48 protein-coding genes, 2 pseudogenes and 1 other annotated feature (1 of these 51 running past the window's edge) are annotated in these 57,671 nt (G+C 41.1%); of the genes and pseudogenes, 18 read left to right on the top strand and 32 right to left on the bottom strand.

Annotated elements, in window-relative coordinates; translation table 11 throughout:
* A protein-coding gene (gene dinG, locus D3222_RS06000) for an ATP-dependent DNA helicase DinG (RefSeq protein ID WP_118985346.1) crosses the window boundary here: on the top strand, positions 1–1,919 show its 3' portion. Its footprint begins 217 nt before the window's first position; the window shows 1,919 of its 2,136 coding nt (coding positions 218–2,136); the start codon falls outside the window, past its left edge; its stop codon occupies positions 1,917–1,919.
* Between the two features lie 202 nt (positions 1,920–2,121).
* Here the strand turns inward: dinG and D3222_RS05995 are convergent, their stop codons facing one another.
* From D3222_RS05995 to rhtA, 3 genes and pseudogenes are all read right to left on the bottom strand, one after another.
* Positions 2,122–2,343: an alkylphosphonate utilization protein gene (locus D3222_RS05995; protein ID WP_118985345.1), complete on the bottom strand. Its 222-nt coding sequence runs from the start codon at positions 2,341–2,343 to the stop codon at positions 2,122–2,124.
* Between the two features lie 217 nt (positions 2,344–2,560).
* Positions 2,561–2,746 (bottom strand): annotated as a pseudogene (locus tag D3222_RS05990) (DNA starvation/stationary phase protection protein Dps); the annotation flags it as partial.
* 292 nt (positions 2,747–3,038) lie between these two features.
* Positions 3,039–3,932 (bottom strand): threonine/homoserine exporter RhtA, encoded by an 894-nt coding sequence (gene rhtA / locus D3222_RS05985; RefSeq protein WP_118985344.1) that lies wholly within the window; start codon positions 3,930–3,932, stop codon positions 3,039–3,041.
* Positions 3,933–4,363: 431 nt separating this feature from the next.
* On the opposite strand from rhtA, the gene D3222_RS05980 reads away from it, so the two are divergent.
* Positions 4,364–4,927 (top strand): TIGR00730 family Rossman fold protein, encoded by a 564-nt coding sequence (locus tag D3222_RS05980; RefSeq protein WP_118985343.1) that lies wholly within the window; start codon positions 4,364–4,366, stop codon positions 4,925–4,927.
* A 129-nt stretch (positions 4,928–5,056) separates the two neighbouring features.
* Here the strand turns inward: D3222_RS05980 and D3222_RS05975 are convergent, their stop codons facing one another.
* Positions 5,057–5,467: a toxin gene (locus D3222_RS05975; RefSeq protein ID WP_118985342.1), complete on the bottom strand. Its 411-nt coding sequence runs from the start codon at positions 5,465–5,467 to the stop codon at positions 5,057–5,059.
* A gap of 844 nt (positions 5,468–6,311) precedes the next feature.
* On the opposite strand from D3222_RS05975, the gene D3222_RS25405 reads away from it, so the two are divergent.
* The 3 genes from D3222_RS25405 to D3222_RS05955 all read left to right on the top strand — a co-directional run bounded on the left by D3222_RS25405 (position 6,312) and on the right by D3222_RS05955 (position 8,632).
* A complete protein-coding gene (locus D3222_RS25405) occupies positions 6,312–6,512 on the top strand; it encodes a hypothetical protein (protein ID WP_198672753.1) in 201 nt (66 codons plus the stop codon).
* 40 nt (positions 6,513–6,552) lie between these two features.
* A complete protein-coding gene (locus D3222_RS05960) occupies positions 6,553–6,801 on the top strand; it encodes a hypothetical protein (protein WP_118985340.1) in 249 nt (82 codons plus the stop codon).
* Positions 6,802–7,036: 235 nt separating this feature from the next.
* Positions 7,037–8,632 (top strand): ABC-F family ATPase, encoded by a 1,596-nt coding sequence (locus D3222_RS05955; RefSeq protein ID WP_118985339.1) that lies wholly within the window; start codon positions 7,037–7,039, stop codon positions 8,630–8,632.
* Between the two features lie 82 nt (positions 8,633–8,714).
* Here D3222_RS05955 and moeB read toward each other — a convergent pair whose 3' ends face one another.
* The 3 genes from moeB to D3222_RS05940 all read right to left on the bottom strand — a co-directional run bounded on the left by moeB (position 8,715) and on the right by D3222_RS05940 (position 11,674).
* Complete coding sequence (gene moeB / locus D3222_RS05950) at positions 8,715–9,467, bottom strand: molybdopterin-synthase adenylyltransferase MoeB (protein ID WP_118985338.1); 753 nt, start codon at positions 9,465–9,467, stop codon at positions 8,715–8,717.
* Positions 9,467–10,708 (bottom strand): molybdopterin molybdotransferase MoeA, encoded by a 1,242-nt coding sequence (moeA, locus tag D3222_RS05945; RefSeq protein ID WP_118985337.1) that lies wholly within the window; start codon positions 10,706–10,708, stop codon positions 9,467–9,469. Before moeA ends, moeB begins: the two co-directional genes overlap by 1 nt.
* Before the next feature lie 219 nt (positions 10,709–10,927).
* A complete protein-coding gene (locus D3222_RS05940; RefSeq protein WP_118985336.1) occupies positions 10,928–11,674 on the bottom strand; it encodes an SDR family NAD(P)-dependent oxidoreductase in 747 nt (248 codons plus the stop codon).
* A 361-nt stretch (positions 11,675–12,035) separates the two neighbouring features.
* Here D3222_RS05940 and D3222_RS05935 point away from each other — a divergent pair, with 361 nt between their 5' ends.
* The 3 genes from D3222_RS05935 to yeiB all read left to right on the top strand — a co-directional run bounded on the left by D3222_RS05935 (position 12,036) and on the right by yeiB (position 15,228).
* The gene (locus tag D3222_RS05935) at positions 12,036–13,229 is read left to right on the top strand and encodes a YbfB/YjiJ family MFS transporter (RefSeq protein WP_198672752.1); all 1,194 of its coding nucleotides are present in this window, start codon (positions 12,036–12,038) and stop codon (positions 13,227–13,229) included.
* Between the two features lie 169 nt (positions 13,230–13,398).
* Entirely contained in the window at positions 13,399–14,058 is a 660-nt protein-coding gene (folE, locus tag D3222_RS05930) for a GTP cyclohydrolase I FolE (RefSeq protein ID WP_112876125.1), read from the top strand.
* Between the two features lie 21 nt (positions 14,059–14,079).
* Positions 14,080–15,228, top strand: coding sequence for a DUF418 domain-containing protein YeiB (yeiB, locus tag D3222_RS05925; RefSeq protein WP_118985334.1), 1,149 nt, complete (start codon positions 14,080–14,082; stop codon positions 15,226–15,228).
* On the opposite strand, the gene sanA is transcribed toward yeiB, so the two are convergent.
* From sanA to D3222_RS05900, 5 genes are all read right to left on the bottom strand, one after another.
* Entirely contained in the window at positions 15,200–15,940 is a 741-nt protein-coding gene (sanA, locus tag D3222_RS05920; protein ID WP_118985333.1) for an outer membrane permeability protein SanA, read from the bottom strand. The genes yeiB and sanA overlap by 29 nt on opposite strands.
* 140 nt (positions 15,941–16,080) lie before the next feature.
* Positions 16,081–17,778 carry an NAD-dependent malic enzyme gene (locus tag D3222_RS05915; RefSeq protein ID WP_118985332.1) on the bottom strand — a complete coding sequence of 566 codons (1,698 nt, stop codon included), beginning with the start codon at positions 17,776–17,778 and terminating at the stop codon, positions 16,081–16,083.
* A gap of 215 nt (positions 17,779–17,993) precedes the next feature.
* Positions 17,994–18,878 (bottom strand): cytidine deaminase, encoded by an 885-nt coding sequence (cdd, locus tag D3222_RS05910; protein ID WP_118985331.1) that lies wholly within the window; start codon positions 18,876–18,878, stop codon positions 17,994–17,996.
* A 141-nt stretch (positions 18,879–19,019) separates the two neighbouring features.
* Positions 19,020–19,715: a CidB/LrgB family autolysis modulator gene (locus tag D3222_RS05905; RefSeq protein WP_118985330.1), complete on the bottom strand. Its 696-nt coding sequence runs from the start codon at positions 19,713–19,715 to the stop codon at positions 19,020–19,022.
* Between the two features lie 2 nt (positions 19,716–19,717).
* A complete protein-coding gene (locus D3222_RS05900) occupies positions 19,718–20,146 on the bottom strand; it encodes a CidA/LrgA family protein (protein ID WP_118985329.1) in 429 nt (142 codons plus the stop codon).
* Positions 20,147–20,441: 295 nt separating this feature from the next.
* Between D3222_RS05900 and D3222_RS05895 the strand changes: the two genes are divergently transcribed.
* The gene (locus D3222_RS05895) at positions 20,442–20,903 is read left to right on the top strand and encodes a DUF2778 domain-containing protein (protein ID WP_339367480.1); all 462 of its coding nucleotides are present in this window, start codon (positions 20,442–20,444) and stop codon (positions 20,901–20,903) included.
* 335 nt (positions 20,904–21,238) lie between these two features.
* On the opposite strand, the gene D3222_RS05890 is transcribed toward D3222_RS05895, so the two are convergent.
* Positions 21,239–21,721, bottom strand: a complete 483-nt coding sequence (locus D3222_RS05890) for an Hcp family type VI secretion system effector (protein WP_049583441.1) — start codon at positions 21,719–21,721, stop codon at positions 21,239–21,241.
* A gap of 560 nt (positions 21,722–22,281) precedes the next feature.
* The gene (gene metG, locus D3222_RS05885; RefSeq protein WP_118985328.1) at positions 22,282–24,309 is read right to left on the bottom strand and encodes a methionine--tRNA ligase; all 2,028 of its coding nucleotides are present in this window, start codon (positions 24,307–24,309) and stop codon (positions 22,282–22,284) included.
* A gap of 222 nt (positions 24,310–24,531) precedes the next feature.
* Between metG and apbC the strand changes: the two genes are divergently transcribed.
* The 4 genes from apbC to asmA all read left to right on the top strand — a co-directional run bounded on the left by apbC (position 24,532) and on the right by asmA (position 29,082).
* Positions 24,532–25,644 carry an iron-sulfur cluster carrier protein ApbC gene (gene apbC / locus D3222_RS05880; RefSeq protein ID WP_118985327.1) on the top strand — a complete coding sequence of 371 codons (1,113 nt, stop codon included), beginning with the start codon at positions 24,532–24,534 and terminating at the stop codon, positions 25,642–25,644.
* Between the two features lie 270 nt (positions 25,645–25,914).
* Positions 25,915–26,556 carry a uridine kinase gene (gene udk / locus D3222_RS05875; protein WP_118985326.1) on the top strand — a complete coding sequence of 214 codons (642 nt, stop codon included), beginning with the start codon at positions 25,915–25,917 and terminating at the stop codon, positions 26,554–26,556.
* A gap of 53 nt (positions 26,557–26,609) precedes the next feature.
* Positions 26,610–27,191 carry a dCTP deaminase gene (dcd, locus tag D3222_RS05870; protein ID WP_118985325.1) on the top strand — a complete coding sequence of 194 codons (582 nt, stop codon included), beginning with the start codon at positions 26,610–26,612 and terminating at the stop codon, positions 27,189–27,191.
* Between the two features lie 58 nt (positions 27,192–27,249).
* The gene (gene asmA / locus D3222_RS05865; protein WP_118985324.1) at positions 27,250–29,082 is read left to right on the top strand and encodes an outer membrane assembly protein AsmA; all 1,833 of its coding nucleotides are present in this window, start codon (positions 27,250–27,252) and stop codon (positions 29,080–29,082) included.
* 359 nt (positions 29,083–29,441) lie between these two features.
* On the opposite strand, the gene D3222_RS05860 is transcribed toward asmA, so the two are convergent.
* A complete protein-coding gene (locus D3222_RS05860; protein WP_118985323.1) occupies positions 29,442–31,013 on the bottom strand; it encodes a TerC family protein in 1,572 nt (523 codons plus the stop codon).
* A 245-nt stretch (positions 31,014–31,258) separates the two neighbouring features.
* On the opposite strand from D3222_RS05860, the gene gndA reads away from it, so the two are divergent.
* Positions 31,259–32,665, top strand: coding sequence for an NADP-dependent phosphogluconate dehydrogenase (gene gndA / locus D3222_RS05855; RefSeq protein WP_118985322.1), 1,407 nt, complete (start codon positions 31,259–31,261; stop codon positions 32,663–32,665).
* Positions 32,666–32,846: 181 nt separating this feature from the next.
* Here the strand turns inward: gndA and D3222_RS05850 are convergent, their stop codons facing one another.
* From D3222_RS05850 to D3222_RS05840, 3 genes are all read right to left on the bottom strand, one after another.
* Entirely contained in the window at positions 32,847–33,476 is a 630-nt protein-coding gene (locus D3222_RS05850) for a beta/gamma crystallin domain-containing protein (RefSeq protein WP_118985321.1), read from the bottom strand.
* Between the two features lie 847 nt (positions 33,477–34,323).
* Positions 34,324–34,944, bottom strand: a complete 621-nt coding sequence (locus tag D3222_RS05845; RefSeq protein ID WP_118985320.1) for a beta/gamma crystallin domain-containing protein — start codon at positions 34,942–34,944, stop codon at positions 34,324–34,326.
* Positions 34,945–35,437: 493 nt separating this feature from the next.
* On the bottom strand, positions 35,438–35,929 hold the full coding sequence (locus tag D3222_RS05840) for a YbaK/prolyl-tRNA synthetase associated domain-containing protein (protein WP_118985319.1): 492 nt from the start codon (positions 35,927–35,929) through the stop codon (positions 35,438–35,440).
* Positions 35,930–36,223: 294 nt separating this feature from the next.
* Here D3222_RS05840 and yiaY point away from each other — a divergent pair, with 294 nt between their 5' ends.
* Positions 36,224–37,375, top strand: a complete 1,152-nt coding sequence (gene yiaY, locus D3222_RS05835) for an L-threonine dehydrogenase (RefSeq protein ID WP_118985318.1) — start codon at positions 36,224–36,226, stop codon at positions 37,373–37,375.
* A 247-nt stretch (positions 37,376–37,622) separates the two neighbouring features.
* On the opposite strand, the gene D3222_RS05830 is transcribed toward yiaY, so the two are convergent.
* The 9 genes and pseudogenes from D3222_RS05830 to hisG all read right to left on the bottom strand — a co-directional run bounded on the left by D3222_RS05830 (position 37,623) and on the right by hisG (position 47,055).
* Complete coding sequence (locus tag D3222_RS05830) at positions 37,623–39,260, bottom strand: bifunctional metallophosphatase/5'-nucleotidase (protein ID WP_118985317.1); 1,638 nt, start codon at positions 39,258–39,260, stop codon at positions 37,623–37,625.
* A 681-nt stretch (positions 39,261–39,941) separates the two neighbouring features.
* On the bottom strand, positions 39,942–40,547 hold the full coding sequence (hisIE, locus tag D3222_RS05825; protein ID WP_118985316.1) for a bifunctional phosphoribosyl-AMP cyclohydrolase/phosphoribosyl-ATP diphosphatase HisIE: 606 nt from the start codon (positions 40,545–40,547) through the stop codon (positions 39,942–39,944).
* A complete protein-coding gene (gene hisF / locus D3222_RS05820; protein WP_118985315.1) occupies positions 40,541–41,317 on the bottom strand; it encodes an imidazole glycerol phosphate synthase subunit HisF in 777 nt (258 codons plus the stop codon). Before hisF ends, hisIE begins: the two co-directional genes overlap by 7 nt.
* The gene (gene hisA / locus D3222_RS05815; protein WP_118985314.1) at positions 41,299–42,036 is read right to left on the bottom strand and encodes a 1-(5-phosphoribosyl)-5-[(5-phosphoribosylamino)methylideneamino]imidazole-4-carboxamide isomerase; all 738 of its coding nucleotides are present in this window, start codon (positions 42,034–42,036) and stop codon (positions 41,299–41,301) included. Before hisA ends, hisF begins: the two co-directional genes overlap by 19 nt.
* A gap of 5 nt (positions 42,037–42,041) precedes the next feature.
* On the bottom strand, positions 42,042–42,647 hold the full coding sequence (gene hisH / locus D3222_RS05810; RefSeq protein WP_118985313.1) for an imidazole glycerol phosphate synthase subunit HisH: 606 nt from the start codon (positions 42,645–42,647) through the stop codon (positions 42,042–42,044).
* Positions 42,647–43,714 carry a bifunctional histidinol-phosphatase/imidazoleglycerol-phosphate dehydratase HisB gene (gene hisB, locus D3222_RS05805; RefSeq protein ID WP_118985312.1) on the bottom strand — a complete coding sequence of 356 codons (1,068 nt, stop codon included), beginning with the start codon at positions 43,712–43,714 and terminating at the stop codon, positions 42,647–42,649. Before hisB ends, hisH begins: the two co-directional genes overlap by 1 nt.
* Complete coding sequence (gene hisC, locus D3222_RS05800; protein WP_255417016.1) at positions 43,714–44,829, bottom strand: histidinol-phosphate transaminase; 1,116 nt, start codon at positions 44,827–44,829, stop codon at positions 43,714–43,716. Before hisC ends, hisB begins: the two co-directional genes overlap by 1 nt.
* Positions 44,830–46,149, bottom strand: a pseudogene (hisD, locus tag D3222_RS05795) (histidinol dehydrogenase); the annotation flags it as partial.
* Between the two features lie 6 nt (positions 46,150–46,155).
* Entirely contained in the window at positions 46,156–47,055 is a 900-nt protein-coding gene (hisG, locus tag D3222_RS05790; protein WP_118985311.1) for an ATP phosphoribosyltransferase, read from the bottom strand.
* Between the two features lie 26 nt (positions 47,056–47,081).
* Positions 47,082–47,205, bottom strand: a sequence feature (His leader region).
* Between the two features lie 307 nt (positions 47,206–47,512).
* Between hisG and D3222_RS05780 the strand changes: the two genes are divergently transcribed.
* A complete protein-coding gene (locus tag D3222_RS05780) occupies positions 47,513–48,340 on the top strand; it encodes an SDR family oxidoreductase (protein ID WP_118985310.1) in 828 nt (275 codons plus the stop codon).
* Positions 48,341–48,346: 6 nt separating this feature from the next.
* Here the strand turns inward: D3222_RS05780 and D3222_RS05775 are convergent, their stop codons facing one another.
* Positions 48,347–48,967 (bottom strand): glutathione S-transferase family protein, encoded by a 621-nt coding sequence (locus tag D3222_RS05775; protein WP_118985309.1) that lies wholly within the window; start codon positions 48,965–48,967, stop codon positions 48,347–48,349.
* Between the two features lie 369 nt (positions 48,968–49,336).
* On the opposite strand from D3222_RS05775, the gene D3222_RS05770 reads away from it, so the two are divergent.
* Complete coding sequence (locus D3222_RS05770; RefSeq protein ID WP_369973500.1) at positions 49,337–50,479, top strand: serine hydrolase; 1,143 nt, start codon at positions 49,337–49,339, stop codon at positions 50,477–50,479.
* A gap of 92 nt (positions 50,480–50,571) precedes the next feature.
* Here D3222_RS05770 and D3222_RS05765 read toward each other — a convergent pair whose 3' ends face one another.
* From D3222_RS05765 to D3222_RS05750, 3 genes are all read right to left on the bottom strand, one after another.
* Positions 50,572–51,426 (bottom strand): hypothetical protein, encoded by an 855-nt coding sequence (locus D3222_RS05765; RefSeq protein ID WP_118985307.1) that lies wholly within the window; start codon positions 51,424–51,426, stop codon positions 50,572–50,574.
* A 700-nt stretch (positions 51,427–52,126) separates the two neighbouring features.
* Entirely contained in the window at positions 52,127–52,465 is a 339-nt protein-coding gene (locus tag D3222_RS05760) for a hypothetical protein (protein WP_118985306.1), read from the bottom strand.
* A gap of 1,146 nt (positions 52,466–53,611) precedes the next feature.
* A complete protein-coding gene (locus D3222_RS05750; RefSeq protein ID WP_118985304.1) occupies positions 53,612–53,926 on the bottom strand; it encodes a Cro/Cl family transcriptional regulator in 315 nt (104 codons plus the stop codon).
* 1,021 nt (positions 53,927–54,947) lie between these two features.
* On the opposite strand from D3222_RS05750, the gene D3222_RS05745 reads away from it, so the two are divergent.
* Positions 54,948–55,769, top strand: coding sequence for a hypothetical protein (locus D3222_RS05745; RefSeq protein WP_118985303.1), 822 nt, complete (start codon positions 54,948–54,950; stop codon positions 55,767–55,769).
* Positions 55,770–55,846: 77 nt separating this feature from the next.
* On the opposite strand, the gene D3222_RS05740 is transcribed toward D3222_RS05745, so the two are convergent.
* Positions 55,847–57,145 carry an HAAAP family serine/threonine permease gene (locus tag D3222_RS05740; RefSeq protein WP_118985302.1) on the bottom strand — a complete coding sequence of 433 codons (1,299 nt, stop codon included), beginning with the start codon at positions 57,143–57,145 and terminating at the stop codon, positions 55,847–55,849.
* Positions 57,146–57,671 lie beyond the last annotated feature (526 nt).

Here is a 57,671-nt window from a genome sequence, read left to right as displayed (position 1 = left end):
GAGCGGAAAGTAAGCCATTGGTCGTGAGTACGGCGAATGTCGCTTTACAAGATCAGATTTACAGTAAAGACCTTCCTCTGTTGCGTAAAATTATTCCTGATCTGAAATTTACCGGTGCTTTTGGTCGTGGTCGTTATGTTTGCCCACGTAATCTTGACGCTATCTGTGCAACCGAGAGTGAGCAGATCGATCTCATGTTTTTGGTTGAGGACAAAACAGAGCTTGCCAGTAGTGAAGAGAGGGAATTGTGTCGTCGGTTGCGTAGTGATTACACAACTTTTGCCTGGGATGGATTGCGTGATCACCATAAATTGGCTTTGTCTGATGCTTTGTGGACGAAAGTGAGTACAGATAAAGCAAATTGTCTGGGACGTAACTGTCAGTATTATCATCGTTGCCCGTTTTTTATTGCTCGCCGTGAGATAGATAATGTAGATGTGGTGGTCGCTAACCATGCGTTAGTGATGGCGGCATTGGAGAATGAGTCGGTACTCCCTGATGCTAAAAATTTATTATTGGTACTCGACGAAGGACACCATATACCGGATGTTGCCAGGGATTCTCTGGAAGTTGAGGGGGAAATCACTCTGTTTCAACTTAATGGTCAATTAGATACTTTTGTTCGTCATGTTGAGCAATATCTGGTGCAATTCCATCCGGCAAAGCCACCACGCTTAGCGAATGCCAGTTGCCTGAATGAGCATAGTGAAAAACTACGGGAGTGCTTTAGAGAGCTCGCAATGATCACTCAGGCGCTTTTACCTGAAAAGAATGAAGTAGATGAGTATTTGTTCGGAATGGGTAAATTACCGGATAACTTGCTACTTTGCTGCCAGCAGCTATTTAAATTGACCGACGGTTTACGGGGTCTGGCAGAAGCGATACTGAATGATTTGACTGAGAGGACGGCTAAACAGGATATTGTCAGATTGCATCGGTCTATTTTGCATACCAGTCGTACGCTGGGATATTTTGAAAATATGACTAAGCTGTGGCGCTTGGCAGCGTTGGAAGAGTCATCCAGTGCACCGGTATCAAAATGGCTTAGACGCCGTGATGAGAAAAATCAGTCGCACCTCTACTTCCATTGTGCCGGTATCAGAGTCAGCGAACAGCTTAATCAACTGCTTTGGAGTAGCATTCCTCATGTGGTTGTGACATCGGCAACGCTTTGTTCTCTGAATAGTTTTTCCCGTATTCAGGAGTTGACTGGGTTAACTGAAAAAGCAGGCGACCGTTTTGTTACATTGTCATCACCTTTTGATCATAGGCAGCAGGGCAAACTGATTATTCCCAAAATGTCATTGGAGCCGACACTGCACAATGAAACTGCTCATTTGCAAGAGATGGCGTGTTATTTCAGGGCTCAATTGCTGAGGCAGCAACATAAAGGTATGTTGATATTGTTCAGCAGTCAGAGGGCGATGGATATCTTTCTCTCTTATGTGACAGATTTACGCTTGATGTTATTGGTGCAGGGGGATCAGCCACGTTATCGGTTAGTGGAAACTCATTGTCAGCGTATCAACGAAGGGCAATGTAGCGTATTGGTTGGATTGCAATCTTTTGCGGAAGGTTTGGATTTAAAGGGTGATTATCTGTCCCAAGTTCACATTCAAAAAATCTCATTTCCGCCGGTCAATAATCCGGTCATTATTACTGAAAGCGAGTGGTTGAAATCACTCAAACGTTATCCTTTTGAAGTACAGAGTTTACCAAGCGCTTCTTTTAGTCTTATTCAGCAAGTAGGAAGACTTATCCGTAGTCATGAATGCTATGGTGATGTGGTGATTTATGACAAGCGCTTACTGAGTAAAAGGTATGGCCCAAGATTATTGCAAGCGCTGCCTGTTTTCCCTATTGAGCAGCCGGAGGTTATTTCAGAGGCGGAAATTGAGAACATAAAAAAGGATAATTGAAACTCACAATTAGCGAAAGCAAGGCCAATTCTGCATGGTTTATGATAACTAGGCTCTGAAGGTAATAATTGACAGAGCCCAAGAATAAATCTACTCAAAATCGGGGTTTATTTTTACTCTTAGCAAAAAATGCCGGCCTTTTGCGCCACCCTCTTTATAGGGGGCGGCTAATTTGGTAAATAAAATCGATAGAAAAGGCGGCTTATCCTACTTTTTTCAGAAAACAGGTTTTCAATACTAACCCTCTGATTTTATCTGAGTTACATTCGATTTCATCTTCACGATGGGTAAGACGGATATTTTTAATCAAAGTGCCGCGTTTTAACGTTGCTGATGTGCCTTTTACTTTTAGATCTTTGATGACCTGTACAGAATCGCCATCATTAAGTAGGGTGCCATTGCTGTCTTTTACTTCGTTGTCCATTTTTTTATTTCCTCAAGTTATTTCTGAAAATAAGTGTGGATTATAGACAATTTGTGCTGATTATTAAAGGATATGGCGAAATTTGTCCGTGCGGAGGGCATTTTATGATGTTTTGCCGTGTCGGGTATTGGGTGGTGAAAGGCTAATGTAAACAGGCCCCCGTTGTTAACAGGGGCCTGTAAGTCTTAGAGCTCTTAATGTGACGGCTCTTTATATTTTACTGCTCAACGCTTGCTTCAATAAACCATAAGAATTTGTCGAGATCACGAGAGGCGGCAGTTAACATATCCGCGGTGTTTTCATCCTCAACTTCATCCAGCGTTTTGCGGATATCGTTAGCGACAACACCATAACGGTCGGCTAATTCTTTTAGATGGTCTTGCATGTCATGGATATTTGTTGGCTACTTTCACTCACCCCAGTCACATAGTTGTCTATGCTCCTGGGGATGCGTTCACTTGCCGCCGCGCTGCAACTCGAAATCTATTAGGTATAGCTTATTCCTATTAAATCAATAGTTAATTTTTATAGTAAAATATTTACCATGAAATTCTTAGATTAATATTGGAAAGTATAATAATTTATCAGGTGAGTCTGTGTGAATAATTTGGTCATGAATGAGTTTCTTATTTATAAAAAACCGGAGAATGACTTTATTCCTCCGGTTTCTATTTTATTTCGATTAAATAAAATGATTAATCGACTTCGGTGATTTTAGGTTTTCCTTTTATTGTTGACGTAGAACCGATGGAGGCAAAAATAATACAGAACAGTGCCAGCCATTGCGTTATCGTTAAATGCTCATTCAGAAACGCAATACCAGATAGCGCGCCCAGTGCGGGTTCAAGGCTCATCATCGTACCAAATGTTTGTGCAGGTAAACGGGTCAGAGCAATCATTTCCAGTGTGTATGGGAATGCAGTAGACAGAATCGCAATTGCCAGTGCCAGAGGGAGAATTGACATATCAAATAATAGTTCTGGCCCCGTTTGTATCAAACCGACAGGGAAAAATATCATAGCAGCGATCAATGAACCAATAGACACAGTTGCTGCTCCATGACCTGCCCCGGCGCGTTGGCCGAAAATAATATACAGTGCCCAGCAAACACCCGCGCTGAGTGCATAAATAATCCCTATCGGATCTAAACTATCAATATTATTATTGCCAATGGGTAGTAGGAAAGCTAAGCCGGCGATAACCAATGCCACCCAAAGAAAATCTATTGGTCGGCGTGATGAGAACATCGCTACAGCCAGTGGGCCGGTGAATTCAAGAGCCACGGCAATACCTAGAGGAATAGTTGTCAGTGCCATATAGAATGTATAATTCATCGCGCCAAGAGCAATACCATATGTAAGCAGTGGCATGATGGATTTTCGGCTAAAACGCAGACGCCAGGGTTTAAAAATAATAAATAGAATGATAGTTCCAAGACCTAGGCGCAGTGCGGTAACACCCGGTGCACCGATGACTGGAAACAGCGTTTTGGCAAGAGAAGCACCGCCCTGAATTGATGTCATGGCAAGCAGTAACAGTATTACAGGTATTAATGGAAAGGTACTCTTTTGGAGCTTGGAAGAAGACATCCGGGCAAAACCTCAATTAAAATCACGTGATCTGGCCGATAATCTTCGCAGTGAAAGGCAGATAACTCAATAGGTTTAGAGAATATAATTTTAGCGAAATATTTTTCATTTATTAGACCATATTGTATGGTTATAGTGAAATTAAATTTTATTATTGGAGTATAATTCTGATATAAATTTACATTGTATTTTAATGTGTCGATAATTTGGGAATTATAAGTGATGAGGGTATTTAATACAATTTGGTTAATACTTGATTTCATATCATAATAATTAAATATAAGTTATGATTAATGCTAATATATTGAATATGAAAAAACCATTCTTATTTTGTTTTTCTTGGTATCAGTTTTATAAGTGAGTTGTATGATTGTGATACTAACGTATAATCCTATTTTTCATGTAAAGATAAAGTAACCGGAGCTGAGATAATGAAAAATATTGCTGTTTATTGTGGTTCAAGTCTGGGTATATCTGAAATCTATAAAGAAAATGTCATTATCTTCGCAAAGGAGTTGGTTAAACGTAATCTTACGCTCATTTATGGTGGCGCCAGCGTGGGTATTATGGGAACTGTTGCCAATACGGTTTTGGCAGAGGGCGGGAAAGTGATTGGTGTCATTCCAACATTATTGGAAGCGCGAGAAATATCACATAAAAATCTGACTGAATTATACGTTGTTGAAACGATGCATCAGCGTAAAAACAAAATGATTGAATTAGCTGATGGTTTTGTTGCTTTACCTGGTGGCTTTGGTACGTTGGAAGAGTTTAGCGAGGTATTTACCTGGAGTCAGATTGGGTTACATACGAAACCTTGCGGTATTCTTAATATTAATAACTTTTATGATCCGCTAATTGCTATGATTAATAAAATGGCTGATGAACAATTCTTGCATGAAAAATATCGTCATATGGCAATAATTGAACAAGATCCTGCTATCTTACTCGATCGTTTTAATACTTATCGCTCTCCATCTATAAAAACATATTAAAGTAAGAATTCATAATTGATTAAGATGGGAAAGAGATTATCTCTCTGAATAAATAAACCATTCCTGTTGTATAGATATTAATTAAAATATCTTCTCACAGGAATGGTGGTTAATACTAGTGATTAAGTATTAGCTTACAATCATATAATCTACTACTGGATTATTACCGCCATCTGCTGTATAGGATAAATGTAAATCATCACCTAAATAATCGGTTGAGATTGAGTAGCTGCTGCTGCCAATGAGAGGATTGTTCCATGTAATATAAATGCTATAGATTTCGCCTTTGCTATCTACAAATACATAGGTACAGCGTCCTGCAACACCACCTAACAGGCTGTTTGAATCACTTCTCCAAATCGCTTTTCCAGGCGTGCTATCATTGCTTCTGTTAATGACTTGAGGAGGAAGAGTAGTCCATTCACCTTGATCCAGACGGATAGAATCCTGAATAAGTTTAAGTTTATATTCTGATTTGTTAGTTACTTTTGCAATAACGCTGATTGGTGCTTTTAAAGAAATTGCTTCGATCTCTGACATGATATTACCTCTTGTAATTGATGTTAAAAATATAATTAATAAATTCCAAGATTCTAATTCAACCTGTTATGGTTATATAAAATAACTTGGGGTGGAACCAACCTTTTTAGCTATATTTGATATACCCTTCATCTTTCAAGCTGCTGTTTTGTTGGCTGCTTTCACTCACCCCAGTCACATCGTTATCTATGCTCCTGGGGATTCGTTCACTTGCCGCCTCGCTGCAACTCGAAATCTATTAGGTATAGCTAATTTTTACTTCTTATTAGAATTCCGTTTCTTTATATTTCCTGAAATTCAATTTTTATATCTCAGTATTTTTACTTATCGCTATCACCACTTTATTATCGTCTTTAATAATTTTTATCCTTTTAAAAGATTAAAGTTAAAAACAAACTATCTATTAAATGGTGTAGATAAAAAGTTTTATTTTGTCTTGATGTTTTTTAAGATACCTGTTCTCTCAGATAAAAGTCAATTTTTTTACTCTTTGTGTTTTATTATAAAATAACAACCGGTTAATTATATTTTTGTACCTAAAAACGTAGATGTAGATGATAAAATATGTCTATGTTTTTAATAACTAATATATAAAACAACTATAATGTCAAATAAAAATAGGCCGCCAAGTCTATGATGAATTAATAATAGCTTTATTATTTGAACATTAATTCATCATTATATTGATGAGATGTTAATGGATTGTAATATTGAATGAGTCTTTATTCTTGTTAAGAAGTTTACTAATTTATTGATTAACACATATTTGGATAATGAGATAAGATTATATTCACTATAGGGACTATTACATCTTTGATGAAAAAATGGTAAAAAGGAAATTGTTGTGAACGTAATATCATTAATCCCTAAATTGTTGCAGTATGGTGAGCGTGTTGGGGTATTACCGGTGGAAATGAAGAACAGCGAATTGATCAGGCTATTGCATGTACCCGCAGTTTCTTCGAGGATTTGGGAATCCAGACCCGTTTATCGGATGACAACCTTGGGGGGCAGGGGTGCTCTTGAGGTTTTAAGTCTGTTTTAGCGAATGAATTTGCAGTACGATATAAATTAAATAGGAAAAAATGTCTGAATCAAAAATGGATAATAAATATCAGCAATCATCGTCTATTCAGTTAGAAAATAATCTCTATCGGATTGTGGAGGGTAGCAACCGGAATTTTAATGAATGGTTGTATTTGCGGAATACATTATGGCTCACGGCATCGGAAGAAAATCACCGTGAAGAAATGAACTCGATTTTGAATTCTGATAATCAGGTTGCTTTTATTACAGTGGATTATATGTCGATGATGACGGGGTATTACAAATAACTAACCTTGCGATCACACATGAAAATTTTGAACCCTATTATGCCTGTTGTACTCATACATTAAATTTTTTCATATATATTTTTCAATCATTTCAAACTATTTACCTATCATATTCCAGCCTTTTGTCGAAGAAACAGATACAACTATAGGCGATACTCTCGTTCTATTGTGGCATAATACGCCGCTATCGATTTTTCCGATTTCCCTTTTGTTTCTCAATGTAAGAGCGAATGCAGTGTTAAGTACAAACAACATCACCATGCAATTTGGCAGTAAACCCCTGTTTGAAAACATTTCTGTCAAGTTTGGCAACGGTAACCGTTATGGTCTGATTGGCGCTAATGGTTCTGGTAAATCCACTTTTATGAAAATCCTGGGAGGTGATCTGACGCCTACTGCCGGCAATGTCAGCACCGATCCCAATGAGCGTATTGGTAAACTGCGTCAGGATCAGTTTGCTTTTGAAGAGTTCACGGTGTTGGATACCGTGATTATGGGGCACACGGAACTGTGGCAGGTAAAGCAGGAACGTGACCGCATCTATGCAATGGCAGAAATGAGTGAAGAGGACGGCTATCGTGTTGCCGATCTTGAGGTGGCTTATGGCGAGATGGATGGTTATAGCGCCGAAGCGCGTGCCGGAGAGCTGTTGCTGGGGGTTGGTATTCCAGTAGAACGGCATTACGGTTTGATGAGCGAAGTGGCGCCCGGCTGGAAATTGCGTGTATTGCTGGCTCAAGCGCTGTTTTCTAATCCTGATGTTCTGTTATTGGATGAACCGACGAATAACCTGGATATTGATACGATTCGTTGGTTAGAGCAAATACTGAATGAACGGAATAGCACCATGATCATTATTTCCCATGATCGTCACTTCCTGAATACAGTTTGTACTCATATGGCTGATCTTGATTACGGTGAGCTGCGTCTGTTCCCCGGTAATTATGATGAATATATGGTTGCCGCTACTCAGGCCCGTGAGCGTCTAGTGGCTGATAATGCGAAAAAGAAAGCACAGATTGCGGAATTGCAGTCTTTTGTCAGCCGTTTCAGCGCTAATGCTTCCAAATCAAAACAGGCGACTTCCCGTGCTCGTCAGATTGATAAAATCCAGTTGGAAGAAGTTAAAGCATCCAGTCGTCAGAATCCTTATATCCGTTTTGAGCAGGATAAGAAATTATTCCGTAATGCTCTGGAACTGGAAGGTTTGACTAAAGGCTATGACAATGGCCCTCTGTTTAAAAATCTTAATCTCTTGCTGGAAGTTGGTGAGAAACTCGCTGTTATTGGTGCTAACGGTATTGGTAAAACAACTTTCTTAAAAACGCTCGTTGGTGAAACAGAGCCAAATAGTGGCACAGTTAAATGGTCTGAAAATAGTAGCATTGGTTACTATGCTCAGGATCATGCCAATGATTTTGACTGCGATCTGACAGTTTTTGACTGGATGAGTCAATGGAAGAGAGAAGGGGATGATGAACAAGCTATTCGTAGCGTATTAGGCCGTTTGTTGTTCAGCCAAGATGATATTAAGAAAAAAGTCAAAGTATTATCGGGTGGCGAAAAAGGGCGGATGCTATTTGGTAAATTGATGATGCAACAGCCAAATATTCTGATAATGGATGAACCAACAAACCACTTGGATATGGAATCCATTGAATCCCTGAACCTTGCGCTTGAGTTGTATAAAGGTACTTTGATATTTGTTTCTCATGATCGGGAATTTGTTAGCTCATTGGCAAGCCGAGTTATGGAAATTAAATCTGATAAGGTCATTGATTTTAAAGGTACTTATGATGAGTATCTAAGAAGTCAGGGAATTATTGAGTAATAGTCTTGTGGCATAAATCGCCCTGGTTGAGATAACCGGGGCGCGTTATTTCTATTGATTGTTATTTCTATCGGTAGATAGATTAACTGTTGCACACTTCGCAATTGGGATCTTTAAGTAATTTAATGTCACGAAATTGCATCGTCATTGCATCAAACAGTAAAACCTTCCCGCTGCTGACTTTGCCGTATCCAGTAAGGAGTTTGATGGTTTCCATTGCTTGTAATGTACCGATGGTACCGACCAATGGCGCCATGACTCCCGTTTCTACGCATGTCGGATTGTTTTCGCCAAACAGTCTGCTCAGGCAACGGTAGCAGGGGGCATCTGGCTGATAAGTAAATGTAGTGAGTTGTCCTTCCATGCGAATAGCTGCGCCGGAAACCAGAGGCGTTTTCCTTACCAGACACGAGCGGTTCAGTTGTTCGCGGATTGCCACATTATCCGTGCAATCCAAGACAACATCATTCTGGCTGATAAGTTCATCTAGCGCCTGATCTTCCAGTAATCCATTAACGGTTTTAATCGTGACATGTGGGTTTATTGCCCGGAGCGTCAATTGGGCTGAATGCACCTTAGCCATGCCGATACGTTCATCTCGATGCAGGATCTGCCGTTGTAGGTTCGAGAGAGAAACGGTATCAAAATCCAGTAGTGCTATTGTTCCCACCCCTGCTGCGGTCAGATATTGGGATGCCGCGCAACCTAAACCACCCGCACCGACTATCAGGATCGCCGAAGATTTCAATTTTTCCTGACCGTCAAAATCAAATCCACGTAGAACAATCTGACGGTTATAGCGTAGGGTTTCTGCGTCTGTTAGTTCAATGGCCATTATTCATTTTTCAGTAAGTGATTGAACAATTCGATTTCAACATTTTCACCAACGTCTACCCGCCCACGTTCACGTTCCAGAACAATGAAGCAGTTTCCTTGACTGAATGAACTAAATATATGAGAGCCTTGATGCCCTGTCGTACGGACTTCCAGTTCACCTTGTTTATTCGCCGAAACAATACCCCGTTGAAAATCCATTCTTCCCGGTGTCTTTTTCAATGGCGTGGTGACCTTGACGCGTATACGCATAGGAGGTTGCCATGCCGTAAAGCCGGACAGGCGAGCGATTAAAGGTTGAACTAATTGATAGAAAGTCAGGACGGCTGAAACTGGATTACCAGGCAGACCACAGAACCAGGCGTTTTTTAGTTTGCCAAAAGCGAAAGGTTTACCCGGTTTAATGGCTAGTTTCCAGAAACTGATTTCTCCTAATTCATCCAGAATCTGCTTGGTGTAATCCGCTTCACCCACAGAAACACCACCACTGCTGATAACTAAATCAGCTTGTTGATCTGCTTGTGCGAAAACATGACGTAAAGCTTGGGGATTGTCTGCAATAACCCCTAAATCAATAACGTCGCAATCCAGTTTTTCCAGCATCAGGCGAATAGCAAAACGGTTGGTATCATAAATTTGCCCTTCCTTGAGTGGGTGACCGATAGCTTGTAGCTCATCACCCGTCGAAAAAATAGCGACTTTTAATTTGCGAACCATTTCAACTTCGGCGATGCCTAAAGACGCAATCAGGGGTAATTGAGCGGTGGATAATTTGCTGCCTGCCGACAATACCACTGCGCCTTTAGTCATATCTTCGCCAGCCAGACGGATATTTTGACCCTGTTTGATTGGTTGAGTGAAAACGACGCCATCATCAGTAGTTTCTGCGTGCTCCTGCATAATAACCGTATCGGCACCTGTGGGAATAGGCGCGCCAGTCATAATGCGGATACAGGTTGCAACCGGCCATTTTCCTTGAAAAGGTGCGCCTGCCAGCGCTTTTCCTGCCAGAGGCAGGGGTTTATTGCTGTTTAAATCGGCATGGCGCACGGCATAGCCATCCATTGCTGAGTTAGCAAAAGGGGGCACATTGATAGGAGAAATAATATTTGTTGCCGTGATGCGTCCTGATGTTTGCGGGAGGCTGACGGTTTCTGTGTCAGTCAGAGGTGTAACTTGCGTCAGAAGTTTTTCCAACGCCTGCTGCAAAGAGATCAACCCAGAGATATGACAGTGATCCATAATGAAGCTCCCAGATAACGTTTTTTATTAATGGCATTATGGCAGAGATCATCATATGTGTGAGTGATATTTGATTTTGAGCGTCTGTTCCATAAACGCGGCGATATTGGTGTCGGTTATCCAAAACGCCGCAATATGTAACAAGCGCATAGAACATCATGATTAACCTGGCATCAGAGAATTTGTTGTTGTAATAGCCGGGTTAAAGTGGTCAAGAGATTATAAGGTTTGACCACTGTCAACTGTTATGATTTGTCCTGTCATCGATTCTGCTTTTAGCAACATTAAGGTTATTTCTGCAACATCTTCTGGCGTTGAAATTCTTTCTAAGGGCAAATAAGTGCAAAGTGTATGCATTTTCTCTTCTCTCCCTTTCCACCATCTTGTTTCAACGGCGCCTGGCGCTACGCAGTTAACCCTGACCGATGGAGCCAGTGCCCGAGCCAAGGATCTTGTCAGCCCGTGAACCGCTGATTTGGAAGCGGCATAGGGGATACAAGAACCCAGGCCCGTTTCGCCAGCGATACTGCCGACATTCACGATAGCACTCCCCGTTCTTGCTTTAAGATAAGGTGCCGCATACCGGCAACAATGAAATGTGCCTTTCACATTAACATCAATAATGGTATCCCAAATATCGCTAGATATGGCATCAAGATCTTCAAATTGAAGTTGTCTGGTTGTCGCCGCGTTATTTACCAGATAGTCGATCCCGCTAAATTTTTCCACGACGGTGTTTATCATTGCTTGCACAGCCGATTCGTCGGCAACATCCGCTTTTATCGCGATAGCTTGTCCCCCATCTTTGATAATGGCTTCTGTTGTTTCCAGCGCATCAAGTTCACTTTGTGAATAGATCACGGCGACAGCCGCACCTTGTTTTGCCAGCATAATACTGATAGCCCGTCCTATACCGGTTCCACCACCGGTGACAATGGCTGTTTTACCTTGAAATGCTTTATACATAAAAATGCTCCTTATTAATATTTGTACATAACATGATGAATCATATCTCTTATAGACAGGTTTGTTAGTACCATTTTGGCGTTATTGTGTGGAAGTCTGGCTAATTCAGCTAATGTTGTGTTGCAAAACTCGATTTAACCTTAATAGAGGTAACTTAATAGAGGTAAAGTAAATAAGGTGGAGAAGAGTACGAAAATTCATATACGCTGACGTTCCAGATACTGTAATTAATTGCTTACTGATTTTTTATTTATGGGCAGAAATAATTTACGTTTTTCTGGGAACTTTGTTAATTAAAAGTGTGTATTGTATTTAATTTATGTTATAGCTTATGAGAAATAAATTAAAAAAATAATATTTTATGACTATGAACAATTCAACTTCCCTGCAACAGAGTCACCGCTACCTCGCTTTTCATATCGCAATGAGTGGATTTTTGGCACTGGTTGTCGCTATGGGAATTGGGCGTACTGCTTTCACTCCTCAAGTGCCTTTAATGATCGCGGAATTCCAGTTTAGTCTGACTGGGGCCGGTATCGTTGCGGCTTTTAACTATCTGGGATATCTGGCCGGTTCTTATGATGCAATGCGGGCGCACCGTTTGATTGAATATCGGCTTTGGGCCGGATTATGGGGAGCAGTGATTATCACATTACTCTCTGCACTACTGTATGGGGCGATATTGCACAGTATCGCCCGTTTTTTTATTGGTTGGGCGAGTGGTTGGACATTGGTGCTAGTAACATCATGGGCCAATGAACAGTTGGCTAAATTGAATCGTCCTGCGTTGAGTGCTGCCATATTTGCCGGACCGGGAGTCGGGATATTCGTTACTGGTATCCTTGCTATTGGTATTCAAGCATGGCAAGTGAACGCTGCCGAAGCATGGCTGTTGTATGGCATTTTGGCGCTGATTTGTAGTATCTATATTAGTCGGCATTTTCCCCGTAGTGGTGAGCTACACCGTTCGCAGGCCGAGGTGAAGAAACTGACTTTGACACCTGCAATTAAGCGGCTGGTATGGAGCTACAGTTTAGCGGGGTTTGGTTATATTTTACCTGCGACTTTTCTTTCGCAAATGGCAAGCGATCGTTTCCCTGGCAGCTTGTTTGCCCAGTTTGTCTGGCCAATATTTGGTGCCGCCGCGGTCATCGGCATCGGTTTTGCTATTCTGACCCGTCATATGCTGACAACGCAAATCCGGCTGGCGATCACTTTATGGATTCAGGCGGTGGGTATTCTTATCGCTGAGATCATTCCGGGAATAGGTGGTCTGGCATTAAGCTCTTTGTTGGTTGGTGGTGGTTTTATGTGTGTGGTGCAAATGGCGTTTCAGTATGGTCGTGAATTAGCACCGGAACATAGCCGTTATATGGCTGGGTTATTGACGACGGGATATGCTGTTGGGCAGCTTATTGGGCCGATGCTGTCAGCGGTTTCCACCGCAATAACCGGGAGATTGGAGCCTGCGTTATATGTCGCATTGATTACCTTGATCATTGCCGGATTATTGGTTTGTAACAGGAATAAACCGACCAGCGAAGTGCGTGTGTAAAGAATTCATCTAATCATGAAAAGCTATCACTGGATAATCACCACGTGCTCATTTACAGTGTGTGCAATAGTTACCTGTTAGTCGTGATTGTTTCGGTGATGGTACTCATGACTCGAACATCAATTGACTACCCGCCAGATGATGGAAAGTAATGTCTTTGGAGAAAATAATGTCATCTTTAAGTAAAGAAGCTGAGCTTGTGCATTCGGCGCTGGAAGCTCGTGGTCTTGAAACGCCTTTGCGTGGTCAGGCATTGGCGCCGGAAGTGCGCAAAGCGCGGATTGAGGAGCATATGACGGAAGTTATGAAACTGTTGAATCTCGATTTGCGTGATGACAGTTTGGCGGAAACCCCCGGTCGTATTGCGAAAATGTATGTCGATGAGATTTTTTCAGGGTTGGACTACAGCAATTTCCCGAAAATCACATTGATAGAAAATAAAATGAAAGTGGATGAAATGGTGACCGTTCGTGATATCACACTCACCAGTACCTGCGAACACCATTTCGTGACCATTGATGGCAAGGCGACGGTTGCCTATATCCCAAAAGATAAAGTGATTGGGTTGTCTAAAATTAACCGTATCGTGCAATTTTTTTCTCAGCGTCCACAGGTTCAGGAGCGCCTGACCCAGCAGATTCTGATTGCATTACAGACACTCCTTGGCACCAATAATGTTGCCGTATCGATTGATGCGGTTCATTACTGTGTGAAAGCGCGGGGCATCCGCGATGCAACCAGTACCACGACGACAACCTCCTTGGGTGGATTGTTTAAATCTAGTCAAAATACCCGTCAAGAGTTTTTACGCACAACTCGCCATGTGTAATCTTTACATCGGGATATAAGAATGGTCTGCCAGAGAATTGACTCACTGGATAGTATTCGTGGCCTGGCAATACTGGGGATATTGCTACTCAATATCTCCGGTTTTGCTTTGCCATCGGCCGCTTATTTGAATCCGGCATATAATGGTTCAGCTTCTTTAACTGATTTGATTATCTGGTCTGTACTTAGCGTCTTTGTTCAGGGAAAGTTCCTGTGTATTTTGGCCTTTTTATTTGGTGCGGCATTGGAGCTACTATTACCAAGGGGCAAAATCTGGAATTATCCACGATTAACCATACTTGCTCTAATTGGAATGGGACATGGCATCTTATTATGGGATGGTGATATTTTGCTCGCTTACAGTTTGGCCGGTTTTTTCAGCTTTCAATTGATCAGCCAAAATAGCGCCAGTAACAGGTTATTTATGCAAGGCGCTATTTTTTATCTGATCGGATTAGCGTTATTGTTTATTCTCGGCTTTCTTTCCAGTGGCGAACCTAATGATGTTTCTTGGCAGTCGACGGAATTCCAGATGTTATACGAAACATATTGGAAAACGTCTGGTGGATGGCTGGCAGTAAAAGAGCGTTCCAATCAGGTCATGTTGATGATGGTCATGCTGTTTGTTCAGTATGGTTGGCAGCTTATCGGTATTATGTCATGTGGTGCTGGATTAATGCGTAATGGTTGGCTAAAAGGTGAATTTTCAGTGAGCCATTACCGAAACGTGGCGCTATTGCTGATACCTCTCAGTATTGCTGTTCAGATATTCTCCGTGGTGTTCCAATATACCCATAATTGGGATTACTTTTGGTCAGGTATTGTCGGTTATATCCTTGCTGAGTTGGTAACGCCATTTCAGGCGCTGGGGTATATGGCTTTAATCTATGGTTTCTGGCCGGTCATTTCATGCTGGCGAATTAATTACTGGCTCAATCAGGTTGGGCGAATGGCGATGAGTAATTACTTGCTACAAACCTTAATCTGCACCCTGCTGTTTTATAACCTTGGGTTTTTTGGTCAATTTAGTCGTTTAGAATTACTTGCATTTATTCTTCCTATTTGGGCGGTGAATATTCTTTTTTCATGCTGGTGGTTACGCCGTTACCCACAAGGGCCAGTAGAACAGCGGTGGCGTGATATCACGGCGGTGTTGGCCCGGTCCGCTTAAGCTGGGTTTTATCCATTTCCCACAATTCTTCTGGGGTTACGGCGGGGTAATCAGTCATACCTTTTGGGACCTTATGTGGAGCAGGAATGGGAATCAACGGGCCCAGGAAACGAGGTTCACGTTTCAGAATATAAAGATCAGTCAGAGCACCAAGGCGGGCAATGATTTCACGTAATCGAACGGTAATCATATTCTTGGGTGTGGAAACCGCATAACACTGAGCAGTAATTCCCATATGCATAGCGATAAATAGGGCTCGTTCGCAATGGAATCGTTGAGTGATGATCGTAAAGTCATTGGTGTTAAAAACCTTCCGGGTTCTGACTATTGAGTCAAGTGTTCTGAAACCCGCAAAATCCAATACGATATTTGCAGCAGGAATACCCGCTTTTACCAAATCCCTGCGCATGGTGACTGGTTCGTTATAACTTTGCTGAGCATTGTCGCCACTCAGGAGCAAATATTTGATTTTGTCGCTGTTATAAGCATTAATGGCTCCCTGAATACGGTACATATAGTACTGATTTGGTGCGCCAGAGAGGTAATATTTAGCAGTACCAAGTACTATACCCACTTCACGTTCAGGAAGTTGTTTGAGATCATCAAAGACATAGGGGGCTGTTTTCCAACTAATCCAGCGGTCAAGTGCAATAGCTGTCAGTATCAGCATCCCTGTGATGAATAACAGACTAGTTATCAGGCGCTTCCACATGCTTTTGCCTTATACACATTAATGGCTGAATTTGTTAAAGGCTACTTGACCTGAAATTGCGAAGCAAGTTTTCTCTGTAAGAAAAAGCTTGCTAGTAAAAGAGAACTAACAAGCTTTTTAGGTATTTTTAGTGATAAAAATCAGAATGAAGTACGTTTGTACACGCGGTATTCAGGTTTCCAGAAGTTGCGTTCAATGGCTTCATCCAGTGCTCCATCTGAGGTCACAGTCGCAACGCCCTGTATTTGTGCTTCTTTGGCGACTTGTTTAGCAATTTTGCGTGACACTTGTTGAATATCATCGATAAGTGGCAGTAACGGACCTTGACCTGCTTGGGCTAAGGGTGAGCAATCCGCCAGTGTTCGGCTTGCTGCCATCAACATACCGTCAGTAACCAGTTTGGCCCCCGATGCAATGACACCCAGGCCAATGCCGGGGAAGATATAGGCATTGTTACATTGCGCTATTGGATACTCTTGATCTTTATATTTTACCGGATTAAATGGGCTACCTGTTGCAACCAGGGCGGCACCATCCGTCCAGTTAATGATATCTTCAGGACGGGCTTCAACGCGGGAAGTTGGATTCGATAATGGCATGACGATTGGGCGTTCACAATGTTTATGCATCTCACGGATGATCTCTTCTGTAAACAAACCTGCCTGACCTGAAACACCAATCAATACCGTCGGTTTAGCATTACGGGCAACATCGAGTAGCGAGATTGAAGCGTTGTTTACATCCCATTTAGCCAATGAGTCGCTTTTCTGCACCAGCTTGTTCTGGAAATCCAATAGATTTGGCAGCTTGTCTGTCAATAAACCGAAACGGTCAACCATGAAAATACGGGCACGAGCTTGTTCTTCACTTAAACCTTCTGATTTCATCTGGGCGACGATCTGTTCTGCAATGCCGCAACCAGCAGAACCGGCTCCAAGGAAAGTAACTGTTTGATCTTTCAATTGACGGCCTGCTGCGCGACTGGCGGCAATTAAGCTACCTAACGTAACGGCGGCAGTTCCCTGAATATCATCATTAAAGCAACAGATCTCGTGGCGATAGCGATTAAGCAGAGGCATGGCATTTTTTTGTGCGAAATCTTCAAATTGCAGCAGCACATTTGGCCAGCGGCGTTTAACAGCCTGAATAAATTCGTCTACGAATTCATCATACTCTTCACCGGTGATACGCGGGTGACGCCAGCCCATATATAACGGGTCATTCAGGCGTTGCGGGTTGTTGGTGCCTACATCCAGGACAACTGGCAGTGTATAAGCCGGGCTGATACCACCGCAGGAGGTATACAAGGAGAGCTTACCGATAGGAATACCCATACCGCCAATGCCTTGATCACCCAAACCGAGGATACGTTCACCATCGGTAACAACGATGACTTTTACATTTTGTTTGGTCGCATTTTGCAGCATGTCATCAATATGTGCTTTGTTTGGATATGAGATGAATAGGCCACGGGCACGGCGGTAAATATCGGAAAAGTGCTCACAAGCTTCACCGACGGTTGGGGTGTAGATGATCGGCATCATTTCGTTCAAATGCGCATCCAGTAGGCGGTAGAACAGGGTTTCGTTAGTGTCCTGAATATTCCGCAGATAAATGTGCTTATCTGCATCATTTTTGAAATCAAGATATTGCCGATAGGCACGTTCAGCTTGTTCTTCGATGGTTTCGACCGCTTCCGGTAATAAACCGTGAAGATTAAAGTTGCTGCGTTCTTCATCAGTGAAGGCGCTGCCTTTATTCAGCAGGGGAAATTCCAACAGAATTGGGCCAGCATAGGGAATATATAGTGGACGTTTACTTTCGTGTTCCAGTTCCATGAATCTTACTCTTTGAACTAAATGGATAAACAAGGTTTAGTACAGATCCTAAGAGATAGGAAAAATATGTACAGTAAATGTTACTTAATTAGAGGTATCATGAGCCAAAATGAGAGATAACATCCAAGTTTGGCTAATAAAATGTTAAGGTAATTGTTTTTTACAGCGGAAAACCCTCTATCTACATAGAGGGAAAAATGAATTTTCCACTGAATTTAGAAAGTGTAGTAATCAAATTTGCTGCAACCGAGCGCGGCAAGTATAGATTGAGTCGCACTCCGTTGGGATAAATCACTGTGTTTTCCCTCAACCAACACCGCTCTTTCGATAGCCAGGCAATCACCACCAGAAATATTCATCAGAATCAGCGCTGTTTGTAATGGGGGTAAGCTTGGGTTAAATGCGGCATTTTCTGCATAACGTCCAGGATAAATTTTTCTATCTTTTCCCAGAAGTGCGGTGCCACTGTAGGAATTACTGTATGGGGCATAGCTCTGGTTTGCTGCATCTAATGCTGTTAGTACTAATTTATCCGTGGTTTCTAGTTTATAACCATGATTGACCGGATCCATCAACAAAGTTGTGATGCCCAGATCGTTTGGGCCAAAGGAATCCGGCAGATAATGATCTAATGTTGAAGGTGTCTGCTTTGGCAGGTGAATCTCTAATTGTGTGCCACTATTAAGTTCATTCATAAATTGACGGCAGTGGCCGCACGGAGAGTAATTCACAGTAACGGATGCCAGTTTCTTCTCGCCCAATAACCAAGCGTGAGTAATCGCACATTGTTCAGCATGAATCGTTTGCTGTAGTGGTACGCCAGCAAATTCCATATTAGCGCCAAAATAGAGGTTTCCGCTTTCACCACGGGCAATTGCACCAACATTAAAATGTGATATCGGTGTCAGAGAACATGCCGCTGCGAGTGGCAATAAGGCGATAGCCAAGGTGTTATCGTCAAAACCGCAGGCTTTCTTAATGGATTCAGCCTGATCAGCGGTGAGCATGGCAGGAAAGTCGTTGTTTCCTGCGTAAGGTAAAAGTGCATCCTGTAGTTTAGATGGCAGCTGTACCCATATAGGGTGAAAACGAGCTTGCATAGCGTGATCTCCGAATTAACTTAAGATCATTCTAAGTTGTCTGATGAGATTTGTAATGTGATAAATATCATATAGATGATGAGAATTATGTAATTGAAGTTAGTAATCGAGCGATTATTATCAAATTTCCTAACAGATAAACTAGCTAAATAGGTATAGCAGCACCGGGAATACAAACGGGGCGGTTAGTGAAGTAATGATACCGCAGGTCATCAATGCCAATGAACTGTATGCGCCTTCAACGAAATTGACTTCTGCACAGCGGGCGGTACCTAAAGCATGTGATGCCGTTCCCATTGCCAAACCGCGGGATGCTTTGGTTTTTACCTGTAAGAGATCGAACAGATTATGACCAAATATTGCCCCAAGAATGCCAACAAAAATGACGCAAGCAGCACTGATTGCAGGAATACCGCCAATGGCATCAGCTACTGCCATTGCTATTGGCGTTGTGACGGATTTAGGCAATATCGAAGCGGCCATTTCGGGCGTTGCGCCCATCCACAAGGCAATAGCAGTGCCTGTCACCATAGCGACAATACTGCCGATAAAACAGACGCTAATAATGGATTTCCATTGGGCACGGATCTGGTGTAGCTGCTCATATAGAGGAAATGCCAGCGCAACTACGGCGGGTTGAAGTAGATCATTCAAAATTCGGCTGCCGGCAAAATAGTGCTCATAAGGCGTGTGGGTTATTAACAATATTGGAATAAGGACGGCGATAGAAACCAATAAGGGGTTCAGAATGGGAATTTTGCATCGTAGTGAAAGTTTTCTTGCGGTGTAAAATACAATCAATGTTAATGGTAGTGACCACCAAATGTGACTTAACATTTTTATTTCTCTTGTTTCTGTTGTTCACTCTTAATTTCTGATGCGGAGCCCATAATCGGGCGTTCACGATGAACATAATGGGAACTGTAAGCAACGATAATCATAACAATCGCGGTACTGATCAGGCATGAAAAAACAATCGGAATTATTTGTTGGCTGAGTTGATCGTAATAATTCATCACGCCCACACCGATAGGTAGAAACAGCAAGGTCATATTTTTTAGTAACAGACTACAGCCTGGTTTTGCCCAATGAACAGGAATTAGTTGGAAAGATAATAAAACGAACAAGATCAACATGCCGATAATACTGCCGGGAATGATGATGGGTAATAGGGAAGAAATGGCATTACCTATCAGCAAACACAAATAAATCAGAACAAATGCTCGCAGGTACTGCCAACCAATAATCAGTACTTCACGAAACGACATCACAAAATTCCTAATTCCGGTGAGGAATTCATCATACAATTAACCTTGGGAATGTGCCATCCTTTCCTTCGAAAGGATGACGGAAATTTCGGCGGTTCTGGATTACAGTCCCGATAAAATGATTAGCAAGATTGGTAATGTGTGGTTTGATTTAATATGAGGTTTTCTAGAAAAAAGTGAACTTTATGATAGCGTTGAAGTCCAACCATACGAAAACATACGCTATGGAAAAAATAGTAATTTAATCAATTGCAGGTTGGAATACAACTCGCAGATATATTATATGGGAATAACCATGCAAATTTGTAGGATGAATTATAACGACCTGTCCGATAATGGACGAAAGGCTAAATTTCATTGTTATGGCGTTGGTATATTTGACGTTTTCTCTGGTCAAGAGCCATACGTCAACAAGTCTGAATGTTCTTACATTGAGAAATCAGCAATTCCTCCAGGTCAGTATTGGATTGTTGATCGTCCGGTTGGTAGCATAGCGAACCAAGTCAGAGGCACAGCTCTTGATATGATTCATGGTACTAATCATTCTCAATGGTTTGGGTTATATAGTTTTCAGACAATGAATGATTATATATTCGTGAACGGTGTTCGACGCGGTGCATTTCGTCTTCATCCATTGCGTCCGAATGGTAGCGGCGAGTCTTGGGGATGTATCACCTTTATCGTGTTTCTGACTTTAATATCGTGCGAAACGCTCTGCTCCGTACCCATAAGTTTAAAGTACCCGGCAGCTCATTGATGGCATACGGTAGAGTTGATGTTATGGGGAATACAAATTTTGGTGCGTGTAAAGTTTCTTAGCTTTTTTGGTTATTTACTATGCCTGTTGATCGCACTGCTAGCGTTCCGGCTCATTACTCCATTAAACTTGGCTGTTTATCAGGTGTACCGCATGGTAGAACGTTTCCTGAACAGTATAAATTTGGGTTGGTTAGGAGGCAATTACGAGGATAGCTGGGTTGAATTTTTTATAGACATCTTTGTACTTTTAATAATAGCTCTAATTATACACAAAATCGCCAGTCGGATTTTTAATAGACTTCGATAAAATGCCGGATATTCCGGCGTTATTTCTTAGCGCTCTTTCCATGAATCAGAGTAAATGATATTACCATCAAGGTATTTCCACGTAATTTTCTCGTATCTAATTTCAACGGATTCCAGATGATTAAGGTGTTGATAAGACGGGTCTTTTATATTGTGCATTACTGGAGAAATTGAAACAATTTTCACTCCGCTCATAAGGATATGGAAATATTCCTCTTCCTGACCTGTGTTGTTTATTCTGTACCACTTGATATTAGCAGATTTTAACGTCTGTCCAGTGGCAACAGCTTTATAAAGGTATGGAGATGCCCGATCAAATTCTTTTTCGAAACTCATTGAACCATGTACGCGGGTACCTGTTAGTTTTCCTGTACTACTATCAGTGGGAATATATAGACTATGGTTAAAACTCAGGATTTCAATGCTACCCTCGCGATTTTGTACATCGACAGATCCCTTAATATCTGCACCACCATCATCTTGCAACCATATATATGCCGGTATGGCCATACTAACCTCCTAATAATTTTCCTACACATTGATTTACTTCAATTCCATTCTAAATTCGATGATAATTTAACTGAATTATCTCACTATAACTAGTGATAATTTCATTAACTACTTTGAACTTTACTTTCTATTGAAGAAAATCCAAAGTGGATACTGGAGATGGAAATTTTCCATGTCACATATAATTAACCAATAAAAGAGGATCGAAACTAAGGTACGGTAGTTGATTTGTTCAGCACAAAACAGCTAAAAAATCTAAGTGCAGGTCTATCTTCTATCGGCCCTTGTTCGACAATTAACGAAAAAATTTGCCCAGAAAACCGATTCTTAAGGCACAAGCGGGATACCAGTCGCCTCAGTAATAGTCCCTACTGATAAGCAGCAAGTATTTTGAAATGAAGACTCTAATTTACTGGCAGCTTTCACTCCTTGCTCGCTGGAATGTTGAAAGTGATGCTCTGGGTAAATCCAAGATACAAGGATGTCAAAGCTCACATTAAAAAAAGCGGGGACCATTGCTGATCCCCGTAGGTAAAGATATTAATGAAATAAATTGGCTATTATTTCACTTGCATACCGGGTTGTGCGCCGCTGTCTGGGCTGAGTAAGAAGATATCTTTTCCACCAGGTCCGGCCGCCATAACCATCCCTTCCGAAATACCAAAGCGCATTTTGCGTGGCGCCAGGTTGGCAACCATGATGGTTAAACGGCCTTCCAATGCTTTTGGATCAGGATAACTGGAGCGGATACCAGAAAATACCTGACGGGTTTCGCCACCAAGATCCAGCATCAGTTTCAGCAATTTATCTGAGCCTTCGACAAAATCAGCTTGTTTAATCAGGGCGACGCGCATATCAACTTTGGCGAAATCATCAAAGGTGATCGTATCCTGAATGGGATCTTCTGCCAGTGGACCGCTGACTTTTTGTGGTGCGTTGATGCTCTCTTTAGATGCCGCAACCATAGCGTCCACTTTATCCATATCAATGCGATTGAACAGGGCCTTAAAGGCGGAAACTTGATGATCCAGCAGCGGTTGTTCAATGCCATGCCAGGTGAGTTCGGTATTCAGGAAAGCTTCTGTACGTTCTGCCAGACTTGGCAGAACGGGTTTCAGGAAAGTCATCAAAACGCGGAACAGGTTGATGCCCATTGAACAGATGGCTTGAAGATCCGCATCACGGCCTTCTTCTTTTGCCACCACCCACGGCGCTTGTTCATCCACATAACGGTTTGCCAAATCAGCCAGTGCCATGATTTCACGGACGGCTTTACTGAATTCGCGGTTATTAAACTCTTCTTCAATCACCTTTGCCCCATCAATAAACTGTTGGTAAAGCGCCGGATCAGCCAGTTTATCCGCCAGCTTGCCGTTAAATCGTTTATTAATGAAGCCTGCATTACGGGAGGCCAGGTTAACAACTTTATTAACGATATCGCTGTTAACACGCTGAACAAAATCTGCCAGATTCAGATCGATATCATCAATGCGAGCAGAGAGTTTGGCTGCATAGTAATAACGCAGACAGTCTGCATCCAGATGATCCAAATAAGTGCTAGCTTTAATAAAAGTACCACGGGATTTGGACATCTTCGCACCATTGACGGTGACATAGCCGTGAACAAACAGATTGGTTGGCTTACGGTAACCGCTACCTTCCAGCATGGCAGGCCAGAACAGGCTGTGGAAATAAACAATGTCTTTACCGATAAAATGATAAAGATCAGCGGTGGAATCTTTTGCCCAGAACTCATCAAAGCTCAGATTTCCACGTTTATCACATAGGTTTTGGAAAGAGCCCATATAGCCGATAGGGGCATCCAGCCAGACATAGAAATATTTGCCCGGCGCATCAGGAACTTCAAAACCGAAATAGGGGGCATCACGGGTGATATCCCACTGTTGTAAACCGGATTCAAACCATTCCTGCATTTTGTTAGCAACTTGTTCCTGTAATGCACCGGAGCGGGTCCATGCTTGCAACATGTTACTGAATGCAGGCAGATCGAAGAAGAAGTGCTCTGTTTCACGCATTTCTGGCGTCGCACCGGAGACGGCGGAACGTGGGTTGGTCAGTTCAGTTGGACTGTAGGTTGAACCGCAAACTTCGCAGTTATCGCCATATTGATCTTCTGCTTTACATTTCGGGCAGCTACCTTTCACAAAGCGATCTGGCAGAAACATATTTTTCTCAGGATCATATAACTGAGAAATAGTACGATTCTTAATATGACCGCTTTTTTTCAGTTCGAAATAGATTTTAGTTGATAACGCTTTATTCTCTTCGCTATGCGTAGAGTGATAGTTATCATAGCTAACTGAAAAGCCAGTAAAATCCTGATGATGCTCTTGGTTCACCGTTGCGATCATCTCTTCAGGAGCAATACCCATTTGCTGAGCTTTCAGCATGATTGGTGTTCCATGAGCGTCATCGGCACAGATAAAGTGAACCTCTTTGCCGCGCATTCGTTGAAAACGGACCCAAATATCTGCTTGGATATGTTCCAGCATGTGACCAAGATGGATTGGACCGTTAGCATATGGCAACGCGCACGTCACCAATAATTTTTTTGCGACTTGAGACATAATAAGGATCTGACTTCCAATAAGTGAAAAAGGGAGTTTGATGTTAACCGATCAAAAAAATTGTCGCTAGGGTAAGGCGTAATCTTAGAGAGTTTTGTTGGATAAAAATTGAATCGGTGAGCGGGAAGCGGGTTTTTGTCGCTAATCTTATCCGAACGCATTGGGTTCTGTTATCATGAAAAGATGGTTTTTTGCTAATTGATAATCATCAAAGGAGCCGGGATGAACTCACAATCCCCCGAGCAGACCAATCCTGACCTGCTGAAATCTCAGGTAACAAAAATACTTGCTGCTTTTACCCACCTGACACTAGAACGTGATTTGATAACACTGAAGGCTCTACATCACTGTACGATGCTTGATGGTGTTTTGCACATTGAATTGCTCATGCCGTTTGTCTGGAGGCGTGGGTTTGAAGTATTGAAAGAAGCGACAACTGAAAAATTACAGGCAATAACCGGGGCAAAATCGGTGGCGTGGAAATTGATCCATGATATCAGTACGTTACGTCGCGCTAATGATTTGCCGGGAATTAATGGTGTCCGTAATATTTTGGCTGTCAGCTCAGGTAAAGGCGGGGTGGGTAAATCCAGCACAGCCGTAAACCTGGCGTTGGCATTGGCTCGGGAGGGGGCAAAAGTCGGTATTCTGGATGCTGATATCTATGGCCCTTCTGTTCCGAGTATGTTGGGAACCAGCAAGGAGCGTCCAACTTCCCCGGATGGGCAGCATATGGCGCCGATTATGACGCATGGCCTTGCCACTAACTCGATTGGTTATTTAGTGACAGATGATAATGCAATGGTGTGGCGTGGTCCAATGGCCAGTAAGGCATTGATGCAGATGCTACAGGATACATTATGGCCGGATCTTGATTATCTGGTTATCGATATGCCACCAGGAACTGGTGATATTCAGCTTACTTTGTCACAAAACATCCCGGTAACGGGGGCGCTAGTGGTAACAACGCCGCAGGATATTGCCTTAATTGACGCAATGAAAGGTATCGTCATGTTCCAGAAAGTGAAGGTGCCTGTACTGGGTATTGTTGAAAACATGAGTGCGCATATTTGCAGCAATTGCGGCCATCTGGAACCTATTTTTGGGACGGGTGGAGCAGAAACATTAGCCACTAAATATCACTGTGAATTATTGGGGCAAATCCCTCTGCATATTTCACTGCGTGAAGATCTTGATCGTGGTCAGCCAACCGTTATCAGTCATCCTGATAGTGAATTTACGGATATTTATCGCGAAATTGCAGCGAATATTTCAGCACGGATGTATTGGCAAGGTGAGAAGATACCAACTGAAATCTCATTCCGTGTTGTTTAATGCGGGTATTTGATTGATGAGACGGGCGGTGGATGTTTTCATTGCCCGCTTTTTGCATGGGGAGATTTTGCATAGGGAGAAGTATGCTTGTCCGATTTCCCTCGTTACGATTTTCCTCGTTACATCGTTTTTATGCGAAACGCTTCGAAAAAAATGAGACTTATCTTGTTTGCACTGGAACAGATACCATTAACTCCCTATAATCTCGCCAAACTTAGCACTCATAAGTGCTTTGTTCCCATTTTTTTCTAGAATCAGGTTATCTTTATTATGGCTGACGAAGCATATCAGTGCACAATTGTGGGAATCTCCGGTGCATCTGCCTCAGGTAAAAGTCTCATTGCTAATACACTTTATCGTGAATTACGCGCTCAGGTTGGTGATCACAATATCGGTATTATACCAGAGGATTGCTATTATAAAGATCAGAGCAATCTATCAATGGAAGAGCGTTATAAGACTAATTATGACCATCCAAGCTCAATGGATCACAATTTGCTCTTTTCTCACCTGCAAGCGCTGAAAATGGGTGAATCAATTGAATTACCACAATACGATTATGTTGCTCATACTCGTAAACTAGAATCGATTCATTTTGCACCGAAAAGGGTTATTATTCTGGAAGGTATTCTGTTATTGACCGATAAGCGCTTGCGCCAGGAGATGGACTTCTCTATTTTTGTTGATACGCCACTGGATATTTGCCTTATGCGTCGTATTAAGCGGGATGTGCATGAACGGGGACGTTCTCTGGATTCGGTTATTGAGCAATATCATAAAACCGTGCGTCCAATGTTCCTGCAATTTATTGAACCATCAAAGCAATATGCGGATATTATCGTGCCGCGCGGAGGTAAAAACCGAGTAGCGATTGATATATTGAAAGCCAAAATTGGTCAGTTCTGCGAATAATAAAACTTGGCTTGTCAGGCATTGATAAGCATCATCGTATTTGAGAGGAAATAATGCGACTCTGTGACCGCGACATTATTAAATGGCTTGATGAAGGTAAATTGGTCATTGCTCCACGTCCGCCGATTGAACGAATTAACGGGGCAACTGCTGATGTACGCCTTGGGAATCAGTTTCGTGTTTTCCGTGGTCATACTGCGGCATATATTGATTTGAGTGGTCCGAAAGATGAGGTCAGTGCTGCGCTTGATCGCGTGATGAGTGATGAAATAATTCTGTCTGACGAGGAGGTTTTTTTCCTCCATCCTGGCGAGTTGGCACTAGCTGTTACGCTGGAATCCGTCACGTTGCCTGATGATTTGGTGGGCTGGCTTGATGGGCGTTCTTCTCTTGCTCGTCTTGGGTTGATGGTGCACGTGACGGCACACCGGATTGATCCGGGCTGGCATGGTCAGATTGTTCTTGAATTCTATAACTCCGGTAAATTGCCTCTGGCGTTACGTCCGGGTATGGTTATTGGGGCTTTGAGTTTTGAACCATTGTCTGGTTCCGCTGACCGTCCGTATAACCGTCGTCAAGATGCGAAATATAAAAACCAACAGGGTGCGGTGGGTAGCCGTATTGATGAAGATTAATATCTTTATCGGCTACTGAGTTGCATTGACTGTTTTGATAAAAAAAGCGGAGGAAGTCATGAAGAGATTGCTGACGACACTGATTATTTTGCTGGTTGTGATTATTACCGGTCTGGCAGCATTAGTCATGTTAGTAAACCCGAATGACTTTCGTGCTTATATGGTCAAGCAGGTGCAAAAGAAGAGTGGCTACCAACTCGTCCTGCAAGATGGTATGCGCTGGCATGTCTGGCCAAAATTGAGCATCATTTCCGGACGTATGTCATTAACGGCCCCAGGAGCGGCGCAGCCAACCGTGACGGCGGAAAATATGCGTCTTGATGTGGAGTTGTGGCCGCTTCTTTCTCATCAGCTTGCCGTTAAAGAGGTGATGCTGAAAGGGGCGATATTGAGAGTAACCTCGGAGAGCCAGTCGCGGAAAAAAGAGAATACTCCTATTGCTCCAAAGGGGAGTATAGCCAATCCTGTTGCGAAGAGTGAGGGTTGGAAGCTTGATATCGCCAGAATTAAGGTCGCGGATAGTTTGCTTATTTGGCAGAGTGATGAACATGAGCAGTTAAATGTCCGCGATATTAATCTGCTTATGGAGCGGGATAACCAAAACCATATCAGCGTGGAATTAAGTAGCAAAGTCAGTAAGAATCAGCAAGAACTGGCTTTTAATCTTAATGCGGATGTCGATATTACTGATTATCCACATCGTGTTGCGGGTAATATTGACTCTTTTGATTATCAACTCCAGGGCGCAGGTATGCCTACGGGGGGAATTAGTGGTTCAGGAAAAGTACATGCTATTTATCAAAAAGAGACGACGGATGGGCCGCAAATAATTTCTTTACAGACGCTGAGTTTCACGGCTAATGAGAGTGAACTGCATGGCAGTATAAAAGCAATGTTGGGGGCTCACGCGGATTATCAGATCGATTTATCTTCCCAAAAACTGAATTTAGATAATCTAATAGGATGGGATTTGCTTCCTAAAGAGGGTACGGAAGTTAAACGTTATTACCGGATAGAGAATAGTTCAGCTAAACCTGTGATCGCCGTTTCAAGCCCTGTGCAGCCTGATTATAGCGCTGCATTTCTAAATGATTTTAATGCCAATGTGGCTATTAATGCGGACAAATTTATTTATCGAGGAATGGAGATCGATAATCTGATATTGAAAGCGACAAATAATAGTGGTACTGCTGAAATTTCTGCTCTGAATGGGAAATTATTTGGTGGTGATTTCTCCATTCCGGTTATTTTAGATGCAACAGGTAGCCAACTGAAATTACATGCAAAACCTTTACTGCGGAATATAGAGTTGGAGCCGGTACTCAAAGCCTTTTCCTTACCACGGGCATTTAGTGGTAAATTCAATCTGAATGGGGATCTTTCAGGTAAAGGATATGATGGTTATGCCATTTCGCATATTTGGCAAGGTGATCTTAATTTCAGTTTAGTTAATGCCAAAATGCATGGATTAAATATCCCCCAATTAATTCAGCAATCCGTTGCTCGTGCAACGGATAAAGTGAATGTCCCTGATAATATGGATAATTTTACCCGTGCTAAAAAGCTTGATGTTAAAGCGGTACTGAATCGAGGTGATATAAAAATCAGTCGACTTCATGCGGTATCCGATCGGCTAAATATTGATGGGCAGGGTAAGACTAATTTGCTTAAACAAGATGTTGATGTTGTTTTAAAAGTACAGATAACACAAGGATGGGGCAAGGATAATGAATTGGTGAGTCGTCTGCGAAAAATGAAAGTCCCGCTGCGGGTTTACGGTAATTGGAGTAATCTGCAATACAACTTGGATATTGAGCAATTGCTACATAATGAGTTGGAGAACAAGGTAAAACAGGCTATTAACGATTGGGTTGAACGTAGCAGTAATTAGCCCATACTTGATTTGACTGCTTCAATTCTGGCAGTTGACTATTATGCTTAATCAGATGCTTAAATGAATGCTCATATACCTAATAGATTTCGAGTTGCAGCGCGGCGGCAAGTGAGCGAATCCCCAGGAGCATAGATAACTATGTGACTGGGGTGAGTGAAAGCAGCCAACAAAGCAGCAGCTTGAAAGATGAAGGGTATAAAAGTTTCTTGCTACAGGATTGCTTGGCTTATAACAGATTTCTATTTCTTTTAATTCATTTAAAAAAAACCGGTACAGTCTAAACTGACCGGGCTTTATTTTGTTTCAGAGGAAAAACTCAGTGATGACAAATATGATGAGTGATCAATAACACTGAGTTATTCTTTATTTTCTTCCTCTGACACCAGAGGGGTAATTTTTACCTTATTAATTCGGTGACTGGTCACTTCCAACGGTTCAAACAGATAATTATCAATCTGTAATTGTTCACCTTGTTGTGGAATATGTTGTGAATGTTCCATCAACAAACCGGCCAAAGTTTGATATTCACGTTTTTCATCCAGTTGCAAAGGGACATAAAGGATCAAATCATCCAGCGGCATATAACCATTGGCAATCCAACCACCATGTTCAGTCGCTTGAATATCATGGCGGGCATCAGTTTCTTCGCCATCTACCGGTAAATTACCCGCGATAGTTTCCATGACGTCGGTCAAAGTCACCACACCTTCCACAGAACCAAATTCATCGACAACAAACGCGAAGTGAGTTTGTGCCTGGCGGAACTGCTCCAATGCTTGGAGTAGTGAAAGCTGTTCAGGGAAAATCAGAGGCTGTTTTATCAGCGAGTGTAAATCAAAAGGCTGTTGGTTGAGTTGTTGATTCAGTAAATCAATAACATGGACAACACCTAATGGTTCGTCACTGATATTTTCATCTGTTACCACAATGCGGGTATGGGGATTTTTACTCAGTATTTGCGTCAGATTTTCGGTTGGTGCATGAATATCAAGGTACTCCACGTCGTGACGGGAAGTCATGATACTGTTAACGTTACGCTGCGCCATGCCCAAAACCCTGGCAATCATTTGACGTTCTTGTGGATCAAACACTTCCTGATTATCAGAAATCAGATTGGATGTATGATTATCCAATTCTGCATTTTCATGTTTGCCACTAAGGATACGCAAAACGGCTTCCGCTGTCCTTTCACGCAGTGAGCGGGAAGCCGTAAGAAATCTGCGGCGGTTAAATTGAGCGAACTGGTTCAGGGACTCAATCATAATTGAGAAGCCGATAGCGGCGTACAAGTAACCTTTGGGAATGCGATAACCAAAACCTTCGGCTACCAGACTGAAACCGATCATCAACAAGAAGCTCAGACAGAGAATAACGATAGTCGGATGAGCATTGACAAAAGTGGTCAACGGTTTACTTGCCAGTATCATCAGGAACATCGCAATAGTGACTGCCGCGATCATGATACTGATGTTGTCTACCATACCAACAGCAGTTACCACTGAATCCAGTGAAAATACAGCGTCAAGGACAATTATTTGAGCGACAACTGTCCAAAATTTAGATGTTTTGCGTTGTTGTCCTGAGTGGGCATCTTTGCCTTCCAGCCGTTCATTGAGCTCCATCGTCGCTTTGAACAGTAAGAAGAGACCGCCTATCAGCATAATCAGGTCACGGGCGCTAAATGGATGTTCCCAAAGCGTAATTAATGGGTGAGTTAGCGTTATCAGCCAGGCAAGACTAAAAAGCAGTACGATACGCATCAGTAACGCACAACTTAGACCTGTAATTCTTGCTTTGTCTCTTTGTTTTTCAGGAAGTTTATCGGCCAGAATGGCAATAAAGACCAAGTTGTCAATTCCGAGGACAATTTCTAGAACGATAAGAGTAACCAGTCCAGCCCATATCGTCGGATCAGCGATCCATTCCATACAGTTTGTTTTACCTTTTAATATGACGGCTCATGCCGAATAATGAATAATGGGCATTGGCTCATCAAATTTCAATAGTTGATTTTTCATCTGAGGAAGTTTTTTCCAAAAAATGAGGTGTAACGGTATCGATGGCACCAATAACTATCCATCAGGACTCATCCTGAGTTAACATGTGATCTCATTAACAAATTGCGCACTAATTATTAATGGTGAGCAAAATTATCATCAGACAGGAGTTATTCATGTCCAAGCAGCAGATTGGTGTTGTCGGTATGGCGGTGATGGGGCGTAACCTGGCATTAAATATTGAGAGCCGTGGTTATTCCGTATCTATATTTAACCGTTCAAGTGATAAAACTGACGAAGTGATCGCCGAAAATCCGGGGAAGAAATTAGTTCCAAGTTACACTGTCGAAGAATTTGTCGATTCACTGGAAAAACCGCGCCGTATTCTGCTCATGGTTAAGGCTGGCGAAGCAACCGATAAAACGATTGCTTCACTGACTCCACATTTGGATAAAGGTGATATTTTGATTGATGGGGGTAATACCTATTTTCAGGATACTATCCGTCGTAATCGGGAGCTTTCCGCTCAGGGTTTTAATTTTATCGGTACCGGGGTTTCCGGTGGTGAAGAGGGGGCATTGAAAGGCCCATCTATCATGCCTGGCGGCCAGAAAGAGGCGTATGAATTAGTGGCGCCAATTTTACAAGAGATTGCGGCTAAAGCGGAAGGTGAACCTTGTGTAGCCTATATTGGCCCGGATGGTGCCGGCCATTATGTGAAAATGGTTCACAATGGTATTGAATACGGTGATATGCAGCTGATTGCTGAAGCCTATTCCTTACTGAAAAATGCCCTAAACCTGAGCAATGAAGAACTCTCCGAGATTTTTACTGACTGGAATAACGGAGAATTGAGCAGTTATTTGATTGAAATCACGGCTGATATTTTCCATAAGAAAGACGAAGCAGGCCAATATTTGGTTGATGTGATTTTGGATGAAGCAGCAAATAAAGGTACGGGTAAGTGGACCAGCCAGAGCTCTCTGGATTTAGGGATTCCAGTGACGTTGATCACAGAATCGGTATTTGCACGTTATATCTCTTCTCTAAAAGATCAGCGAGTTGCTGCGGCTAAAGTGTTGAGTGGGCCGGAAGTACAACCCTTTAAAGGTGATAAGGCCGAATTTATTGAGAAAGTCCGCCGTGCGCTTTATTTGGGTAAAATCGTCTCTTATGCCCAGGGTTTTCAGCAATTGAAAGCGGTATCTGATGAGTACCAGTGGGATCTCAATTACGGTGAGATTGCTGGGATTTTCCGGGCGGGTTGTATTATTCGTGCTCAATTCCTGCAAAAAATTACTGATGCGTATAACGAAAATGCGGATATTGCTAACTTGTTGTTAGCGACTTACTTTAAGCAAATTGCTGATGAATATCAGCAGGCGCTGCGTGATGTCGTCTCGTATGGGGTGCGGAATGGTATCCCAACCCCCACGTTCTCTGCTGCTATTTCTTACTACGATAGTTATCGTTCAGCGGTACTGCCTGCTAATTTAATTCAGGCTCAGCGTGATTATTTTGGTGCTCATACCTATAAGCGTATTGATAAAGAGGGTGTTTTCCACACTGAATGGATGGAATAAACCTGGTAATTACTGATTGATCAGGAGAGTAAAGAGTCTACTTCAGATCTGATGTGGTTTTAATTTCCGCGATCGTCTGGAACACGTCGTTGCAGTTTTTTAACAAATATACCGCAACGGCGTAGTTTAAATTTCAGAATATGACTTATCTGAGAGTGATGATTGTCACATTAATCCCGAATTAAGCAATAGGATCAGTACTAATAATGTGAAAATCAAAACGATTATTTCCTGCATGAACCAGTTTCAAGTTTTTAGGGAAATTGAGACCTTCATCAATCGTTGCAATACCGACAGCATCATAAGAAAAATAGAATGACCCGTTACCAATATATTCTCCGGTGTTGACATTTCTTACATAAATTGAAGTGACTATCTCTTTCTGTACCAGTAGTTCGCTAACGACAGTATAATTATCATCCGTTGTTGCGTTAACGTGGATTGTTTCCTCTTCTTCTCCATTAAATATCTTAATGGTCATAGAGAATATTATATCTGAATGAGTATCATCAATGATTCTTAGTGCAACCAGTTTTGTATCTTTCTGCATAATTCTGAATTTAGATAACCCTCTAATTTCTCTATCGATATCTGGATTGTCGACGACCCATTCATAATATTTACTTTCTGGATCGTTATAATGACGCCACGCATGGACTTTTGATAACTTGCCAATTTTTACTGAACGAAATTTATCGTTAAGATTGGAAGGGAGCGATATAATTTTATCGAGCTCTGGGTAATCATGTGACTTACCCTGATAGTTTTCCTCTTCGAAAAATGTGACGCCTGTAATTAATTCTTTTGTCATTTTTTCTACTCCTCAAAGTTAATGTAAGTAATATATAGTATTTACTCGTTTCTACTATTTGTAAAAATTGGCTGTTTTCTGTGTAATATTTGCCACTGATAATTTATTTGTTCCTCATCTTTAGATAAAATATATTCAGTCAATAAAAGAATAATATTCTATGGGTTGATGTTAAAATTAGCATAAAAATACATAAAGTAAAGCTGTTAAAAGAGTAAAAAATAATGTTTTTATAATTATATTAATATAGTAAAATTTATTGTTTGAAATATAAAAATTTGATGTTTTTAGTAAATTTCGTATCTTAAATTTAGTATTCAATTTGATTGTGAATATTTTACATGTTTAGTGTTTTGAATAGATGTTATAAGCTTTTTTTATTAGTAATATTATGAAAATACCTAAAGCCAGATATGTAATGATGGAATGGTTATATTTTTCCATAATTTTTGTAATTAATCGTTAGGGAAGTATTTGTCTCAAAGGAAATAGCTTGTGAACATTATTTACAGTGGATCTTAATTTAATATTTTTTTAAATGTTAAGTTGCTATTTTAATGACTATTATATCATGATAAATAAAAAATTATTTATAGCGACGAAATTTCTGCTGATTTATGAATATACCTAATAGATTTCGAGTTGCAGCGAGGCGGCAAGTGAACGAATCCCCAGGAGCATAGATAACTATGTGACTGGGGTGAGTGAAAGCAGCCAACAAAGCAGCAGAAAGATGAAGGGTATACACCGTTGCGGTTTTTGATGATATTCCGCAACGGCGTTGCTTAAATTTTCAGAACGTAGCCTGTCTGAAAACGAGGTTAACTATCGTTACATTATGATCGGATTAGTGAGAAAAATCGGTACTGATAATATGAATATCAAAACGATTACCACCTACATTCACTATTCTGAGATTTTTAGGGAAATTAGCTTTCTCATCAATAGTAACAACACCATTTGCATCACGATAGAAATAGAATGATCCGTTATTAATATATACTCCGGTGCTGGTATTTCTTATTGCAATCGCAGTAACTAACTCGGTCTCAAATGGCAGTATACCAACCAGTGCATAATCATCATCAGTTGTTGTTTCAACTGGACCCACGCAATGTGTATTCGTGAACATTGAGAATCTAATACCTGAATAAGTATCATCAATCAGTCTTAATGCAACTAGGCAGGTATCTTTTGGTGCCACTTTGAACTTAGATAATCCTCTAATTTCTCTATCAATATCTGGATGATCGTATTCCCATTCACGATAGCGTTGACCGGGTTCACAATTACTCTGATGACGCCATGCATAGACTTTTGATAGCGTTCCAATTCTTACTGAGCGGAATCTATCGTTGAGATCATAAGGCAATGGAATAATGATATCATTTTCTGGATAATGGTGCGCTTCACCCAGAAAGTATTTTCTATCGAAAAAAGTTGCACCTGTAACTAGCTTATTAGTCATATTTTTCTATTCCTTAAATTTTATTTTAAAAAAACGTCATCTTTCTTTTTGAAAGCGATATGAGAATACAATGAGTGTGGGTTCTTGTATTTAATAAAATATAATGAATAGGCATATTAAATTGTTGCCAATACAACATTAATATAATTGACATATCATTTTGTGCTGATGATTGAAATAAAGATTCTGAAATTAAAAATAATTGAAAATTCCTATCAAAAGATATCTTCATTTGGGTAGGGGATTATCCCCTAATGTAATTGATAATTTTTTGTATATGACTCAGTAGTGAATAATTAGATATTCATGGTATTTGATAATTATACCTCTCTGTTTAATGTTTATATAATGTAGCAATAATAATGACTTTATCTAGTGATATAAACTTATGGAGGCTGGGTAGTTACTACTTTAAATGGGTATGTTTAAAATATTATCTTAAATAGCCTATTTTTATAGGCTATTTGATAAATATCATTTTTCGCAATGGTATTTATTCTACCCGCCGAAAAATCACCAATTCAGGTTGTGCAATTCGGTGATAATCTTGGGTGTTAAGAATCACTGAGCGTTCAAGGCTGCCGGCATTAAAAGCCAGTTCATCAAAACGTTCAAATAATAAAGGGTCTGCAACCAGTTTCAGATCTGGATGGAAACTAAAAGGTGGAATAGCACCAAACACACATTGAGTCAGTTCAAAAACTTCCTTAGGACTTGCCAGTGAGGCGCGGTTGCCTCCGATCTGCTTTGCCAGTGAAGAGAGGTCTGCTTGTTGATCCGCAGGCAATACAGCGAGTACATATTGGCGAAACCCTTCTCCCTTAACATGGCAAACTAATCCTTTTGCTCCTTGTCCAAGTTGTGTACCACGAATTTTGGCAACCTCTTCAGAACGTCCGGCGGTTGGATGTTCCATCACCCGATAGCTGGCATGATGATTATCCAGTAATGTGGTCAGGCGGTTAAATATTTCGTTAGAGGACAAAATAAACTCCTAAGTAATAACTTGGTGAATTGATATATTAATCTTCTAGATTATTGTATTTATTATATTGCCAATTGCATATATTACCAATAGGGAAATTATCAAATATCTATTTTAATAAACATTATCTAACTCTATCGAGATATATTTATATTTTTTGAATTATGTGGTTTAAATAGAACTATTATTTATGTTTGTTGCAAGAGAATGATCTGTAGTTCCATTAGGTGATTTTTAAATTTTAATTTTTATATATTTTCATTCTAAAACTATTTTAATATTAAGGAATTATCAATAATGACTACAAATTTTTTTATGCCATCAGTAAATATGCTTGGTGTGGGCTGTCTGGTTGAAGCAGTAAATGCAATGAAAAGTGATGGTTATAAGCGAGCATTGATTGTGACTGATCGGGTTTTAAATGAAATTGGAGTAGTAGCAAAAATTCAAGCTTTATTATCTGATGTTGATATTGAGAGTGCGGTTTATGATAGTACCAATCCGAATCCGACGACAGTTAACGTTGAGGAAGGTTTGGATATGCTGCGTCAGCATAATAGCGATTGCGTTATTTCCTTAGGTGGTGGTTCGCCACATGATTGTGCAAAAGCGATTGTGTTGGTCGCTGCTAATGGGGGAGATATCCGGGATTATGTCGGTATTGGTCGTTCATCTAAACCGCATTTGCCATTAATCTCAGTCAATACTACTGCGGGTACTGCGTCAGAAATGTCACGTTTCTGTGTCATTACCGATACTGAGAGCCATATTAAAATGGCCATTGCTGATAAGAAAATAACACCTGTTTTGTCTGTAAACGATCCAGAATTGATGGTGGGCATGCCGAAAGGGTTAACTGCCGCAACCGGAATGGACGCAATGACGCATGCGGTTGAAGCTTACCTCTCTAAAATGTCCAATCCAATAACCGATGCTTGTGCACTGAAAGCGATCACGATGATTAGTCATTCTTTACGCCAGGCAGTCGCAGATGGGAACAATATAGAAGCACGTGAAAACATGGCCTATGCACAATTCTTGGCGGGCATGGCGTTTAATAGTGCATTACTGGGATATGTTCACGCCATGTCTCATCAATTGGGTGGTACTTATGATTTGCCGCATGGGGTATGTAATGCCATTTTGTTGCCACACGTTCAAGAGTTCAATGCCAAAGCGGTTGCGAGTCGTTTGAAAGATATTGCCGTTGCGATGGGGATAGATGTAAGTGCTATGAATGATCAGCAAGGGGCTGCGGCATGCATTGCTGAAATTCGTAACTTATTAAAAGATATTGGTATTCCGTCGGGTTTAGCGGAATTGAATGTCAAACTAGAAGATTTACCCATGTTGGCAACTAATGCCTTGAAAGATATATGTTGTTTGACTAATCCCACTCAAGCTACCCATGAAGAAATTGTTTCGATCTTTAAAGCGGCCATGTGATGTGTAAATTTTCATTTTATTTTGTGTAGATATCTATGCCCAATTGGGTGAGGAGCAGTCACTAAAAGGCGACGTAGACGTATACGTCGCCTGATAGTCGTTTTTCGTGCAGAATGTTTATATTGTCAGGCGACCTCGTAGCACGTTACGGGTTTCAATAGACGATTAACTAAATAGATCCGCGATACTATGAAGTGACCCAAAAAAGTACCATCCGGTTACTGGATCGATTTGAATAAGTTATTAATTATTCTTCGTTCACATTAATGATGCGATCTTGCTTAGGATAAGCAACGGGGGATTTTTCAGCGAAATATTTTATTACAGCATCAACATCAGGCACGCTATATACAGGATCAATACCCTCGTTAAACACAGAGAAGTTACTTCCCCCTGTTGCCAGAAATTCGTTAGCAGCCACACGGTATTTTCCATTTAATTCAACGGGTTCACCATTGATTTTCATCGAGCGGGTAATAACACGATCGCCTACTGGTTTGGTGCTATCCCACTGATATTCAAAACTATGAGAAACCGCCAAGATTTGCGAACGTGAACGATCCCATTGTTGTTCCAGCAGATGTTTAATTTGTTCACCCGTTAGTGTCTTGGTTAATAATATATTAGAGAATGGCTGAACAGCGTAGATAGCATTGTAAGTTACTTCACCACCGGTCATGTCAGCACGAATACCGCCGCTGTTAATAAATGCAATTTGGGCGCCACCATTCTCTTTAAGTGCAGCAGTATACAAATGGGCATCTGCGACTACTTTACCCAGTGAAGATTCACCAGCACGATTAGTTTTCCTATTCAGATCGCTATCCAACTTACCAATAACCCGGTTTGCCAATGGCGCGGCTATTTTTTCATATATATCCAATACTTTAGTCACTTCTGGATCTTTTTCATATTTATGGTTATCAACCCAAATATTTTCCGCTTTAAAATCCACAATATCCTGAGTGGATTTGTCCAGTTTTAGATCCAAGCTAGTTATTAACGCGCCATTAGCCTGTGCAGAGGTGACTGGCTTACCATTAATTACACAGTTATACGCTTGATGAGTGTGACCAGTAATAACAAAATCAATCTCTTTATCCAATTGGTTAACAATATCCAACACTTCACCGGTTAAAGCATTGCAGGCATTCGCATTAATCGGCTCGCCATCACTTTTTTGTTCAGCACCTTCATGAATCAGAACGCCTATTGCTTTAACACCTTGTTTCTGTAGCTCAGGTACCAAAGTATTAATGGTTTTAACTTCGTTAGCGAAGCTCAAACCTTCGGTTCCGCTTGGTGTCACGATCTCTGGAGTATCTTCCAGAGTCAGGCCAATGAAAGCCATTGGAACGCCTTCAAATTTTTTAATGATATATGCAGGAAATAGTGTCTTACCCGTTTGATTGACGGTGACATTTGCTGCCAGATACTGGAATTTAGCTCCCGGAAATGGCTTTGGCCCCTGACAACCAGTCACAGGATGACAGCCGCCATTCTGTTTACGCAGCAGTTCATTCTTACCTTTATCAAACTCATGATTGCCAACAGCAGTTGCTTCCAAACCTACTTTGGATAGCGTTTCAATTGTTGGTTCATCATGGAACATTGAAGAGAGTAATGGACTTGCACCGATCATATCACCAGCGCCAACAACAATATTGTTAGGTTTCTCTTTCTTTAGTTCCTTGATTAGCGTGGACATATGTTCAATGCCGCCGGGTTTATTGGGATTTGGTGCTTTCAGCGCACCATGAAAATCGTTCATAGCCAGGACACGAACATCAATAATATCTGCTTTATTATGATCGGGTTTAATGACACATCCGGCTAACAGGGCACTACTAATCGCCAAAGAAATTAATTTATATTTATTATTCATCTTGTTTATCTCTTGGTATTGATTTTGTGTTCTAGACAGTTAATCACATCTTATTTTTTGCTGTAACAAATGTAAAGTTCATCATGAAAATAGTAACCCGTATATATATCACTTTCGATACGATTCCAGTACCATTTCACACCAACACCATACAAATCTATTTTCTAAATAAGATCGGTTTTTGGAGGTGAAAGTTTTGATATTGGAATAAGCAATTAGTTCAATTTTTTATTCAGAGTTCAGATTAATTACCAGAATTCCATTTAAATGATAATTAATTAGATTTATGGAGAGTCACTACGATTAAAAATAGCAAAATTAGGATGAGTTATTGTAATATCAACACTGTCGAACCATTTATATTTACTCCAAGTATCCGTTAATTTATCCAAATCAAACGCATAATATAATAGAAATTATCAATTCCACCGGGTAGTACGAAATCGCCTCTCAACCCCATACGCTAATCCGTATCAAGGCTTTTCGTTCAAATTCCTATCTTTTTAATTTAATGCAGAATCGATTACCTCCCTACAAACCTATAATGGGTTGCATCTGAAGATAGCTGATTTTCAAATCAACTATTTTCAGACGAAGTTGTTTTTCAATGGTGACACTGGTGTAAATGGAAAATCAACCGTGTTGACGGGATAAGGATCTGAAATCAACCAGACACCTGACTCATCTTTCCCGTAATCGACGAATGACGGAACTAAGATCCAAATCTTGATCCTGTAGTAGAACCATTAAGTGATATATCAGGTCTGCTGCTTCATTCGTTAGCTCCTCTTTATTATTAACTGCCGCTGCCAAAGCCGTTTCCAACCCTTCTTCACCTACTTTCTGAGCGATTCGTTTAGTACCGCTGGCATATAACTTTGCGGTGTATGAGTGGTCAGGGTCGGCTGTTTTGCGACTTGCCAGCAATTTTTCAAGCTGATAGAGAAATCCCCATTCAGTTTGTGCCGGAGCAAAGCAACTGGGTGTGCCAAAATGGCAGGTAGGGCCGGTTGGGTCAGCGAGTGCCAACAGGGTATCATTGTCACAATCAGGATAGAGATTGACCAAATTAAGAAAATGGCCGGAGTTTTCACCTTTGGTCCATAGACGTTGTTTACTGCGGGAAAAGAAAGTGATTTTGCCTGAACTGATAGTAATATTCAGTGCTTCTTTATTCATATAGCCCATCATGAGGACATCGCCGGATATAGCATGTTGCACAATAACCGGCATCATATAAGCAACTTTTTCCCAATCCAGTTTTTCGATTTGTTGTGCGGTCAGCAAGTTCTTATCTCCACGCCGTGTTGTGAAAGGTACTGTTTTAATTCACCAATATTAATAATCTGTTTATGGAATACAGATGCAGCGAGTGCACCATCGACATTTGCCTGTTTAAAGGCATCAAGAAAGTGTTCTGGTGCGCCTGCGCCGCCAGAGGCAATGAGAGGGACATGACAAACGTCCCGTACCTGTTTTAGTTGAGTTAGATCATAACCATTGCGGACACCATCCTGATTCATCATATTGAGCACGATTTCACCTGCGCCACGGCGTTGTGCTTCTTTTACCCAATTGAGGGTTTGCCATTGGGTGGCTGTTGTACGTTTTTCATCACCAGTAAACTGATAAACCTGATAGCGGCTAGTGCCTTCATCAAACCAAGTGTCAATCCCTACGACGATGCATTGAACGCCATAACGATCGGCTAAACGGGTAATTAAGGTTGGATCGGCCAGTGCAGGGGAGTTGATAGAGATTTTATCTGCTCCAAATGAGAGGATTTGCCCTGCATCTTCGACGGTTTTAATCCCACCGGCAACGCAAAAAGGAATATCGATCACTTCCGCAACTTTGGCGACCCAACTTTTATCGACTACTCGTCCATCAGATGAGGCGGTGATATCGTAGAAAACCAGTTCATCTGCACCTTCCTTCGCATAACGTTGAGCGAGTGGCACAATATTGCCGATAATTTCGTGATGACGAAATTGAATGCCTTTAACCACTTGCCCGTCACGAACATCAAGGCAAGGAATTATGCGTTTTGCCAACATTGAATTGCCTCCGTCAGGGTAAATTTCCCATCAAGTAATGAACGACCAATAATAACCCCGGCTACACCGCTGGCAGGCAGAGAAGCGATATCATTTAACGTACCGATACCACCCGAAGCCTGAAACGCGATTTGTGGATAACATTGGCAAATTTCCCGATATAATTCGACATTTGAACCGATTAGAGTGCCGTCGCGGGAGATATCTGTACACAGGACATATTTCAGCCCGCAAGGCAGATATTGCTCAATAACCTGTTCCAGAGTGACAGAGGAATTCTCCCGCCAGCCATTGATGGCAACCTGTTTCATGCCTGTATCATTGATACGAATATCCAGCGCCAGCACAATATTTTCCGCGCCATAACGTTTAAACCATTGGGTAACTAATGCCGGTTGTTTTATGGCGATAGAGCCAATCACGATCCGGTTGGCTCCCGCATCAAGCAATGTTTTCACATCTTCTTCGGTGCGGATGCCACCGCCAACTTGAACAGGTATAGAAACTGCTGCAAGTAATTTGCGCAGTAAAGGGATCTGGCGGGCGGATGGATCTTTAGCGCCGGTCAGATCGACCAGATGAAGTCGTTTTGCTCCCTGTTGTTCATATTGTTGAAAGTAGGACAGAGGATCGTGTTGATAATCTCGTTGCTGAGCATAATCCCCCTGATGTAACCGTACTACTTTGCCATCAATCAAATCTAATGCGGGTATGATCATTGTGCTTACATCTCCAGAAAATTCTTTAATAGTCTGGCTCCGGCAGCACCGGAACGTTCAGGGTGAAACTGCACGCCAAAGAAGTTATCTTTGGCGATTGCACTGCTGAAAGTATTGCCATATTCAGTTTGCGCAATGGTGTAGGTATTCAGTGGGATCGCGTAGCTATGGACAAAATAAAAATAGGCATGGTCTTCAATACCACGGAATAGCGGGTGTCCGGCTTTTGGCAGAACTTGATTCCAGCCCATGTGTGGTAATGGAAGCCCGTGATTAGCCATTTTTTGGACGGGGGAAGCAATAACTTCGAGTAGGGAGATATTGTCACCTGTAACATTATCGCTTTCTTCGCTGGTGGCAGCGAATAGCTGCATGCCAAGGCAAATACCTAACACAGGTTGACTGAGTACTTTAATTAACGATATAAGTTCCCGTTGTTTCAATTGATCCATTGCGGCACTGGCAGTGCCGACGCCAGGCAAAAGTAATTTATCTGCTGCCAGAATCGTTGCTGCTTCCTGACTGATTTCAGGTTGATAGCCTAATTTTCGGATGGCATAAGCTACCGATGACAAGTTAGCGCAGCCAGTATCGAGAATGACGACTTTCATCACAGAACTCCTTTGGAACTAGGCAATGTATCGCCTTCTACCCGAATCGCCTGACGCAGTGCTCGGCCAAAGGCTTTAAACAGGCTTTCTGCTCTGTGATGATCGTTGCTGCCTTTTGTTTTTAGATGCAGTGTACAGGCCATTGTATAAGAGAGTGAACGAAAGAAGTGCTCGATCATTTCAGTACTCAGATCACCCACCCTCTGGTGTTTGAATTCAGCTTTATATTCCAGATGAGGGCGACCGGAGATATCGAGAGCACAGCGGGCAAGGCATTCATCCATTGGCAACACAAAACCAAAGCGGCAGATGCCCCGTTTATCTCCCAGAGCCAGTTTCAATGCTTCTCCCAATGCCAGACCGGTGTCTTCAACGGTGTGGTGATCATCAATACAGAGATCGCCTTTAACCTGAACATGCATGCGGAAGCCACCGTGAGTAGCAATTTGATCCAACATATGGTCAAAGAACCCGACACCGGTATTGATATCGTTGCCACCTTCATGATCGAGCCAAACGTCAATATTGATGGATGTCTCTTTAGTGACACGTTGAATGTGAGCGTGGCGATCTTTACGGGTTAGTTGTTCACTGATGGCAGACCAGCCAAGGTTTTTCGGATGATAACGTAACCCCTGAATGCCCATATTTTTTGCCAGTTGCAGATCGGTTTCCCGGTCACCAATCACATAGCTGTTAGCGGTATCCATCAAGCCTTCTGCCAGATATTTTTCCACCAATTTTATGTTTGGTTTACGGCAATAACAGTTCTCTTCTGGTTTGTGAGGGCAGATTAAAACTTCATCAAAATGGATGCCTTGAGAACTGAAAATCTGCATCATCAGGTTATGCGGCGGTTCAAACTGTTCTAATGGAAAACTATCTGTGCCAAGGCCATCCTGATTGGTGATCATAATCAGCTTGAACCCCGATTTTTGCAGAGCAAGCAGAGCAGGAATAACCTCGGTTTCCAGTGCCAGTTTATCCAGACGATCAACCTGAAAATCTGTTGGCGGTTCTGTGATCAGCGTGCCATCCCGATCAATAAAAAGGAGTTTCTGGTTCATCAGCTTGCTGTCTCCTTTGGTTGTTCATTTGGTTGTTTATTTACAGTGGAAAGGGTGCTGATGGCTTCAACCACCTGCTCACATTCTTTACGGCTGCCGATGGTGATCCGCAGGCAGCCCTCTAAACCGGGCTGTTTGCGTTGATCGCGCAGGATGATGCCCTGATGCCATAATGTTTTGAAAACAGTTTCTGCGTCATAGAATTTCACCAATATATAGTTGGTTTCACTGGGAAATACCCTTTCAACGATAGCTAACTTATTCAAAGCTTGTTGCAAGTCATTGCGGTTTTCCCTGATCTCAACGACACGTTTTTGCATAATTGCGATACTTTCTGCTGTCAGTGCCTGTGCTGCAATATCCGCAACAGGAGTAGAAAGCGGGTAAGGTGCAATCACTTTTAACAACAGAGTGATGATATCCACAGATGCGAGAGTAAATCCACAGCGCAAACCGGCTAAAGCAAAAGCTTTCGAGAGGGTTCGCAAAATGACTAAATTTGGATAGTTTTTTAGCCAGCTTGCGATATTATTTTCCGGGCAAAATTCAATATAGGCTTCATCGATAGTGACAATTGCGCGGTTAGCGGCCAGTTCCAGAACTTTGCGCAGTGAATCAGAATTAATTGCGTTTCCTGTTGGATTATTAGGGCTACAGATATAGATCAATTTTACCCGGTCAAGGTTATTTTCGATCGCTTCAATATCCAGTTGCCAATTTTCCAGTGCGGCAATTTTCTTTTGTTCGACACCAAAAGCTTCAGCGCTGACACTGTACATACCATAAGTCGGAGGGCAAAACAGAACCATATCTTGTCCGGGTTCACAAAATACGCGGATGAGAAGTTCAATGGCTTCATCAGCACCACGACAGGCTAGCACTTGCTCAGGTTGTAAACCGGCATAGGCGGCATAACGACGGATAACCGAGGCTGGCTGGCAGTCAGGATAGCGGTTCAATGTTTGTTCAGTGCATTGAAAATCAGGAGCTAGTGGGTATTCATTGGCATTCAACCAAACATCGCCATTGCCGCCAAGGCGACGAGCAGACATATAAGGGGTTAATTTGCGGATATTTTCTCGTGCCAACAGATTGGCATCAAAAATGTTATTCATATTCACTCCTTGACCGGCAATATTCAGTGCCGCCACACGTAAGGTGACAGCGTTTTCATGAGCGGTCAGTTGTTCTGCTTGCGCCAGTGTTTCAATGGTCTGAGCTAGGTTCAGCAGCCCTTGTGGCGTCAGTTGTTGAATTGTCATACGTTTTAGGAAATCCGCCAGACCAAGGCTGGAATGGGTCGAGGTGTAGCCATAAGTGGGTAATACGTGATTGGTTCCTGATGCATAATCTCCTGCGGATTCCGGCGACCAGTCACCGAGGAAAATGGAACCGGCGCTAGTGATTTTTTCAACCAGTTGTTCTGGTTGACGAGTTTGAATAATCAGGTGTTCTGGGCCATAGCGGTTGCTGATTTCCACACACTGTTGCAGGCTTTTTGTCACAATAATCCGGCTGTGCGCTAATGCCTTGGCGGCAATCTGGTTGCGGGGAAGCAGGAGAAGCTGTTTTTCGATTTCCGCTATCACTTTTCTGGCTAACGTTTCATCAGGCGTAACTAATATCACTTGTGAGTCAGGGCCATGTTCTGCTTGTGAGAGTAAATCGGCCGCCACAAAGACGGGGTCTGCCCCCGCATCGGCGATAATAAGCAGTTCCGATGGGCCGGCAGGCATATCAATGGCGGCACCCTCTACGTGCTGACTAACTTGTCTTTTGGCCTCAGTGACATAAGCGTTACCTGGACCAAAGATTTTATCTACTTTGGGTACGGATTCTGTTCCGAATGCCATAGCGGCAATGGCTTGAGCGCCACCAATCTGGAATATTTCCGTAATTCCACACAGTGTGGCTGCATAGAGAATTTCATTGGCAATCGGTGGTGGGGAACAAAGTACAACTTTATGGCAACCCGCTATTTGAGCAGGTGTTCCGAGCATCAAAACGGTAGAAAGTAATGGTGCGGAACCACCGGGGATATAGAGCCCGACAGAATCAATAGGCCGTGTTACTTGTTGACAATAGACCCCAGGTTGGGTTTCTACTTCGATCTTTATAGGTTTCTGCGCTTCGTGGAAAACGCGGATATTATTCATTGCCCGTTGCATTGCCTGTTTAATGTCGTCATTCAGGCTGTTTTCTGCGGCGGCTATCTCTTCCGGTGAAATACGGATATTTTCAATAATCGTTTTGTCCAAATGTTGGCTGAGTTCACGCAGAGTGTGATCGCCATACTCTTTTACCGTATGCAGAATGTGTTCCACTGTACGGGAGATTTCTTCGGAAGCTGAAATAGCAGGGCGTGTCAGTAAAGCGCTTTGCTGTTCATCATGACATTCCTGCCAACGGATCAGGGTATCGAAACGGTTAGTCATTTTCGTTTACTCCATCATTTTTTCGATCGGCAAAACTAAAATGGAGCTGGCGCCAAGGGATTTAAGCTTCTCCATTGTTTCCCAAAACAGTGTTTCACTGCTCACCATGTGCATGGCAACGCGGTTCTGATCCCCCGCCAGTGGTAGAATTGTTGGCCGTTCTGCCCCTGGTAGCAGAGCAATCACTTCTTCGAGTTTTGCACTGGGTGCGTGCAACATGATGTATTTGGATTCACGGGCCTGAATCACCCCTTGGATACGGGTCATCAGTTTCTCAATCAATTGCTGCTTATCGGCGGGCATTTCACCATCACGTTGAATAAGACAGGCTTTGGAACGGTAGATAATTTCTACTTCCCGCAGACCATTCGCTTCCAGTGTTGCGCCAGTTGAAACCAGATCGCAGATGGCATCTGCTAACCCGGCGCGGGGAGCAACTTCAACTGAGCCATTTAGCAGACAGGATTTAAAGTGGATTTTTTTCTGATCGAGATAACGTTTTAACAGGTGAGGGTAAGAGGTTGCGATACGGGCATTTTGTAAACATTCGACGCCAGTATAGTTGTAGTCTAGAGGAGCGGCCAGTGAAAGGTGACAAGTGCCGAAATCAAGACGGCGTAAAGTGAAATAACGTGGATCTTCTCCTTGAGCGCGACGGCTTAATAGCTCTTCTTCCAGCACGTTTTCACCGATAATACCCAGATCGACGACGCCATCCATAACCAACCCTGGAATATCGTCATCACGTACCCGCAAGATATCAATTGGCATATTTTCCGCGAATGCGATTAAGCGCTGTTGTTGCAGATTAATTTTAATACCACAGCGAGCCAGTAATTCTCGTGAATCCTCGCTTAATCGGCCTGATTTCTGCATTGCGATACGTAAACGTGATTTATCTAACATTTTTATCCCCACTTAAAATCGAAAACATAAAAAAACCCCCGGAAGGATCCTTCCGAGGGTTTTTATCGCATTCATGCCACCGGAAGACCTGTTAAACGTCTTCCAGCACACAACCGCCTGAAAGACTAATCAGGATGATGATGATGGTAATGGCTAAATTGAATGCGGATCATAATGATTTCTCTTTATTTATTATTGCTATCGGTGACTGTTTGCTGCCGGTTGCTTTTATTCACTGACCAACAGAGGTTAAATTTTTTGCTTGCTATTCAACCTATACGATTTGACGGCCTAAAAGCAATCTATTTTTTTAACAGTAAATTTATATTGTAATAATGTTTTGTTTTTACTTGAAATATTGTTTTCTATGGAAGAAATACAGTATCAATAATAACAGTGGCTTAATGTTCGGATTGTTTGCATAATCAAAGTAATATCAGGCATGGCAGGAGTGGTGATGAAAAAAGTTTCCATTATTGGTCTGGGTTGGTTGGGGATGCCATTAGCCAAGGCATTGAGTCGCAGTAGTATGCAGGTTGTTGGCAGTAAAACGACGCCAGATGGTGTAGAGGCAGCACGTATGTCTGGTATCGAATGTTATTTGTTACAACTGGAACCTCAGATCAATTGCGCACTTGATGATTTAGAGCAACTGATGGTAGCCGATGTGCTGATTATCACTTTACCGGCAAGCCACACTGCTGGTGGCAGTTATAACTATGTTAGGGCAGTTCAGTTAATTGTCGATACGGCTCTCTCATACTCTGTGCCAAGGATTATTTTCACCAGTTCTACTTCTGTTTATGGTTTTGTTGCTGGCAATCTCAATGAAGATGCGCCTTTTTGCCCTGAAACACTTTCCGCTCAGGCATTGGTTGAATTAGAGAATTGGTTGCACAAACTGCCAAATATTTCTGTTGATATTTTGCGTTTAGCCGGTTTGGTAGGCAGTGGTCGTCATGCCGGGCGTTTTCTGGCGGGGAAAAAGGGAGTTAAAGGGGGTAATCAACCGGTCAATTTAGTTCATCAGGATGATGTTATTTCAGCCATTAACCTATTAATTCAGAAGAGTGAAGGTGGGAATATTTATAATTTATGTGCGCCTGTTCATCCAACCAAAGCTGAATTTTATCCTAAGGCCAGTAATCAGCTTGATTTAGTTCCACCTGAATTTGCCAGAGAAGAAATTCAGGTGGGAAGTAGGACTGTTGATGGCAGTCGTATTTGTCAGGAATTAGGATTTAAATATCAATATCCCGATCCTGGATGGATGCCAATGAGCTGATTTTTCTCAACTTAATTCAATCATAACAATCTCTTTGAACGCGGGTCTTTCTGTCATTAATTGGTACCAGCGTTCAATATTTTTCAGAGATGGTCGTTTGATTGGAATATTGAGCCAAGGATAAATCATGGGTCCTAATGCAATATCAGCCATGCCAAATTTATCGCCAGAAAGATATTTCTGTTCTGCCAGGGTGTTATCGACCACTTTCATCAGTTTTTCGATTTCAATCAGGGTTTGTTCTATTTGTTTTTGATCCCGTTCTGCTTCAGGTGTGCGAATAAAACCTATTATGAGTTGCCTGAGATGAGGAAACAGATGTGAACCAGCCCAATCCATCCATTTATCCGCATTCGCTCTCTCCTGTAGATCTTGTGGATAAAGTATATCTTTACCAAATTTTGCGGCAAGATAACGAACAATTGCGTTGGATTCCCACAAAATAAAATCGCCCTCCTGTAAACAAGGGATTTTTCCATTCGGATTCATTTTCAGATATTGCGGGTCATCCAGTTTGCCAAATTTACCGCCAATATCGACCTGATTATGCGGTACATCGAGTTCTTTCAGACACCAGAGCACTTTTTTCACATTGGAAGAGTTTTTACGGCCCCAAATGGTTAGCATGGGTTTCTCCTTGAGTCGGGATGATAAGAAAATCGTTTACTTGTTACCAATAATGTTCCATCAGATTAAATGAAAACCAATGATCAGCACAATCTTTACACTGTTTACGTTGGTTTCTTGTCGTACAACATTTTATACCCTTCATCTTTCAAGCTGCTGCTTTGTTGGCTGCTTTCACTCACCCCAGTCACATAGTTATCTATGCTCCTGGGGATTCGTTCACTTGCCGCCGCGCTGCAACTCGAAATCTATTAGGTATATATTAATAAGAATTTGACATTTTTTCTTATTAAGTAAAGGGGAACGATGATGAAGAAAAATCTAGCGATGACGATGAAATGTGTTATTGCGGTGCTGACAGTGGCATCGATGGTAAGTGCCCGTGTTTATGCATCGGATGAACCTGTCGTTCCACCAGTGGACGCTAGAGCTTATGTGTTAATGGATTATGACAGCGGTAAAATTCTGGCGGCGGGTAATCCCGATGAGCGGCTTGATCCAGCCAGTCTGACAAAAATTATGACCAGTTATGTTGTTGGTCAGGCGATAAAAGCGGGAAAAATCACGTCGGAAGATATCGTTACTGTGGGAAAGGATGCTTGGGCGACGGGTAATCCCATACTGAAAGGTTCTTCTCTTATGTTTCTTAAACCCGGTGATAGGGTAAAAGTGCTCGATCTGAATCATGGTGTTGTTGTTCAGTCTGGCAATGATGCCAGCATTGCTTTAGCTGATTATGTGGCGGGTAGTCAGGATGTATTTGTTAGTCTGATGAATAATTATGCGAAAGCACTTGGGTTGACTAACACCCATTTTCGTACGGTTCATGGGTTAGATGCTGAGGGCCAATTCAGTACTGCTCGTGATATGGCGGTATTGAGTCAGGCTATGATCCGTGATGTTCCTGATGAGTATGCCCTGCATAAAGAGAAAACATTCACCTTCAATAAAATCCAACAGCCTAACCGTAACCGATTGTTGTGGAATAAAAATATGAATGTTGATGGTGTGAAAACAGGATATACCAGCGGTGCCGGTTATAACCTGGTTGCTTCAGCAACAGAGGGACCCATGCGGCTGATTTCTGTGGTGCTAGGAGCACCAAGTGATCGGATTCGTTTCGCTGAAAGTGAAAAATTACTTGCATGGGGACTCCGTTTTTATGAAACAGTGACGCCGATTAAAGCTAGCGAGCCGTTTGTTTCACAAAAGGTTTGGTATGGCGATCACTCAGATGTTGCTCTTGGCGTGGAAAAAGATGCGGCGATCACCATTCCTCGTGGGCAGTTGAAAAATCTGAAAGCCAGTTACACGTTAAATCAGACTCCACTAACCGCGCCTTTGACGAAAAATCAGGTTGTCGGTGTGATTAACTTCCAATTAGGGGATAAGATAATTGAACAACGTCCTTTGGTGGTTAAAGAGGCAGTAGAGGAAGGTGGCTTTTTTAACCGTATTTGGGATTTGATTGTGATGAAAGTGAGTGGTTGGTTTCAGGCGATTTTTGGTTGATTTGACGTCAATATGAGGTTTATGTGGCAGGGTGGGTGGAGTGATATTCTTCCTGATTTAGGGCGCGGCATTTTGCCGCGCACGTTTTACACTTATTTTTTTCCATCCAGAGAGCAACGTTTGCTATTTTTTACCGTAGATCCGTTGTACCGGCCTTTGAATAACAAGACACCATCAGGTTTATCTTGCCAGTAAGCCCATAATTCGATCTCGGTTCTAACATGATGGCCGATGTTTTCGTAACGAATATGTGTAGGTGATAAACCTCGATAATTGCGGGTTGATGTTCCTTCATATCGGAGTTCATAGCTAGTAGCGAATCCTGTTAAATCGCCATTTCTGAATAGGATACAGGTTGCTACGTCATGAAACTCTACCCATCCGTTAAGTGGTTTATTTTCACCTTCAGTTTCTATTTCAAAAACAATGACATTTTTGCCAGTTTCAGTTTTGCCAAATACCATCAGCTTTCCATCTTCGATGGGGCGCAATAAGGATATTGAATTCTTTTCTGGGTCTATAATTAAACCACCATATTCAACTCCATTGACACTGGCTGTGTAATTGGGAAAACGATTAACATGGCCTCCTCCGAAAATAACAAGAGGTTCCTGAGGATTTGAAACATCAAGTTCACCGGCAAAAGGTCGGACAGCATCACCGTCAGAAAAAATCTTTTCACTTTCTCCAGTGCCAATAGCGCCATATATTTCTATTTTACTGTTCCAGGCAACTTCATCTTTTGCTATGGGAACAATAATGAGGTTCTCAGATACTAAGATTGGTGGAGATTGGTAAGTAATCCCCTCAAAGATAACATCGTAAACATCAAAAAATTCAACACTGCCCTCAACAAATTTGACGGCCCTATGCCATGCTCCATCGTAGAAATGATCTGTTGCATAACCTGAGGATGGCTTTTTAATACGTTGGCTTTCTTCTGACATTTTATCACCTATTATGAAGAGTAATGAATGAGAGAAAAATAGATATTTCAGCATTAAAGATAGTAGTAAGCGTTATTGATACTTGTCAAGAAAATAGGATTTAATTGGGCTTTTTATTATTTCATAGGTAATATTAGATAGAAAACTAATTTGTGATAAATTAAGATGTTAACGTTCAAAAATAGATTTAATACAATTGTTTTGATATGTTGTTATTGAGTGTGTTAAATGTATGATCAATGAATTTATTAGGATTAATTTTAGGTCTATTATTGTCTTTTTATTATTGTCGTAGGTTTTTATTTTATATTTTAGATAATATTTAAATTAATTGAATATAGATTAATGACATTAAAATAGCATTATACCCTTCATCTTTCAAGCTGCTGCTTTGTTGGCTGCTTTCACTCACCCCAGTCACATAGTTATCTATGCTCCTGGGGATTTGTTCACTTGCCGCCGCGCTGCAACTCGAAATCTATTAGGTATATTGAAATAATATTTTTAAATTTAAAGCGATGTTGCCAGAACAGGCAGAATCCTGTGGTTAAGGTTCTGCCTGGAGAGGGGAATATATGATAGAAAATGTTTTTAGCTTTTACTCAACATTAGTTTTACTCTACCAGAGAAATGCTACACCCAATTTATATTTTAACAATGAGGAATTAGGTGCAGCTATTTAGCAACTTATGACTCTATATTAAGAATCCAATAATGTTGCGTTGTAGATATAATTGTAACCACCAGGAGAAACCGCTGATGAAGAAGTTATATTTACACGTTTGTTATTACTGCAAGCGCTCAGAAGAAGATGATACAGCGCTGCACCTCTGTAGTCTTGAGCGTTCCACCATAACAGATAGTTAAATTTACCGTTAGCGAATTGCATAGTGACAGTCACTTGCAATTGGTTTTGATCAGGTGCAGCCTGAACTGAAGTTACTGTACCAACAGCGAAATAGTAGTTAGGAGTTGGAGAAGTTTGTTCAGGTTTATTTTCTGTTACCACTTCATTAGAAGAAGGATTTGTATAGTTCATCGTGTTAACCTTTTAATTTAATGTAATTGGAAAAAATAATTTTTACCAAAATTTACGGGCAGTCATTTGTCCGCCGAAGAAATATAAGGTAATTGGTAATTGTAATCTATATTAAAAGTTTATCTGTGTTATATAATTATTGATGCTGTTAAAAAGTCGCCAATAATATATTTCCTCTAAATGGTTATAATAATCAAATGCATCACTCTAATCAAAAAATAATATTGATATTTATTTCCTGCTGTTGAAATGGAGAAATTAATAATCTGTTCAAGTGGGAATTATTTATGCAGGATGTTCTTATTAATAGAGTATGGGTACGGAAGGGACAGTAGGAATTGAAGCGTACTGGCAGTATGTGGTGAATGATTTAAATTTTAATTTTCTAGTTGATATTTAGATAAAACATTGTGAAATTATTCTTATCCTATAGTATTTAGTGTGGATATATATAACTGCAAGATCTGAAATTAATTTATTTAAATCTATTTAATATTTAATAATACCGTGGTGCATGATATTTTATTAATAATTACAATGTGGAAATATTATTGATATAATTACATCTGTTGTTAAATATTCACAGTGTGCAATAAAGAGATGTTATTCTACCCTGTTTTTAAAGATTGAGTGGATGGCATGTGCTATTTTAAAATGATTTATAAAATAAATTTTTTTGAGTGAAATTAAATTTTTATAAAAATATATTGATATTTTTGTATGAAATAGATGGCTGTGTTAATTAATTTTAATTTATTGAAAGTTTGTTTTTTGTTATTTTTGTGCGTTTATATTTTTATATTAAATGTAACTATGGCAGGCAGAGCATTAATATTACGCTCTGCCTTAGATAGGGTAGAATGTGCCGTTATATACCCTTCATCTTTCAAGCTGTTGCTTTGTTGGCTGCTTTCACTCACCCCAGTCACATCATTATCTATGCTCCTGGGGATTCGTTCACTTGCCGCCGCGCTGCAACTCGAAATCTATTAGGTATAAAAGTCAGCTTCATTATACCAGAGAAATGTTGTGCCAAATTCCTATCACAACAGTACTGTATTTTGCGATCAATGAGATCGCTTCAATCAGATTGAGTTTCTATTAGGAGTCTATTATTTGGCCCAAGCATTTCAACAAACAATTATTTTACATAGAGATTTCCACGCAATTAATGTAATCGCAGCCGAGAGGACCAACTCTTCCTACGGTGCCTATTTTCACATCTTTCTTAGCACAAAGCGCTTCCATCAGGACTTTATAAATCGCCATGCCTCTATTGTCTAGCAGATTCCATTTCAAAAGCATTTCTTCACATGTGCCATCAAGCATTAATACAGTCACCATAACTTGCATAACTTTGTCTGGCATAACTTTCATTGCAATAACTTTACAGCTACGTAGCATTACGTCATCTACTATATCTTTATCTTTAATTAAAGAGGGATGCATGTCGTTAATCATAATATAAACTCCAAAATATAATTTAATTAATTGATAAATAAGCCTATATTATCTCAGAATAAAGAACGGCAAACCGTCCGTTTGAGAAATATAAGGTGGTTGGTACTTCTACTATAAAAGCAATCTACATAAGAAATTTTTTTCGCACTAAAAATATAGGACAGTTAATGTTTTTAATTGGCATATAACATTTTCTCTAACACATATAACTATAGGTGCCATTTATAGGTTGTCAAATAAATTTGGAAAAATAATGTAATTGCCTGATATATTGAGTCATTTTATTAAAAAATAGAAAATATATTGTTGATGTGAGAAATATAAAATAACTGGAATTTTTTATATCGTATATAATTATATTAAATTAAAATATAATTGAAAATTTATTTGTTTTGAATGATTAGTTTTATAATTAAAATTTCAAATTATATTTTTGATTGTTGTAAATAAACATGGTTAATTTATTTTCTTGAAATTTATATAAATATTAATATAAATGAGATATTGTATGTGTTTTTTATAAAAAAAACTTTTCTTTATGAAGTGTTCGTCTATTATTTAAAAAACTCAATAGTATATAAAATAGCAATATAACTAATCATTTCAATATTAAGGTTAAATTGTGTTAGAGTAATTTTATATTTATCAATAAATTAATGCTATTAGAAATAAAATAGTTAGAATTCATTATTCTATTGAATACGGCCGTAGATTGCTTGTTTTTGGTAGGGAGTTAATACATGCATTTAGTGCTTTAGCAGTAACACATTTAAGACAATACTGGGGAGGTAGTTATAAATTGGTTGACAATATAGTGTTAAGCTGTTGTTGGGAAAATAATTATCGTTTTTTAATGGGCGTATATACCTAATAGATTTCGAGTTGTATCGCGACGGCAAGGGAGCGAATCCCCGGGAGCATAGATAACTATGTGACCGGGGTGAGTGAGTGCAGCCAACAAAGAGGCAGCTTGAAAGATAACGGGTATAGGCTCACTATTCTATGATGAAGAGGTGGTTATATGTCATATCTTGATCCGTTAGCGCTTTCTATCCGTTTTGGAAATCGCAATAATTTAGGCGCTGACAAGCGGTGGACGGATAAACCTAATCCTCTCCATAAGCTTAATCAGGAGCAATTTACTTACATTTATGAGGATAGTCTGCATTTTCTTTATGGTCGATATAGATTCAATCCAAGTAATGGACGAGATAATATTTTGACAGATATGCAGGTGTCGAAAATCAAGACGGGGAAATATATTGATCAATATGGTCATGATGAACAGTATGAGGTTCTTGGTCTCCTTGGTGGTATGGGAACATTTCCTTTACATTCAATATTCGGTACGTTCAGAACAGAAGAAGTCGATCTGATTAGTTACTATTTTTATATTGCATATGTATTGACGGGTAATTATTCAATTCAAAATCGTTATTTTTACCAAGGTTATCCAATGGGGCCTAATAACGATGAAGGGTTAGATTATCTTCTTATGTGGAACGCCGTTGATATCATTCCACCACCGTATAAGCCGGGTTTGCCACGATATTTCCCGCTGATTAACGGTTATATTCTCTTTCCTTCAGCAACTGAGGCTGTAGTTATCTCTAATATTTCTACTGATGCCAGGTTTATCCGTCTTGAGGAGACTGGCAATAGGTTTCCTTTTACTGGAGAGATTGCGACCAAGACGCCTTATATCCTGACAGATAAGTTGCGGCAACAATGGGACGAAGAACAGCAGCAGGGGGTACCAATAGACGAACGTGGATATTTTAACGAAGACGATTTGTGGCAATATGATGAACAGCAGGGGGATTGGGTGAAGTGGGTGGTGTAGCTTAAATTTTTCCGCTAGCTAGCTCATGTCATTATTCGGTTGCTGCTCGCTTGAAGAGAACAGCAACCAACTGTTTATTATGCAAATAGTGAGTAGAGGACAGCAGAGATAGCAACTAACCCCATAAAGATGACAAACAGATTACTCAGCTTGCCGCTATATTTGCGCATTGCCGGAACTTTACTGATTGCATACATTGGCATAATGAACAGCAACATTGCGATAATAGGACCACCTAATCTTTCGATCATTTCCAAAATACTTGGGTTCAGAGTAGCGACAATCCAAGTCGTTACTAACATAAAAATGGACGTGATACGATTCAGCTTTTTAGGCTCAATAGTTTTACCTTGGTCACGCAATGTCTTAACCACGATACCATTAAAACCTTCACGCGCACCCAGATAATGGCCAAGGAAAGATTTGGTAATCGCTATGAATGCAATAAACGGAGCAATGTAGGCAATGACTGGTGTATTAAAGTGGTTAGCCAGATAAGACAGAATAGAAATATTTTGTGCTTTGGCTTCCGCCAGATTTTCTGGAGACAGGCTCAATACGCAGCTAAATACGAAGAACATCACGGTTACAACCATCATGATATGGGCGTAAGCTAGAATGCGGGAGCATTTTTTCTCAGCATTTTCACCGTATTCTTCACGTTTTGCCACAGCAAACGCCGAGATAATTGGCGAGTGGTTGAAGGAGAACACCATTACCGGGATCGCTAGCCATAGAGTAATGAGCAGCCCATGACTTGCACTCGATGCAGAGATGCTGATGTTTTCGAAGATTGCGGTGTTCCAGTTAGGGATCAGATAAAACGCCAGCAGCATCAAAACGGCAACAAATGGGAATACCAGTACGCTCATTGCCTTAACAATAGCCTGTTCACCGAAACGGATGATGGTCATTACTCCAATAATTAGGATCAGAGCCAGCAGGGCACGGGGGGGGGATGGCAGATGTAATTGGTGAATAATAAAGCTGTCTACGGTGTTGGTAATAGCAACGCTGTAAACTAAGAGAATTGGGTAGATAGCGAAGAAGTAGAGCAGGGTAATAAGTTTACCTGCCAGGCTGCCAAAGTGCTCTTCTACTACTTCGGTAATATTTTCGCCAGGGTTTTTACCGGATAGAACGAAGCGACACATCCCACGGTGGGCGAAGAAAGTCATTGGGAAAGCCAGTAGCGCCATCACCAAAAGAGGTAGTAGGCCACCAATACCGGCGTTGATGGGTAAGAATAATACACCGGCACCAATCGCAGTACCATATAAGCCAAGCATCCATACTGTATCTGATTTACGCCAGGTTTTATAATCGCTTGGGCGGGTCGCCTGCGATGCGATCGTACCTGTTTGAGTCATATCCATAGTTATCTCCGAGAATAACGCGGTAAATTAAAAAATGAAATCACAATGCCGCAAGTATGCAATAAATGCAAATACATGTGGCTTAACTCTTTCTTTATAAAAAATAAATTTTTTAAATATCGCTGGTGTTTATTTAAACGTTCTTATTACCATATTAACATTTTGGTCGAAAATTGGACTTTAAATTAACAAGCCAAAATTTTCACTTTACTTTCTTTTTTGAAAGAAAGTCTGGAAATTTTAAGACCAGACTTTTGATAGCGGCAAGATAGCGATTTTTAGTGAATAGTACCGTGATCATAGTCTCAAATGTATAATGTATCTCGAAAAGTCATCATGTTACGAGATTTAGTGTAATTGTTGTCTAAATATTGTGAATTTTAATGAGGTTAAATTATAACCTCAATTTGCCCATTATTCAACTCTCATTATTCTCTTATGTTTTTGTTATTTCCTGTCTGTTTGTTTACATATTAATGAATAAAAATGGTAAATAGCGTAAATGGTTAATAAATTGATAAATATC

The sequence above is a fragment of the Photorhabdus sp. CRCIA-P01 genome (assembly GCF_003545805.1).
Taxonomy (GTDB): Bacteria; Pseudomonadota; Gammaproteobacteria; order Enterobacterales; family Enterobacteriaceae; genus Photorhabdus; species Photorhabdus antumapuensis.
Note: the sequence above shows the minus strand (reverse complement) of the source record. Positions and strands in the feature narration are given on the sequence as shown.

Bases quoted from the DNA above. Each gene is read 5' to 3' on its own strand.
- D3222_RS05850 (WP_118985321.1), bottom strand. From the start codon at position 33,476: ATGACAAAAGAATTAATTACAGGCGTCACATTTTTCGAAGAGGAAAAC.
- D3222_RS05980 (WP_118985343.1), top strand. From the start codon at position 4,364: ATGAAAAATATTGCTGTTTATTGTGGTTCAAGTCTGGGTATATCTGAA.
- D3222_RS05915 (WP_118985332.1), bottom strand. From the start codon at position 17,778: ATGGAACTGGAACACGAAAGTAAACGTCCACTATATATTCCCTATGCT.
- sanA (WP_118985333.1), bottom strand. From the start codon at position 15,940: ATGTGGAAGCGCCTGATAACTAGTCTGTTATTCATCACAGGGATGCTG.
- metG (WP_118985328.1), bottom strand. From the start codon at position 24,309: ATGTCTCAAGTCGCAAAAAAATTATTGGTGACGTGCGCGTTGCCATAT.
- D3222_RS05940 (WP_118985336.1), bottom strand. From the start codon at position 11,674: ATGTATAAAGCATTTCAAGGTAAAACAGCCATTGTCACCGGTGGTGGA.
- D3222_RS05770 (WP_369973500.1), top strand. From the start codon at position 49,337: ATGGTAAGTGCCCGTGTTTATGCATCGGATGAACCTGTCGTTCCACCA.
- dcd (WP_118985325.1), top strand. From the start codon at position 26,610: ATGCGACTCTGTGACCGCGACATTATTAAATGGCTTGATGAAGGTAAA.
- D3222_RS05860 (WP_118985323.1), bottom strand. From the start codon at position 31,013: ATGGAATGGATCGCTGATCCGACGATATGGGCTGGACTGGTTACTCTT.
- hisH (WP_118985313.1), bottom strand. From the start codon at position 42,647: ATGAAAGTCGTCATTCTCGATACTGGCTGCGCTAACTTGTCATCGGTA.
- D3222_RS05775 (WP_118985309.1), bottom strand. From the start codon at position 48,967: ATGCTAACCATTTGGGGCCGTAAAAACTCTTCCAATGTGAAAAAAGTG.
- D3222_RS05750 (WP_118985304.1), bottom strand. From the start codon at position 53,926: ATGATTAACGACATGCATCCCTCTTTAATTAAAGATAAAGATATAGTA.
- D3222_RS05740 (WP_118985302.1), bottom strand. From the start codon at position 57,145: ATGGATATGACTCAAACAGGTACGATCGCATCGCAGGCGACCCGCCCA.
- D3222_RS05780 (WP_118985310.1), top strand. From the start codon at position 47,513: ATGAAAAAAGTTTCCATTATTGGTCTGGGTTGGTTGGGGATGCCATTA.
- hisA (WP_118985314.1), bottom strand. From the start codon at position 42,036: ATGATCATACCCGCATTAGATTTGATTGATGGCAAAGTAGTACGGTTA.
- moeB (WP_118985338.1), bottom strand. From the start codon at position 9,467: ATGGCCATTGAACTAACAGACGCAGAAACCCTACGCTATAACCGTCAG.
- D3222_RS05890 (WP_049583441.1), bottom strand. From the start codon at position 21,721: ATGGCCATACCGGCATATATATGGTTGCAAGATGATGGTGGTGCAGAT.
- D3222_RS05895 (WP_339367480.1), top strand. From the start codon at position 20,442: ATGCAAATTTGTAGGATGAATTATAACGACCTGTCCGATAATGGACGA.
- hisF (WP_118985315.1), bottom strand. From the start codon at position 41,317: ATGTTGGCAAAACGCATAATTCCTTGCCTTGATGTTCGTGACGGGCAA.
- asmA (WP_118985324.1), top strand. From the start codon at position 27,250: ATGAAGAGATTGCTGACGACACTGATTATTTTGCTGGTTGTGATTATT.
- D3222_RS05900 (WP_118985329.1), bottom strand. From the start codon at position 20,146: ATGTCGTTTCGTGAAGTACTGATTATTGGTTGGCAGTACCTGCGAGCA.
- D3222_RS05845 (WP_118985320.1), bottom strand. From the start codon at position 34,944: ATGACTAATAAGCTAGTTACAGGTGCAACTTTTTTCGATAGAAAATAC.
- D3222_RS05745 (WP_118985303.1), top strand. From the start codon at position 54,948: ATGTCATATCTTGATCCGTTAGCGCTTTCTATCCGTTTTGGAAATCGC.
- D3222_RS05960 (WP_118985340.1), top strand. From the start codon at position 6,553: ATGTCTGAATCAAAAATGGATAATAAATATCAGCAATCATCGTCTATT.
- udk (WP_118985326.1), top strand. From the start codon at position 25,915: ATGGCTGACGAAGCATATCAGTGCACAATTGTGGGAATCTCCGGTGCA.
- D3222_RS05760 (WP_118985306.1), bottom strand. From the start codon at position 52,465: ATGAACTATACAAATCCTTCTTCTAATGAAGTGGTAACAGAAAATAAA.
- D3222_RS05935 (WP_198672752.1), top strand. From the start codon at position 12,036: ATGACTATGAACAATTCAACTTCCCTGCAACAGAGTCACCGCTACCTC.
- gndA (WP_118985322.1), top strand. From the start codon at position 31,259: ATGTCCAAGCAGCAGATTGGTGTTGTCGGTATGGCGGTGATGGGGCGT.
- yeiB (WP_118985334.1), top strand. From the start codon at position 14,080: ATGGTCTGCCAGAGAATTGACTCACTGGATAGTATTCGTGGCCTGGCA.
- rhtA (WP_118985344.1), bottom strand. From the start codon at position 3,932: ATGTCTTCTTCCAAGCTCCAAAAGAGTACCTTTCCATTAATACCTGTA.
- D3222_RS05765 (WP_118985307.1), bottom strand. From the start codon at position 51,426: ATGTCAGAAGAAAGCCAACGTATTAAAAAGCCATCCTCAGGTTATGCA.
- D3222_RS05975 (WP_118985342.1), bottom strand. From the start codon at position 5,467: ATGTCAGAGATCGAAGCAATTTCTTTAAAAGCACCAATCAGCGTTATT.
- hisG (WP_118985311.1), bottom strand. From the start codon at position 47,055: ATGTTAGATAAATCACGTTTACGTATCGCAATGCAGAAATCAGGCCGA.
- apbC (WP_118985327.1), top strand. From the start codon at position 24,532: ATGAACTCACAATCCCCCGAGCAGACCAATCCTGACCTGCTGAAATCT.
- hisC (WP_255417016.1), bottom strand. From the start codon at position 44,829: ATGAATAACATTTTTGATGCCAATCTGTTGGCACGAGAAAATATCCGC.
- moeA (WP_118985337.1), bottom strand. From the start codon at position 10,708: ATGGATCACTGTCATATCTCTGGGTTGATCTCTTTGCAGCAGGCGTTG.
- D3222_RS05830 (WP_118985317.1), bottom strand. From the start codon at position 39,260: ATGAATAATAAATATAAATTAATTTCTTTGGCGATTAGTAGTGCCCTG.
- folE (WP_112876125.1), top strand. From the start codon at position 13,399: ATGTCATCTTTAAGTAAAGAAGCTGAGCTTGTGCATTCGGCGCTGGAA.
- D3222_RS05995 (WP_118985345.1), bottom strand. From the start codon at position 2,343: ATGGACAACGAAGTAAAAGACAGCAATGGCACCCTACTTAATGATGGC.
- D3222_RS05905 (WP_118985330.1), bottom strand. From the start codon at position 19,715: ATGTTAAGTCACATTTGGTGGTCACTACCATTAACATTGATTGTATTT.
- hisB (WP_118985312.1), bottom strand. From the start codon at position 43,714: ATGAACCAGAAACTCCTTTTTATTGATCGGGATGGCACGCTGATCACA.
- cdd (WP_118985331.1), bottom strand. From the start codon at position 18,878: ATGCAAGCTCGTTTTCACCCTATATGGGTACAGCTGCCATCTAAACTA.